Annotated in this window: 45 protein-coding genes (1 of these 45 running past the window's edge); 16 read left to right on the forward strand and 29 right to left on the reverse strand. The window is 70.7% G+C overall.

Features of this window, described 5'->3' with window-relative positions; all coding sequences use genetic code 11:
- Positions 1 to 794 (forward strand): DUF58 domain-containing protein (locus Raf01_RS00870; protein ID WP_203915735.1); only part of this gene is annotated, 794 nt, incomplete at its 5' end.
- A 20-nt stretch (positions 795 to 814) separates the two neighbouring features.
- Here the strand turns inward: Raf01_RS00870 and Raf01_RS00875 are convergent.
- Positions 815 to 1,810: a stage II sporulation protein M gene (locus Raf01_RS00875; RefSeq protein WP_203915736.1), complete on the reverse strand. Its 996-nt coding sequence runs from the start codon at positions 1,808 to 1,810 to the stop codon at positions 815 to 817.
- A gap of 57 nt (positions 1,811 to 1,867) precedes the next feature.
- Between Raf01_RS00875 and Raf01_RS00880 the strand changes: the two genes are divergently transcribed.
- Entirely contained in the window at positions 1,868 to 2,956 is a 1,089-nt protein-coding gene (locus Raf01_RS00880; protein ID WP_239133273.1) for an RDD family protein, read from the forward strand.
- A 208-nt stretch (positions 2,957 to 3,164) separates the two neighbouring features.
- Here Raf01_RS00880 and Raf01_RS00885 read toward each other — a convergent pair whose 3' ends face one another.
- The 14 genes from Raf01_RS00885 to Raf01_RS00950 form a co-directional block, all read right to left on the reverse strand.
- Positions 3,165 to 4,220, reverse strand: coding sequence for an ABC transporter ATP-binding protein (locus Raf01_RS00885; protein WP_203915860.1), 1,056 nt, complete (start codon positions 4,218 to 4,220; stop codon positions 3,165 to 3,167).
- Between the two features lie 11 nt (positions 4,221 to 4,231).
- Positions 4,232 to 5,332, reverse strand: coding sequence for an ABC transporter ATP-binding protein (locus Raf01_RS00890; protein ID WP_239133274.1), 1,101 nt, complete (start codon positions 5,330 to 5,332; stop codon positions 4,232 to 4,234).
- Positions 5,329 to 6,276 (reverse strand): ABC transporter permease, encoded by a 948-nt coding sequence (locus tag Raf01_RS00895; protein WP_203915737.1) that lies wholly within the window; start codon positions 6,274 to 6,276, stop codon positions 5,329 to 5,331. The genes Raf01_RS00890 and Raf01_RS00895 overlap by 4 nt, the downstream gene beginning before the upstream one ends.
- Positions 6,277 to 6,336: 60 nt before the next feature.
- A complete protein-coding gene (locus tag Raf01_RS00900) occupies positions 6,337 to 7,323 on the reverse strand; it encodes an ABC transporter permease (protein WP_203915738.1) in 987 nt (328 codons plus the stop codon).
- A 112-nt stretch (positions 7,324 to 7,435) separates the two neighbouring features.
- Positions 7,436 to 9,151: an ABC transporter family substrate-binding protein gene (locus tag Raf01_RS00905; protein WP_203915739.1), complete on the reverse strand. Its 1,716-nt coding sequence runs from the start codon at positions 9,149 to 9,151 to the stop codon at positions 7,436 to 7,438.
- Positions 9,152 to 9,546: 395 nt separating this feature from the next.
- Positions 9,547 to 10,812, reverse strand: a complete 1,266-nt coding sequence (efeB, locus tag Raf01_RS00910; protein ID WP_203915740.1) for an iron uptake transporter deferrochelatase/peroxidase subunit — start codon at positions 10,810 to 10,812, stop codon at positions 9,547 to 9,549.
- A complete protein-coding gene (gene efeO, locus Raf01_RS00915) occupies positions 10,812 to 11,966 on the reverse strand; it encodes an iron uptake system protein EfeO (protein WP_203915741.1) in 1,155 nt (384 codons plus the stop codon). The genes efeB and efeO overlap by 1 nt, the downstream gene beginning before the upstream one ends.
- Positions 11,967 to 12,026: 60 nt before the next feature.
- The gene (gene efeU, locus Raf01_RS00920) at positions 12,027 to 12,905 is read right to left on the reverse strand and encodes an iron uptake transporter permease EfeU (protein WP_203915742.1); all 879 of its coding nucleotides are present in this window, start codon (positions 12,903 to 12,905) and stop codon (positions 12,027 to 12,029) included.
- Positions 12,906 to 13,066: 161 nt separating this feature from the next.
- On the reverse strand, positions 13,067 to 14,563 hold the full coding sequence (gene ahcY, locus Raf01_RS00925) for an adenosylhomocysteinase (RefSeq protein ID WP_203915743.1): 1,497 nt from the start codon (positions 14,561 to 14,563) through the stop codon (positions 13,067 to 13,069).
- Between the two features lie 308 nt (positions 14,564 to 14,871).
- Complete coding sequence (gene manA / locus Raf01_RS00930; protein ID WP_203915744.1) at positions 14,872 to 15,990, reverse strand: mannose-6-phosphate isomerase, class I; 1,119 nt, start codon at positions 15,988 to 15,990, stop codon at positions 14,872 to 14,874.
- A gap of 2 nt (positions 15,991 to 15,992) precedes the next feature.
- A complete protein-coding gene (locus Raf01_RS00935; protein WP_203915745.1) occupies positions 15,993 to 16,913 on the reverse strand; it encodes a cation diffusion facilitator family transporter in 921 nt (306 codons plus the stop codon).
- A 10-nt stretch (positions 16,914 to 16,923) separates the two neighbouring features.
- Positions 16,924 to 18,126 (reverse strand): SIS domain-containing protein, encoded by a 1,203-nt coding sequence (locus Raf01_RS00940; RefSeq protein WP_203915746.1) that lies wholly within the window; start codon positions 18,124 to 18,126, stop codon positions 16,924 to 16,926.
- Positions 18,126 to 18,329: a Trm112 family protein gene (locus Raf01_RS00945; RefSeq protein ID WP_203915747.1), complete on the reverse strand. Its 204-nt coding sequence runs from the start codon at positions 18,327 to 18,329 to the stop codon at positions 18,126 to 18,128. The genes Raf01_RS00940 and Raf01_RS00945 overlap by 1 nt, the downstream gene beginning before the upstream one ends.
- 14 nt (positions 18,330 to 18,343) lie before the next feature.
- A complete protein-coding gene (locus tag Raf01_RS00950) occupies positions 18,344 to 19,726 on the reverse strand; it encodes a phosphomannomutase/phosphoglucomutase (protein ID WP_203915748.1) in 1,383 nt (460 codons plus the stop codon).
- 286 nt (positions 19,727 to 20,012) lie between these two features.
- On the opposite strand from Raf01_RS00950, the gene Raf01_RS00955 reads away from it, so the two are divergent.
- The 3 genes from Raf01_RS00955 (at position 20,013) to gabT (ending at position 23,167) form a co-directional block, all read left to right on the forward strand.
- Entirely contained in the window at positions 20,013 to 20,339 is a 327-nt protein-coding gene (locus tag Raf01_RS00955) for a hypothetical protein (protein ID WP_203915749.1), read from the forward strand.
- A gap of 126 nt (positions 20,340 to 20,465) precedes the next feature.
- A complete protein-coding gene (locus Raf01_RS00960) occupies positions 20,466 to 21,890 on the forward strand; it encodes a gamma-aminobutyraldehyde dehydrogenase (protein ID WP_203915750.1) in 1,425 nt (474 codons plus the stop codon).
- A gap of 11 nt (positions 21,891 to 21,901) precedes the next feature.
- The gene (gene gabT / locus Raf01_RS00965) at positions 21,902 to 23,167 is read left to right on the forward strand and encodes a 4-aminobutyrate--2-oxoglutarate transaminase (protein ID WP_203915751.1); all 1,266 of its coding nucleotides are present in this window, start codon (positions 21,902 to 21,904) and stop codon (positions 23,165 to 23,167) included.
- A gap of 140 nt (positions 23,168 to 23,307) precedes the next feature.
- Here the strand turns inward: gabT and Raf01_RS00970 are convergent, their stop codons facing one another.
- Positions 23,308 to 24,513 (reverse strand): saccharopine dehydrogenase family protein, encoded by a 1,206-nt coding sequence (locus Raf01_RS00970; protein ID WP_203915752.1) that lies wholly within the window; start codon positions 24,511 to 24,513, stop codon positions 23,308 to 23,310.
- Between the two features lie 214 nt (positions 24,514 to 24,727).
- Between Raf01_RS00970 and Raf01_RS00975 the strand changes: the two genes are divergently transcribed.
- From Raf01_RS00975 to Raf01_RS00990, 4 genes are all read left to right on the forward strand, one after another.
- Complete coding sequence (locus Raf01_RS00975; RefSeq protein ID WP_203915753.1) at positions 24,728 to 26,299, forward strand: APC family permease; 1,572 nt, start codon at positions 24,728 to 24,730, stop codon at positions 26,297 to 26,299.
- A 203-nt stretch (positions 26,300 to 26,502) separates the two neighbouring features.
- A complete protein-coding gene (locus tag Raf01_RS00980) occupies positions 26,503 to 27,021 on the forward strand; it encodes an Lrp/AsnC family transcriptional regulator (RefSeq protein WP_203915754.1) in 519 nt (172 codons plus the stop codon).
- Positions 27,018 to 28,379: an aspartate aminotransferase family protein gene (locus Raf01_RS00985; RefSeq protein ID WP_203915755.1), complete on the forward strand. Its 1,362-nt coding sequence runs from the start codon at positions 27,018 to 27,020 to the stop codon at positions 28,377 to 28,379. The genes Raf01_RS00980 and Raf01_RS00985 overlap by 4 nt, the downstream gene beginning before the upstream one ends.
- Before the next feature lie 7 nt (positions 28,380 to 28,386).
- Entirely contained in the window at positions 28,387 to 29,754 is a 1,368-nt protein-coding gene (locus Raf01_RS00990; protein WP_239133277.1) for an NAD(P)/FAD-dependent oxidoreductase, read from the forward strand.
- 8 nt (positions 29,755 to 29,762) lie between these two features.
- Here the strand turns inward: Raf01_RS00990 and Raf01_RS00995 are convergent, their stop codons facing one another.
- Entirely contained in the window at positions 29,763 to 30,119 is a 357-nt protein-coding gene (locus Raf01_RS00995; protein ID WP_203915756.1) for a DUF3499 domain-containing protein, read from the reverse strand.
- 113 nt (positions 30,120 to 30,232) lie between these two features.
- On the opposite strand from Raf01_RS00995, the gene Raf01_RS01000 reads away from it, so the two are divergent.
- The gene (locus Raf01_RS01000; protein ID WP_203915757.1) at positions 30,233 to 30,691 is read left to right on the forward strand and encodes a metallopeptidase family protein; all 459 of its coding nucleotides are present in this window, start codon (positions 30,233 to 30,235) and stop codon (positions 30,689 to 30,691) included.
- A gap of 97 nt (positions 30,692 to 30,788) precedes the next feature.
- Here the strand turns inward: Raf01_RS01000 and Raf01_RS01005 are convergent, their stop codons facing one another.
- From Raf01_RS01005 to Raf01_RS01015, 3 genes are all read right to left on the reverse strand, one after another.
- Positions 30,789 to 31,046: a WhiB family transcriptional regulator gene (locus tag Raf01_RS01005; protein WP_203915758.1), complete on the reverse strand. Its 258-nt coding sequence runs from the start codon at positions 31,044 to 31,046 to the stop codon at positions 30,789 to 30,791.
- A 286-nt stretch (positions 31,047 to 31,332) separates the two neighbouring features.
- Positions 31,333 to 33,813 (reverse strand): bifunctional FO biosynthesis protein CofGH, encoded by a 2,481-nt coding sequence (locus tag Raf01_RS01010; RefSeq protein WP_275412939.1) that lies wholly within the window; start codon positions 33,811 to 33,813, stop codon positions 31,333 to 31,335.
- 318 nt (positions 33,814 to 34,131) lie between these two features.
- Positions 34,132 to 35,034, reverse strand: coding sequence for a hypothetical protein (locus tag Raf01_RS01015; RefSeq protein WP_203915759.1), 903 nt, complete (start codon positions 35,032 to 35,034; stop codon positions 34,132 to 34,134).
- A 475-nt stretch (positions 35,035 to 35,509) separates the two neighbouring features.
- Between Raf01_RS01015 and cofD the strand changes: the two genes are divergently transcribed.
- Together cofD and Raf01_RS01025 are read left to right on the forward strand one after the other, a co-directional pair.
- Positions 35,510 to 36,484: a 2-phospho-L-lactate transferase gene (gene cofD, locus Raf01_RS01020; protein WP_203915760.1), complete on the forward strand. Its 975-nt coding sequence runs from the start codon at positions 35,510 to 35,512 to the stop codon at positions 36,482 to 36,484.
- Entirely contained in the window at positions 36,481 to 37,623 is a 1,143-nt protein-coding gene (locus Raf01_RS01025) for a coenzyme F420-0:L-glutamate ligase (RefSeq protein WP_203915761.1), read from the forward strand. The genes cofD and Raf01_RS01025 overlap by 4 nt, the downstream gene beginning before the upstream one ends.
- Before the next feature lie 14 nt (positions 37,624 to 37,637).
- Here the strand turns inward: Raf01_RS01025 and Raf01_RS01030 are convergent, their stop codons facing one another.
- Together Raf01_RS01030 and Raf01_RS01035 are read right to left on the reverse strand one after the other, a co-directional pair.
- Positions 37,638 to 38,738 (reverse strand): mannose-1-phosphate guanylyltransferase, encoded by a 1,101-nt coding sequence (locus Raf01_RS01030; protein WP_203915762.1) that lies wholly within the window; start codon positions 38,736 to 38,738, stop codon positions 37,638 to 37,640.
- 82 nt (positions 38,739 to 38,820) lie between these two features.
- Positions 38,821 to 39,960 (reverse strand): glycosyltransferase family 4 protein, encoded by a 1,140-nt coding sequence (locus Raf01_RS01035; protein WP_203915763.1) that lies wholly within the window; start codon positions 39,958 to 39,960, stop codon positions 38,821 to 38,823.
- A 144-nt stretch (positions 39,961 to 40,104) separates the two neighbouring features.
- Between Raf01_RS01035 and Raf01_RS01040 the strand changes: the two genes are divergently transcribed.
- Positions 40,105 to 40,842, forward strand: coding sequence for a TIGR03089 family protein (locus Raf01_RS01040; RefSeq protein WP_203915865.1), 738 nt, complete (start codon positions 40,105 to 40,107; stop codon positions 40,840 to 40,842).
- On the opposite strand, the gene Raf01_RS01045 is transcribed toward Raf01_RS01040, so the two are convergent.
- A complete protein-coding gene (locus Raf01_RS01045) occupies positions 40,826 to 42,823 on the reverse strand; it encodes an acetoacetate--CoA ligase (protein WP_203915864.1) in 1,998 nt (665 codons plus the stop codon). The genes Raf01_RS01040 and Raf01_RS01045 overlap by 17 nt on opposite strands.
- Positions 42,824 to 42,985: 162 nt before the next feature.
- Here Raf01_RS01045 and Raf01_RS01050 point away from each other — a divergent pair, with 162 nt between their 5' ends.
- Complete coding sequence (locus Raf01_RS01050; protein ID WP_203915875.1) at positions 42,986 to 44,740, forward strand: hypothetical protein; 1,755 nt, start codon at positions 42,986 to 42,988, stop codon at positions 44,738 to 44,740.
- 13 nt (positions 44,741 to 44,753) lie between these two features.
- On the opposite strand, the gene Raf01_RS01055 is transcribed toward Raf01_RS01050, so the two are convergent.
- A complete protein-coding gene (locus tag Raf01_RS01055) occupies positions 44,754 to 45,908 on the reverse strand; it encodes an acyl-CoA dehydrogenase family protein (protein ID WP_203915764.1) in 1,155 nt (384 codons plus the stop codon).
- Positions 45,909 to 46,165: 257 nt separating this feature from the next.
- Between Raf01_RS01055 and Raf01_RS01060 the strand changes: the two genes are divergently transcribed.
- Together Raf01_RS01060 and Raf01_RS01065 are read left to right on the forward strand one after the other, a co-directional pair.
- Complete coding sequence (locus Raf01_RS01060; protein WP_203915765.1) at positions 46,166 to 47,602, forward strand: UDP-glucose dehydrogenase family protein; 1,437 nt, start codon at positions 46,166 to 46,168, stop codon at positions 47,600 to 47,602.
- 232 nt (positions 47,603 to 47,834) lie between these two features.
- On the forward strand, positions 47,835 to 52,505 hold the full coding sequence (locus Raf01_RS01065) for an SCO7613 C-terminal domain-containing membrane protein (RefSeq protein ID WP_203915766.1): 4,671 nt from the start codon (positions 47,835 to 47,837) through the stop codon (positions 52,503 to 52,505).
- Here Raf01_RS01065 and purE read toward each other — a convergent pair.
- The 5 genes from purE to Raf01_RS01090 form a co-directional block, all read right to left on the reverse strand.
- Positions 52,476 to 52,985, reverse strand: coding sequence for a 5-(carboxyamino)imidazole ribonucleotide mutase (gene purE, locus Raf01_RS01070; protein WP_203915767.1), 510 nt, complete (start codon positions 52,983 to 52,985; stop codon positions 52,476 to 52,478). The genes Raf01_RS01065 and purE overlap by 30 nt on opposite strands.
- Complete coding sequence (locus Raf01_RS01075; RefSeq protein ID WP_203915768.1) at positions 52,982 to 54,145, reverse strand: 5-(carboxyamino)imidazole ribonucleotide synthase; 1,164 nt, start codon at positions 54,143 to 54,145, stop codon at positions 52,982 to 52,984. The genes purE and Raf01_RS01075 overlap by 4 nt, the downstream gene beginning before the upstream one ends.
- 193 nt (positions 54,146 to 54,338) lie before the next feature.
- Positions 54,339 to 54,905, reverse strand: coding sequence for an ATP-binding transcription factor AbmR (gene abmR, locus Raf01_RS01080; RefSeq protein WP_203915769.1), 567 nt, complete (start codon positions 54,903 to 54,905; stop codon positions 54,339 to 54,341).
- A gap of 249 nt (positions 54,906 to 55,154) precedes the next feature.
- The gene (locus Raf01_RS01085) at positions 55,155 to 57,164 is read right to left on the reverse strand and encodes a thioredoxin domain-containing protein (protein WP_203915770.1); all 2,010 of its coding nucleotides are present in this window, start codon (positions 57,162 to 57,164) and stop codon (positions 55,155 to 55,157) included.
- Positions 57,165 to 57,173: 9 nt separating this feature from the next.
- On the reverse strand, positions 57,174 to 57,671 hold the final stretch of the coding sequence (locus Raf01_RS01090) for a putative bifunctional diguanylate cyclase/phosphodiesterase (protein ID WP_203915771.1). Its footprint extends 2,175 nt past the window's final position; 498 of the gene's 2,673 nt are visible here — the last part of the coding sequence; its start codon lies beyond the right edge, outside the window — the gene reads right to left on this strand; the stop codon is at positions 57,174 to 57,176.

Genomic DNA, 57,671 nt, shown 5'->3' on the forward strand with positions numbered 1-57,671 from the left:
GGGCCAGCGCCCGCCGATCCGACGTGGTGGTGCGCACCTGGCGACCGGAACGCGACCGGCGGGTGCTGTGCGTCATCGACACCGGCCGGACGTCGGCGGTCCGGGTCGGCGGCCCGGCGCCACGAGGCGGGGCCGAGTCGCCAGCCGGAACCGAACCACAGACCGGAACCCACCCGCGGGCCGGAGCCGAGCAGCAAGCCGGAGCCGAGCCGCTCGCCGGCGCCGGGCTCAACGAGCCTCGCCTGGATGCCGCCATCGACGCCGCCCTGCTGCTGGCCACGCTCGCCAGCCGGGCCGGCGACCGGGTCGACCTGCTGGCCATCGACACCGCCATCCGGGCGGCCGTGGACGGCGGCGCCGTGCAGACCCTGCCGCACCGGCTCGCCAATGCCATGGCGACACTGCACCCGGCCCTGGTGGAGACCGACTTCGGGCTGGTCGTCGGCGAGATCCTGCGTCGGGAACGGAAACGCGCCCTGGTCGTGCTGTTCACCGCGCTCGAGCCCGGGGCGCTGGGCGAGGGGCTCCTGCCGGTACTGGCGCAGCTGACATCGCGGCACAAGGTGCTGGTGGCGGCCGTACACGATCCGGCGGTGACCGATCAGACGGCGCAGCGCGGCGACGTCGCCGGGGTGTACGCGGCCGCGGCGGCGCACAAGACCCTGGCCGAACGGGACCGCATCGTCACGGCGCTCGGCCGCAACCAGGTCGAGGTGGTGGACGCCCCGGTGCAGTTGTTCGCGTCCCGGGTGGCCGACGCGTACCTGACGATGAAGGCCGCCGGCCGGCTCTGAAGCGCCCAGGCTCTGTCCGCCTAGACGGTCGGTACGGCCGCCTCGGTGAACTCCTCCCCGAGATCCGTGCTGTACCGCCGGTTGCGCGCCCGGCTTCCGAACGCCACGACGTAGGTCAGGAACCCGCCCCAGGCGAGTACGCCGATCCCGATGCGCACGGGAGTCGGCAGCCCGGACGGCGTCACGAACGCCTCGATCAGCCCACTGACCGCGAGCACGACGACCAGCCCCAGCGCCACCAGCATCGCCGAGCGGGCCGCCGCGCCCAGCGCCTGACCTCGGCTGCGCAGCGGCCCCGGCGCGATCCACGCCCAGCCGATCCGCAGGCCCACGCCGGCCGCCACGAACACCGCGGTCAACTCCAGCAGGCCGTGCGGCAGGATCAGCCCGAAGAACACGTCGGTACGGCCGCCGGCGATCATCAGGCCGCCGTCCAGGCCGACGTTGAGAAGGTTGTACGCCAGCGCCAGGAACACCGGGATCACCAGGACCCCGGAAGCCAGGCACAGCGCGGAGATCAGAGCGTTGTTCGTCCAGACGTGCAGCGCGAAGTTCTGAGCCGCGTGCTCGGAGTAGTAACTCACGAAGTCGGTGTTGACCAGTTGCTGGATCTGGTCGTCGGTCAGGAACGCGTGCTGGAAGTCGGGGTGCGACGCGACGTACCACATCAGCCCGAACGACAGCACCGTGAAACTCGTGGCGACCGCGCACCACCACCGCCACGCCTGGAACACGGCCAGCGGGAAGGTCGCGGTGAAGAACTGACCCACCTGGCTCCAGGACAGCGCGCCGCCCCCGGTGATCGCGCCACGCGCCGTCAGCACGATCCGGGACAGCCGCGCGACCAGAGCCGGGTCCGCGGCCCGGCTGCGGATCGCCGAGAGGTGCGTCCCGGTCCGCTGGTACAGCGCGATCATCTCGTCGACCTCGGCAGCGCGCAGCCGGCGACGGCTCGCCAACTGTTCCAGGCGGCGCCACTCACCGGCGTGCTCCGCCACGTACGCGTCGAGATCCACGGCGTATCCCCGTCCATCCTCGCGACACTCCACGGGATCCCGCAGAGCTTAGCGGTCGTGTTGACTGTACGGGTGAGCCTCAACGCGCCAGAGAACGACGGCCTCCGGCTGTTCAGCGGTGACGCCGTCGAACTCGACATCCGCATCGCCCGACTCGGATCCCGCGCGCTGGCCCGGCTCATCGACCTGGTGGCTCAGATCGTGCTGACCGTGCTGGTGTCGGGGCTGCTGTCCGTGATCATCATCAACGTGGAGTCCAACCCGGACGACGCGATCCTCCAGGCGGAGTGGATCATCACTCTCGTGGTGGTGCTGATCGGATACCCCACTCTGCTGGAGTCGAGGACCGCGGGCCGCACGCTCGGCAAGCTGGTCATGGGGCTGCGGGTGATCCGCGATGACGGCGGGCCGGTCCGGTTCCGGCACGCGCTGACCCGCGCGCTCGTCGGCATCGCGGTCGAGTTCCCCGCGCTCGGCACCGGAGTGGCGCTCCCGATCGGCTGGCTGATCAGCATCTGGACGATGCTGGTCAACCCGCTCGGCAAGCGGGTAGGCGATCTCGCCGCCGGCACCATCGTCATCCACGACCGCACCCCGGCGAGCTGGGGCTGGGTGCCGGCGATGCCGCCACAGCTGGCCGGCTGGGCCGCGACGCTGGACCTCACCGGCCTCGACGACGACCTGGCGCTGACGGTCCGCCACTATCTCGCCCGCAACCGGGAACTGCGCGAGCCGGCCCGCTCCCGCCTCGGGTACGCCCTGGCCAGCGAGGTCGCCGAGTGCACCACGCCGGAGGTACCGCCGGGCACTCCGGGCTGGGCCTACCTGGCCGCCGTACTCGCGGAGCGCAACCGGCGGTCGGCTCAGCGCCTGATGCGCACCCGGTTGGTGACCGACCGGATCTGGCCCGAGCTGAGCCGCGCGGTACGGGTGGCGCAGACCCAACCGGTCTGGCCGGTCGCGTTGCCGGCCCCGCCCGGAATCCCTGTCCCGCCCGGAATCTCCCTCCCGCCAGGAGGCACTGTCCCGCCCGGAATCCCCGTCCCGCAGAGAGGCCCTGTCCCACCGGGAAGCCCCGTGCCATCACCGGGACCCGTCCCACCGCGGAGTCCGGTTCCGAGCGGGCCACCGGCACCGCCGGCCTGATCGTCGGCCGCACTCGACAGTGCGCCTATACGGCAGCGGCCCCGCACCTCCCAGATCGGGTGGTGCGGGGCCGGAACGCTGAGAACACACCCTCAGACGTTGCCGTCGCGGTCTGTGCTCACCTCCGCCACAAACCGGCTCCGGCTGCGCTCAGACGTTGCAACCGCGGTCTGTGCTCACCTCCGCCACAAACCGGCTCCGGCTGCGCTCAGACAAGCTTGAGCGCCTCCGCGAAGTGGCACGCCGCCTGGTGGCCCTGGCCCCGGTCGATGAGCGCCGGAAGCTCGTTCACGCACTTCTGCTTCTCGTTTTCCGAGAGCTGGTTCGCGAACTTCGGGCACCGCGTACGGAACCGGCAGCCGGACGGCGGGTTCACCGGGCTCGGCACCTCACCGGTCAGCAGCACACGCTGCCGGGTCCGCTCCTTCTGCGGGTCCGGCAGCGGGATCGCCGAGATCAGCGCCTGCGTGTACGGGTGGGCCGCCTTCGTGAACAGCTCCTCGACCGGCGCCGTCTCCACGATCCGGCCGAGGTACATGACCGCGACCCGGTGCGCGATGTGCCGGATGACCGACAGGTCGTGCGAGATGAACAGGAAGGACAGGCCCAGCTCGGTCTGCAGATCCTCGAGCAGGTTGATCACGCCCGCCTGGATCGACACGTCCAGCGCCGAGACCGGCTCGTCGAGCACGAGCACCTTCGGCCGTAGAGCCAGGGCGCGGGCGATGCCGACACGCTGGCGCTGGCCGCCGGAGAACTCGTGTGCGTACCGGTTGCCGTGCTCGGGGTTGAGCCCGACCTGGCGCAGCAGCTCACGGACCTTCTTCTGCCCGTCGGACGAGTTGCCGTACAGGCCGTGGATGCGCAGCGGCTCCGCCACGATCTCGTTGACCGTCATCCTGGGGTCCAGCGACGCGAACGGGTCCTGGAAGACGATCTGAAGGTCCCGCCGCAGCGGTCGCATCGCACCGCTGGACAGCTTGGTGAGGTCCTTGCCGGCGTACGTGATCTCGCCGGAGGTCGCGTCGACCAGGTTGAGCACCAGGCGACCGGTGGTCGTCTTGCCGCAACCCGACTCGCCGACCAGGCCCAGCGTCTCGTGGGGCATCAGGTCGAACGAGACGTCACAGACCGCGTGTACCTCGCCGACCCGGCGCCGGATGACGCCCTTGGATCGGACCGGGAAGTGCTTGACCAGGTTGCGCACCGACAGCACCGGCGCGGCGTTGCTGGTCGGCTCCCGCCCGGTCGACTGGGTGGGGATGTCGACGGTGGTCACTGTGCTACCTCCTGATCCGCCGAATCGATCAGGTCCGGGTCGGCGGATGTCGTACTGAACAGCTGCCGGGCACTCACGCCGACCAGCTTCTCGTGGAAGTGGCACGCCGCGAGGTGAGCCGAGCTGTCCGTGGCGACCAGGTTGGGCTCGTTTTCCTCGCACACGTCCTGGGCGAGCGGGCAGCGCGGCGTGAACGGGCAGCCGGCCGGCAGGTTGACCAGCGACGGCGGGGCGCCGGTGATGGGGGTGAGCCGCTGCTTGCTGGACGAGTCCAGGCGGGGCAGGCTGCCCAGTAGGCCGAGAGCGTACGGCATCCGGGGCCGGTAGAAGATGTCGTCGATCGACCCCACCTCTACCAGCTTGCCGGCGTACATCACGCAGATCCGCTCGGCGTGCCCGGCGATCACACCCAGGTCATGGGTGATCAGGACGAGTGCCGCACCGGTCTCCGCCCGAGCCGCTTCCAGCGCCTCGAGCACCTGCGCCTGTACCGTCACGTCCAGCGCCGTCGTCGGCTCGTCCGCGATGATCACGTCCGGGTTGTTGGCCATCGCGATCGCGATCACCACCCGCTGCCGCATACCGCCGGACATCTCGTGTGGGTAGTTGCTAACCCGCTGCTCGGGGAACGGGATGCCGACCAGCCGCAGCAGCTCGACGGCCCGGTCGTGGGCCCCCTGCTTCGAGACGTCGTTGTGCGCCAGCACCGCCTCGGCCAGCTGGTACCCGACGGTGTAGACCGGGTTCAGCGACGTCAGCGGATCCTGGAAGATCATCGAGATCTTGTTGCCCCGGATCTCCGCGTACTGGTTCTCGGACTTGCCCAGCAGGCTCTCGCCCTGGAACCGGATCGATCCGCTGACCCGTGCGGACTTGGGCAGCAGGCCCATCACCGCGAGGGAGCTGACCGACTTGCCAGAGCCCGACTCGCCCACGATCCCCATGGCCTCGCCCCGGCGCAGCTGGTAGCTGACGCCGCGCACGGCGTTAACGACGCCGTCGTCCGTGGGGAACGACACAGTGAGGTTCTCGACCTCAAGCAGCACGTCCGGGTCGGACTCCGACCGGCCGAGCTGAATATTTGTCTTCACGGTCACCGTCGCTGCCTTGTCTGTTGGGGGTCGAGCGCGTCGCGCAGGCCGTCACCGAGGAAGTTGACGGTCAGCGCGACCAGGATGATGAACAGACCCGGGAAGTAGAACAGCCACGGCCGGGTGTTCACGGCACCCTGACCCAGCGTAATCAGCACTCCGAGAGAAGTATCCGGTGGGCGGACGCCGAAGCCCAGGAAAGAGAGCGAAGTCTCCGCCAGGATGCCGCTGGCCACCAGCAGCGTGGCGTTGACCACAACCACCGCGAACGCGTTGGGTACCAGGTGGCGCAGCATGATCCGGATGTCGGACGCGCCGAGTGCCCGGGCGGCCTCGACGTACTCCCGTTCCCGGATCGACAGCACCATGCCCCGGACGACCCGGCCCACGTACGGGGCGGCGAGTCCGCCGAGGATGATCGCGATGATCCACCAGCTGCCGGAGAAGTTGTTCGCCAGCGCCGCGGCGAGCGCGAGGCTCGGGATCGTCAGGATCAGGTCGGCGAAACGCATGAGTGCGTTGTCGACGAACCCCTTGTAGTACCCGGAGATCGTGCCCCAGAGGGTGCCACCGACGGTCGCGATCAGGGCGATGCTCAGCGCCACCTTGATCGACTGCTGGAGTCCCCGCAGGACCTGCGCGAACATGTCGTGGCCCAGGTTGTCCGTGCCGAAGGGGTGCTTCATCGACGGCGGGACGCTGTTGTCCGGCGTGATCGTCGTGTACTGGTATTTCCACAGGTGCGGTCCGACGAACGCGAACAGGACCAGCAGGAGGAAGACGATCAGGCTGCCGACGGCGAGCTTGTGCCGCAGGAACCGGCGCATTGTCTGCTGGAACTGGCTGCGGTCCTTGACGGTGAACTCGCGCTCGACCCGCCCGGTGGCCGGATCGGTGGCGACGGGCTTGCCCGCGGACGGGGCGGCGGCCTTCGTGGTCGGCTCGGTCATGACGCCACCTCGTTCCGGCGGACCTCGGGTGTGGGATCGGTCGTACCGATCGGCTGGAACTCAAGCATGACGGATCCTCGGGTCCAGGACGCCGTACAGAAGGTCGGCGATGAGGTTGAAGAGGATCACAATGGTGGCCGACACCAGCAGCCAGCCCATCATCAGGTGCGCGTCCTTGTCCCGCAGCGACTGCACGAACAACGCGCCCATGCCCTGCCACTGGAACACCGTCTCGGTGAGGATCGCGCCGCCGAGCAGCGCGGCGATGTCCAGGGCAGTGACCGTGGTCAGCGGGATCAGCGCGTTGCGCAGCGCGTGCCGGACGAGCACCTTGCGCGAGCGCAGGCCCTTGGCGCGGGCCAGGCGCACGTGGTCGCTGTTGAGCACCTCAAGCATGGACGCGCGGGTGAATCGGGTCCACCCGGCGTAGCCAGCGAGGCCGAGCACGATGGTTGGCAAGACCATGTGACCCGCGACGTCGGTGATGTGTCCCCAGGTCGTATCGTTTTCCAGTACGACCGATTTGTCGCCGATGGTATAGAACGTGTTGGCGCTGACGTTCTGGTTGTACCAGATGCCCCAGGACTTCAGCAGCACCGCGAACCAGAACACCGGCATCGACAGGAACAGGAAGCCGAAGAACGTCGTGGTGTAGTCGAGCGCGCTGTACTGCTTGACCGCGCTCAAGACACCGGTGATGATCGCCAGGATCAGTGCGATCAGCACCGAGAAGAACACTAGGCGCATGGTCACCCACAGGTGGCTGCCGATCTCGCTGCCAATGTTGTCACTGGGCTGCACCGCAGCACCGAAGTTGCCGTGCAGCACGAGGCCCTTGAGCCAGTTCCAGTACTGCAGCGGCCAAGACTGGTCCAGACCTAGCCGATGCTCCTCCAGCTTGATCGTCTGGGGCGGCGGCGGCGGGTTGCGCAGCTTGATGGACTCCAAGGGATCGCCCGAGAGCTTGACCATGATGAAGACCAGGATCGTCGATCCGAGGAGGACCGGGACCGAGATCAGCACGCGTCGGATCGTGTACGCGAGCATGTGTTACCTCCCACTGTGGGGCCGTCCAGTAGTGGACCCCGGACGCCGGAGCGTCCGGGGCCCACTTGGCTGACTGGCGGTAGAGCTGCCGTGCGTTACCTGACGAAGATCGTCAGGACGCGCGCATACCCCACTCCTGAACGTTGTACGGCGGGCCAGTGCTCGTCGCGTCATCGCGGATGTTCACGATGTTCGAGTAAGCCGCCAGGAAGGTCGGCTTCTGGAACAGCGGCAGCACGTACGCGTCGTTCGCCATGATCTGGTCGGCGTCGTTCAGGTCCTGGACCGCCTTGGCGTGGTCCGTGTTCTGCGCGGCGTCCTTCAGCAGGGCGTCACTCTGGCTGTTGGTCCAGTGACCGTAGTTGCTGCTGCTGGTGCTCAGCCAGGTCTGGTAGGCGCCGGAGAAGATGAACGGCGTCTGGACCCAGGCGAAGATGATCATGTCGTAGTCACCGCTGCTCAGCGTGTCGCCGAGCGAGGTGATCGGGGTCGGCGTGACCTTGATGCCGAGCGCCTGCAGCTCAGTCTGGAACAGCTCGCAGGACTGCTGGCGCAGCACGTTGCCCTGGGTGAACGAGCAACGGAACTGGACCGGCGCGCCCGACGGGCTCTTCAGCGCGGTGCCGACGCCGGTGTAGCCGGCGCCGGTCAGCAGCGACTTCGCCTTCGCCACGTCGCCGGTGCCCTGGCCGGTGGACGAGATGACGTCCTTGTACCCGTCCATGTTCGGCATGAAGTTGTGGTTGTTCAGCGGCGTGATGCCCGGGTCGAACTGACCGACGGTCTTCGAGATCAGCTGCTTGCGGTCGATCGTCGTGAAGATCGCCTGGCGGAGCTTGGTGTCAGCCATCAGCGGGTTCTTCAGGTTCAGGTCGAGGTGCTCCCACTGCAGACCCTTGCCCAGCATGTACTGGACGCCGTTGATCTGCTTGACCTGGTTGATGATGTCCGCGTTGGCCTGCGGGTAGATCGTCTGGACCTCGTTGTTCTGGAGGGCCGGGACTTCCTGGTTCTGGTCGGTGATGATCCGGAAGACCAGCTTCTCCAGCGACGGCTTGGTCTTGCCGAACCACTTCGGGTTCGGCGTCTCGGTGACCGAAGCGTCCTTCTGGTACCCGGTGATGACGTACGGGCCACCGGAGTAGGTCGGCTGGTTGTCGTTCAGCCACTTCCAGGAGGCTCCCAGGTCACCGTGCTGGTTGGCGATGTGCGCCGGGTACATCGGGCCGAACAGGCCCTTCCAGTCCGTGTACGGCGTCTTGAAGACCACGGTCACGGTCTTGCCGTTGTCCGAGCCGGTCACCGTCTGGATCTGGTCGTAACCAGCGGTCGACGCCGGGTCGCAGGTCTTGCAGTCGACGCCGTTGTTGGTCTTCCACATGTACGTGAAGTCGTCGGCGTTGATCGGCGTGCCGTCGTTCCACGACGCGTTCGGGTTGATCTTGTAGACGATCGTCTGCGGGCTGGTGCTCGTCTGCTCCGCGGACACCATCAGGTCGCTGTTCAGCGTCGGCTGCAGGTCCGGGGTGTTGATGAACGGACCCTGCGGCAGGACACCATCAAGCACCTCTTGGAAGTCGAACGTGTTCGACTCGGCGCTGTTCAGGTTCCAACCACTGATGGTCTTTTCAATCGTGTAAGTAACGGTGCCGCCCTGCTTGGTCGTACCAGAATTGCAGGTGAGCGGCTTGGTGGCGCAGTCGGCGAAGCTCGACGAAGTATCCCCGCCGCCGGTGGAGGATCCAGATCCCCCGCCACAGGCAGATACCGCGAGCAGCGACGCTACGCCAACCGCGACGAGGCCGAAGAGCCCCTTCGTAGTGCGCATGTCCCCTCCAGTCGGCTACCGCAGCCCACGATGGACCGAGCGTCCAGATCACTGGACGGCGACAACTGGGGCTGCGTTGTAGTGCCTAAAGGAAACGACGCCAGGCGCCCCGTGCAAAGGGTCGGCGAGGATTCGTGACTCTCCCGTTATCCGAACCGGAGGTTGGAGTCACGTCGGTCGGCCGATCGGCCAATTTTCCCTGGCCGTGGGGCCGATGCGGACTAGGCGAAACAGCCCACCCCGATGCCCGTAATGTCGGTTATGCAGACAGCACTGACGCTACAACCCAACGACGGTCATCGGGACACAGCGTCCCACAAAAAGGTCGGCGTTCGCTATCCGTCGATGACGAACTATCTCGGCGATCGCAAGCCGAAAACCCCAGCGTACCGAGGTCAGCCGAGCAGCTCCTGCGCCCAGTACCGATCGGGCCCGGACACGGCCGGCGGACACGCGAACAGCCCCGAGCCGACGTGCTGGATGTACTCGTTCAGAGCGTCGTGCGCACCCAGTGAACGCTGCAGTGGAACAAACTGTTTACGCGGATCCTTCTGGAACGCAATAAAGAACAGTCCCGCATCCAGCTCACCACTCGCGGACACGATGCCGTCCGTATAGGAATAGCCACGCCGCAGGATACGGATGCCGCCGTTGTTTTCATGCGCGGCCAGGCGGATGTGAGCGCCGACCGGAATGACCGGTTGGCCGCTGCTGTCCTTGGCCCCGAAGTCCGGGGTGTCGAACTCCTTGGAACCGGTCAACGGCGCACCGGAGTACTTGTACCGGCCGAAAACGTGCTGCTGGTCCGCCAGGAAGTCACGGTCCCACGCCTCGATGCGCATCGCGATGCGCCGGGCGACCAGGTAGCTGCCGCCGCGCATCCACGCCTGGTCGGTCTCGTTGCCGACCCACACGTACTGGTCCATCCGCTGCGCGTCGGTGCCGTCGATGTTGCGGGTACCGTCCTTGAAGCCCATCAGGTTGCGCGGGGTCTCCTGGGCCGACCCGTTCGAGGTCGCCTTCCCGAAGCCGAGCTGGGACCAGCGCATCACCACCGTGCCGCGGCCCAGCCGGGCCAGGTTGCGGATCGCGTGGAACGCCACCACGGGGTCGTCCGAGCACGCCTGGATGGCCAGGTCGCCCCCGCTGCGCGAGGGGTCCAGGTTTTCCGGCGGCAGCTTCGGCAGGTCGGCCAGCGCGGCCGGGCGCTTGGCGGCCAGCCCGAACCGGTCGTCGAACAACGACGGGCCGACGCCGAACGTGATGGTCAGGTTGGCCGGGGAGGCGCCGTATGCCTCGCCGGTATCCGCCGGGGGCGCCACGAGCGTGGTGCTGTCCCCCGGTACCTGCTTCCCCTCGGTCATCGCCGCCGCGGCGGCGGTCCAGGTCTGGAGCAGTTCCCGCAGCGCGGCCCGGTTTTCCTCCGGACTGCCGCTGACCGTCAGGTCGTAGGTGGCGAACGCCAGCCGGGCCGGCGCCGCGGTGGCGATCCCCGCCTGGTGCGCGCCGTAGAACGGCACCTTGGCATCGACCGGCGTGGCGGCCTTCGATCCGTTTCCGTCGCCGTCGCAGCCGGCCAGAGCACCGGACGCGGCCGCTCCGGCGACGGCGGCACCGCCGAGGGCCAGTAGCCCTCGGCGGGAGGCTCGCAGTTCAGGCATCAGCCAGTCACCTTAGCCGCGACCTGGGACAGCGGCTCGGCCAGGGCGTCCACCTTCTGGGTCAGCACCCGGCGCTGGTCGTCCGAGACGGTGCTGTAGTCCACGAACACGCCGGCCGAGTGCTGGTACGGCTTGAGCGCGTCGAGGACGTCGGTGAACTCCTGGGTGACCTGGCTGGCCAGCTGGGGGTCGATCTTCTGCAGCGCCGGTACCAGCAGCTGGAACGCCTTCTGGCCACCGGCCACGTTGGCCTGGAAATCAGACAGGTCGGTGTGGCTGTACCGGTCCTCCTCGCCCGTGATCTTGCTGGACGCGACCTCGTTGAGCAGTTCGGTAGCCCCGTTGGCCAGCTGGGCGGGCTGGTAGTCGGTGGTCGCCACCAGGCTCTTCAGCTTCGCCACGTCGGTGTCCAGCTTGTCGGCGATCGGCGACATGCCGGCCAGCGACTTGTCGGCCCAGAGCGCCTTCTCCAGGCGGTGGAAGCCGGTCCACTGGCTGGGGTCCTCGACGTCGTCGAGCCGGGCGTCGATGTCCGGGTCGAGGTCGCCGAAGCTCTCCGCGACCGGTTCGACCTCTTCGTAGTAGTACCGGGCCGGGGCGTACGCCGCCTGGGCGCCCGGGATGTCACCGGCCCGTACCGCGTCGGTGAACTGCTTCGTCGCCGGTACCAGCTTGTCGACCTCGGCGATGACGTACTGCTTGTACCCGGACACCGCCTGGTCCAGCGCGGTCTTCACGGCCGGGTCCTGCGACGGCGCCGCCGCCGAGCCGGTGACCGTGAACGTGGCCTTCTCCGTCTTGGCGTTCGGGCAGTAGACCGTGTAGCTGCCGGCCTCCAGCCGCAGCGAGAAGGTGCCGGACAGGCCCGGCGTCAGGTTCTCCTTCTCGCCGACGATCTCGCCGCTCTTCTGCAGCAACTCCGCCTCGGTCACCTTGCTGGCGCTGGTGTTGGTCACCTCAAAGGTCGCCGCGCCGGCCGAAATCGAGGACGGCGTGGTCTTGCAGCCGTCGTCGGTGATCTCGATCTTCACCTTCGTCGCGCCCTTCGCCGAGGCCGCGTCGTCCTTGCTCTTGCTACATCCGGTGATCACCAACCCGGCCACAGCTAGCAGGGCAGCCGCGCGCAGGGCGCGAGTGGGTACGGGTCGGGACATGGTGAAGCGCTCCTCTTGGGGCGGGATGTATCGGTGAGGTGTTGGTGGTGCGGGTCGAGATCAGGCGCGGATCGAGGTGGTACTCGCCGGGGCCGGCTCGCCGGCCGGCTTGTCCGCCGGCTTCTTGGCCGCCGACCTGCGACCCCGCGGCCAGGCGACGTAGGCGAGCATCGGGACGGCGTATACCAGCCAGACCACGGTTTCGATGACAGTCGGGGTGGGCTGGAGCCCGAGCACCCCGGTCAGCAGGGACTGGAGGACCGTGCCGGGCCGCACCAGCCAGGTCAGGTCCAACGCCTGGCCCTGACCCACGTTGACCCAGCCGGCCTCGTGCGCGGTGTGCAGCACGGTCATCGCCAGCCCGGCGGCGACCAGCACCAGGACCAGGCCGGTGACCTTGAAGAACCGGCCGAGGTTGAGGCGCACGCCGCCGCGGTAGATGCCGTACCCGATGACGACCGCCACCACGATGCCGATCCCGGCGCCCACGGCGCCGGACCCGACGCTGGCGCTGTTCTGAATCACCGAGATGAGGAAGACCGCGGTCTCGAAACCCTCGCGCAGCACGGCGAGGAACGCCATCGCGACGAGCGCTCGCGCGGAGCCGGTGTTCAGCGCGTGCTGCGCCGCGCCCTCCAGCTCCTTCTTCATGCCGCGCGCGTGCTTGCTCATCCAAAGGATCATGAAGGTGACCATCACGACCGCGAACGCGCCGATGATCGTCTCCATGCCTTCCTGCGCCCGCTGCGGCAGCTCCCGGGACAGCGCGACCAGCCCGAACCCGATGATGAGACAGAGCACGACCGCGGCGGTGACCCCGATCCACATCTGGCGCAGCGCGTCACGGCCGCCATTGCGGTTGAGGAACGCGGCGATGATGCCGACGATGAGCGACGCCTCGATACCCTCTCGGAGGCCGATCACCAGGGTGGGGATCATCGCAGCGTGCTCCCTTCCGGCCGCTCACTTGACGTGCGGTCCGTGCCTCAGATGAGGCTAACCTAAGTCGAATTCTTTAGGCAAGGCAGCCCTTACTAAATACAGAGAGTAACGGCCCGCCTCCGAACGGAGGCGGGCCGTGACGAAGTCGGAGCGGCGGCTCAGTACCGGTAGTGGTCCGCCTTGAACGGCCCCTCGACCGGTACGCCGAGGTACGACGCCTGCTCCTTGGTCAGCTCGGTGAGCTTGACGCCCAACGCGTCCAGGTGCAGCCGGGCCACCTTCTCGTCCAGGTGCTTGGGCAGCACGTACACGCCCACCGGGTACTCGCCCGGCTTCGTGAACAGCTCGAGCTGCGCGAGAACCTGGTTGGTGAACGAGTTCGACATCACGAACGACGGGTGGCCGGTCGCGTTGCCGAGGTTGAGCAGCCGACCCTCGGACAGCACGATGATGGCGTGGCCGTCGGCGAACCGCCACTCGTCGACCTGCGGCTTGATGTTCTCCCGGCTCACGCCCGGGAGCTTCATGAGGCCGGCCATGTCGATCTCGTTGTCGAAGTGCCCGATGTTGCCGACGATGGCCTGGTGCTTCATCTTCGACATGTGCTCGGCGGTGAGCACGTCACGGCAGCCGGTCGCGGTGACGAAGATGTCGGCGATGCCGACCACGTCCTCCACAGTGGACACCTGGTACCCGTCCATCGCCGCCTGGAGCGCGCAGATTGGGTCGACCTCGGTCACGATCACCCGGGCACCCTGGCCGCGCAGCGACTCGGCGCAGCCCTTGCCCACGTCGCCGTACCCGCACACCACCGCGACCTTGCCGCCGATCAGCACGTCGGTGGCGCGGTTGATGCCGTCCACCAGCGAGTGGCGGCAGCCGTACTTGTTGTCGAACTTCGACTTGGTCACCGAGTCGTTCACGTTGATCGCGGGGAACAGCAGCGAGCCGTCCTCACGCATCTCGTAGAGCCGGTGGACACCGGTAGTGGTCTCCTCGGTCACGCCCTTGATGCCGGCCGCGATCCGGGTCCAGCGCTTGCCGTCCTCGGTCAGCGAGCGGCGCAGCAGGTCGAGGATGACGCCGTACTCCTCGCTGTCGGTCCCGGCGGTCGCCGGTACCGCGCCGGCCTCCTCGAACTGGGCACCCTTGTGCACCAGCAGCGTGGCGTCGCCGCCGTCGTCGAGGATCATGTTGGGACCCTCGCCGTCCGGCCACACCAGCACCTGCTCGGTGCACCACCAGTACTCCGGAAGGGTCTCGCCCTTCCAGGCGTACACCGGCACGCCGGCCGGCGCCTCCGCGGTGCCGTTCGGGCCGACGACGATGGCCGCCGCCGCGTGGTCCTGGGTGGAGAAGATGTTGCAGCTGGCCCAGCGCACCTGCGCGCCGAGCGCGACGAGCGTTTCGATGAGCACGGCCGTCTGGATGGTCATGTGCAGCGAACCGGTGATCCGAGCGCCATGCAGCGGCTGGGCCGGACCGTACTCGGCGCGCATCGCCATCAGGCCGGGCATCTCGTGCTCGGCGAGCTCGATCTCCTTACGCCCGAACGCCGCGAGCGACAGGTCGGCGACCTTGTAGTCGCCATCCGCCACCGATCGCGGACGAGACGCCGCCGCGCTGCCGGCGGGCGTGGGAAGCGTACTGGTCATGAACAACCCCTGTCGTCGAGGCGGTCTAGTTAAGGCATGGGCTTGTCGACTCTAACGTTCTGGAGGGGCGGTGTAGGGACACGGGTGGGCGACAGCCAAGCGCGCAGGGCGGTGGCCGGGGACGAACTGGTCGCCCTCGTTCCACCGCCCCGCGCTTCCCCCCGGTTTGGTTCCCCCGCGCGTGACTCGGACCTTCGTCGCGATAACACTGCGTACAGACAGCATTACGCAGCGAAGTTGAGGGCGTCAAGCCAAACCATGGAATTAGCCGCTAATTACCGTTAATTCAGGCGACGCCGGCCTGTAAATCAGGCGACGCCGGCCTGGAAGGCATCGCCGTTACCGGCGACCCGAACCGCCGGCTCACCGGCTCCGACGAACGCCGCCTCACCCGCGGACAGAGGCAGCGTGCCGGTACCGGTACCCAGCTCGACCGAGCCCCGTCCACACAGCACGATCCGCGGCCCGGAGGCCGGCAGCACCGTCTCGTCGTCGCGCACGCTCGCCTTGTGCAGTACGAAGTCCCGTACCGGCGCCGGCCAGGTCGACACCCCGGCCCGTACCGGTACCGGCCGCACCACCGGCTGTTCCAGTACCTCGAAGCGCAGTACCCGCATCAGCTCCGGCACGTCGACCCGCTTCGGGGTCAGCCCGCCGCGCAGCACGTTGTCGCTGGCGGCCATGATCTCCACTCCGAGCCCGCGCAGGTAGCAGTGCAGGTTGCCGGCCGGCATCCAGACCGCCTCGTCGGGCTCCAGCCGCACCTGGTTGAGCAGCAGCGCCACCACCACGCCGATGTCGCCCGGGTAGCGGCCGGCCAGGTCGGTGGCCAGCGGGTGCTTCGCCGCCGCCACCGCGTCGACCAGGTCGGCGCGCTCCGCCGCCGGCCAGGACATCAGCGCCCGCATCCCGTCGCGCAGCGCCGCCGCCGGGTCGCTACCGGCGCGCAGCGCCCCGATCACCGGACGGAGCGCGTCCACCTCCAGCGACTCCAGCACCTCCGCCGAGGACTCCGGAGCCCGGAACCCGCACAGGGCCTCGAACCCGTCGTCGAGCGCCACCAGCAGCTCGGGCTTGTGGTGCGGATCCGTGTAGCCGGTCCGCCCGGCCTCGAACGCCTCGCGGGCCTGGTCGGAGTTCGGGTGAGCCTGGATCGACAGCGGCGCTTCGGCGGCCAGCACCTTGAGCAGGTACGGCAGCCGGGGCCCGAACTCCTCGACCGTCCCCGCCCCGAGCAGGCCGGCCGGATCGCCGGTCAGCGCGTCGAGCAGCGACTCCCCGGGCAGCGCCGACGGGTCGTCCGGATGCGCCCCGAGCCACAGCTCGGCCTCCGGGCCGGCGCTGGGAGTCGGGCGCCCGGTCAGGCTGGCCAGCGCGGTGCGCGAACCCCAGGCGTACGGCCTGATCCGGCCGGTCAACCGCTGCACGTTCAGCCTTCCCGGTAGATGTCCGGCTCAAGGTAGATCACCCGGGCGATGGGTACCGCCGTCCGGATGCGCTCCTCGGCCGCGTCGATCGCTGCCGCCACGACCCCGGCGGTGGCCTCCTTCGCCACCCCGATCTTCGCGGCGACCAGCAACTCCTCCGGTCCCAGGTGCAGGGTGCGCATGTGGATCACCCGGTCGACCTCCGGCGCGCCGACCAGGGCGGCCTCGATCGCGTCCTCCTGCTCGGGCGTGGCCGACTCGCCGATCAGCAGGCTCTTGGTCTCGATGGCCAGGATGACCGCGACGACCACCAGTAGCGCGCCGATGCCGAGCGTGCCCAGCGCGTCCCAGACTCCGTTGCCGGTGGCCAGGGTCAACGCGACCCCGAGCAGCGCCAGCACCAGACCGATCAGCGCGGCGGAGTCCTCCAGCAGCACGATCGGCAGCTCCGGAGCGCGGGCGTGCCGGATGAACTGCACCCACGACGCGTTGCCGCGGATGTGGTTGGTCTCCCGGACGGCGGTACGGAAGGAGAAGCCCTCCAGCCCGGTCGCGATCACCAGTACCGCTATCGGAAGCCACTGCCAGTCGTGGATCGCCTCCGGGTGCTGGACCTTGTGCACACCCTCGTAGATGGCGAACAACCCGCCGACCGAGAACAGCACCACCGACACGATGAACGCGTAGATGTACCGTTCCCGCCCGTACCCGAACGGGTGGCGCCGGGTCGCCTCACGCTGCGAGCGCCGGCCGCCGATCAGGAGCAGCAGCTGGTTTCCCGAGTCGGCAACCGAGTGGATCGCCTCGGCGAGCATCGACGACGACCCGCTCAGTGCGAACGCCAGGAACTTGGTCAGCGCGATGCCGAGGTTGGCGCCCAGCGCGGCGATGATCGCCTTGGCCCCGCCTTCGCCGGTGCTCACAGTGTCACACTCACGGGGTCAGGAAGTCCTTCATCTCGGATACCGCCGGTACCGCCATCGGGTCCAGGCCGTGCGCCATCGCCAGGTAGATCGACGCGAAGTCTGGTACGGCGATCAGCGAGGCCAGCCGCTCCAGCGACGAGCCGCCCTCGGCGGTGAGCACGGAGACCCGTACCCCGCGCCGCTCCGCGATCTCCTGCAACGCCTCGGCCCGGCGCTCCTCGACCTCCATCGGCTCCGGCTCGCTGCCGTCGTCCTCGGTCAGGCCGCCGTCGCGCAGCACCACCACGCGCAGCCGGGTCGCCGCGTCGTCCTCGAGCTCCTCCGGGTCGGCGAAGATGTCCCGGGCCGCCTCGGCGAGCCCGCCGTACACCCCGTCCAGCAGCCCGACGCTGCCCCGGCCGGCCTCGCCCAGCGCGCCGGCCACCACCGGGTACCGGGCGTTGGAGGACAGCGTGTCGGCGAAGCGCCGGGCGGCGACCGCGGCCAGCGGCGAGGAGCCCCACACGATCGGTACCGAGCCGGCCAGATCCAACGCCAGCGACTTGCTCGGGTTGACGAACGACTCCGCGGTCGGCCGGCACCGTTCCGCGTCGGCGTCCAGCCGGGTCGCGGTCTCCGCCAGGTCCGCCTCGTTGAGCTTCACCAGGTTGAGCGTGCGCGCGGCGAGCATCACCGGGACCGTGAGGCTCCAGATGCTGGCCCGGGCGGGGGCGCGACGCGGGATCGGGATGAACGGCGAGCGGGCCCGCTCGGCGACCAGTTGCAGCGCCGAGTCCGGTGGGCCGATCGCGACCAGCCGGGCGCCCCGGCGTGCCGCGGCATCGGCGGCGGCCAGCGCCTCGGGGCTGCGGCCGGAGCCGGACACCGCGATCACCACATCGGCCGCGCCGACCCAGCCAGGCACGCCCGCGCTGCGGTGAACCAGGACCGGCACCGGGCAACGCGGCCCGGCGATGGTCGCCAGTACCTCGCCACTCAGCGCCGCGGTGCCCTGCCCGGCCACCACCACGGCGCGCGGGCGCCCCTCGTCGGCGATGGTGGTCAGGTTGGCCTCGGCGGCCAGCGCGGCGGACTCCCGCACCTGCGCTCCGGCCGAGGCGGTGGCGCGCAGCATGCCGCCGGGATCGGCGGCGGCGAGGGCGGCGGGGTCGTCCAGCAGCGCCTCGTCGACGTGCCGGTGCCCGCGCACGCCGGCGGTACCGTCGATCATCAGTGATCTCCGGCCGTTGCCGACTCGCTGGCCGGTCCGCCGGTTGCCTCGTCCAGCAGCAGGACCGGGATGCCGTCCCGGACGGGGAACACCCGGCCACACTCGGTGCAGGTCAGCGTCTGCCCGTCCTCGTCGTACCGCAGCGGTGCGTGGTGCGTGTCGGGGCAGGCCAGGATGTCCAGCAGTTGGGGATCTAGTGCCATGGCGAACTCCTCGGTCAGGCTCTGACGACGGCGAGCACCTCGTCCCGCAGCTGCGCCATCCGCTCGGCGGTCGGCGCCTCCACGTTCAGGCGCAGCAGCGGCTCGGTGTTGGACGGGCGCAGGTTGATCCAGGCGCCGTCGGCAAAGCGTACGGTCAAACCGTCGAGATGGTCGACTTCTCCACCGGAGCCGAAGCGCTCCTCGACCTCGGCCAGGCGGCCCTGCTGGTCCGGTACGGTGGAGTTGATCTCTCCCGAGGCTACATACCGCTCGTACTTGCCGGCCAGCTCGGACAGGGGCAGCTCCTGCTCGCCCAGCGCGGCGAGGACGTGCATCGCGGCGAGCATGCCGGTGTCCGCGCCCCAGAAGTCCTTGAAGTAATAGTGCGCCGAGTGCTCTCCGCCGAAGATGGCTCCGGTACGCGCCATCTCTGCCTTGATGAAGGAGTGGCCGACCCGGCTGCGCAGCGGGGTGCCGCCGTGCTCGGCGACGATCTCCGGTACCGCGCTGGACGTGATCAGGTTGTGGATGATCGTGCCGCCGTCGTGCTTGGCCAGCTCGCGGGTCGCCACCAGCGCGGTGACCGCGCTCGGCGAGACCGGCTCACCGCGCTCGTCCACCACGAAGCAGCGGTCGGCGTCGCCGTCGAAGGCCAGCCCGATGTCGGCACCGGTCTCCCGGACGGCGGCCTGGAGGTCGACCAGGTTCTTCGGTTCCAGCGGGTTGGCCTCGTGGTTGGGGAAGGTGCCGTCCAGCTCGAAGTACAGCGGGGTGATGGACAGCGGCAGCGCGCCGAGCGCGGCCGGCCCGAGCACCGCCGGCACCGTATAGCCGGCCATCCCGTTGCCGGCGTCCACCACGATCGACAGCGGCCGGATGCCGGACAGGTCGACCAGCGTGCGCAGGTGCGCCGCGTAGTCGGAGAGCAGGTTGCGGGTGCGCACCGTGCCCCGGCCCGACCCGGCCTGTGTGGCGCCGTCCAGGATCGCCTGGGCCTCGTCGCGGATCTCGTCCAGCCCGTTGCCGAGGCCGATCGGCAGCGCACCCGCCCGGCACAGCTTGATGCCGTTGTACTGGGCCGGGTTGTGGCTCGCGGTGAACATCGCGCCGGGCTGGTCCAGCAGGCCGGCCGCGAAGTAGAGCATGTCGGTCGAGCCGAGGCCGGCCAGGACGACATCCGCGCCCTCGGCGGTCACCCCCTCGGCGAACGCCTCGACCAGCTCGGGCGAGGACGGGCGCATGTCATGCCCGATGACGATCGACGGTACCGGCGCCTGGCGGCTGAGCACCCGGACGAAGGCGGTCCCGAACGCCCGGGCGACATCGGGCCCCAACTGGTCGGGCACGGTCCCCCGGACGTCGTACGCCTTCACGAAGCGGGACAGCTCACCGGCCACCTGATCGTTCTCCTCAGGGTTCTGACGTACAGGGCTGGACGCCTGACGAGCCTACCGGCCGCCCGCCGCCCGCCAGCGCGGGACCGGCGGGGCAGCGGGACCGACGCAGTCTGGCTCGGCGCGTCCGACGCCGGCGCGACGACCCAGGCCAGTCGGGGAGGCGGGCCGGAGGCCGGCCCCGGTGGCCGGTGGAGAACGTGAGCCGCCCCGGGTCCGCCGCCCGGCCGTCCATAGATCAACCGTACGCATCTTGCTCTCGCCACTGACGCGGATCGATGATGACGGGATGACCCGCAGCATCGTTCACCCTCAGCGTCTGGCCTGGGACGGCGCGCGCGCGTTCGTTGCCCTGGCAGACAGCGATCGGGAGTATTTCTGGCTCGGCGCCCGGCTGCGTGAGTTGCTCGGAGCCGATCACGAGCAGGCTCTGTCGGACAGCCGCACCCGGCTGATGTGGCAGATCCGGACGAACGCCGTCAGCATCGAGGCCGGCCTGTGGCGTGCGCGCCTGGCGGACGTGCTGGCCGAGCGCCCGGAGCTGGCCCTCGCGCTGCGGTATTTGATCGACGAGGCGCGGGCCCGGGCCGCCGAGCCGTACCCAGCCGTCGGCTGATCCCGCACCCTCGGCTGATCCCGCGCAAAACGCGCAGCTCCCCGACGGAAACGGTCGCCGCCGGCCTTGCTTGCCACTGATTCGGTGGCAAAGATGGAGGCTGACCACCGACTCGGGAGGCATGCCATGGTGTTGCGCAACTTCATCGGCGGCGAATACACCGAACCGGCCGATGGGAAGCGGGCCGATCTCGTCGATCCCAGCACCGGCGAGGTGTTCGCCACCGCCCCCGTCTCCACCACGGAAGACGTCGACCGGGCGATGCGGGCGGCGGCCGGCGCGTTCGAGACCTGGCGCGATGCCACGCCCTCGGAACGGCAACGCGCGCTGCTGAGGTTCGCCGACGCCGTGGAGGCCCGGGCCGACGAGCTGATCGACGCCGAGGTACGCAACACCGGCAAGCCGCGTGCCCTGACCGCCAGCGAGGAGTTGCCCCCGGCGATCGACCAGATCCGGTTCTTCGCCGGGGCCGCCCGGGTGCTGGAGGGCCGTTCGGCCGGCGAGTACCTCGCGGGACACACCTCGTACGTGCGGCGCGAGCCGATCGGCGTGTGCGCGCAGGTGACCCCGTGGAACTACCCGCTCATGATGGCGGTCTGGAAGCTCGCCCCGGCCCTGGCCGCCGGCAACACGGTCGTCCTCAAGCCGAGCGACACCACCCCGGTCACCACCCTGCTGCTGGCCGAGATCGCCGCCGAGTTCCTGCCGCCGGGCGCGCTCAACGTGGTGTGCGGCGATCGGGACACCGGTCGTGCGCTGGTCAGTCACCCCACCCCGGCCCTGGTGTCGATCACCGGCTCCACCCGCGCCGGGAGGCAGGTCGCCGAGGCCGCCGCCGGCGACCTCAAGCGCACCCACCTGGAGTTGGGCGGCAAAGCCCCGGTCGTGGTCTTCGACGACGCCGACCTGGCCGCGGCGGCCGAGGCGATCGCGGTCGCCGGATACTTCAACGCCGGCCAGGACTGCACCGCCGCGACCCGGGTGCTGACCGGGCCCCGGGTGCACGACGATTTCGTGGCCGCCCTGACCGACCAGGCGAAGTCGACCAGGACCGGTGCCCCGGACGACCCCGACGTGCTCTACGGCCCGCTCAACAACGCCGCCCAACTCGACCGGGTGTCCGGCTTCGTGGACCGGCTGCCCGACCACGCCTCGGTGCACTCCGGCGGAGCCCGGGTCGGCGAGCGCGGATACTTCTACTCCCCGACCGTGGTCTCCGGCCTGCTCCAGGACGACGAGATCATCCAGGGCGAGGTGTTCGGTCCGGTCATCACCGTCCAGCGGTTCACCGACGAGGACGAAGCGGTGCGCTGGGCCAACGGCGTGGAATACGGCCTGTCCTCCTCGGTGTGGACCTCCGACCACGGCCGGGCGATGCGCATGTCCCGCCGGCTGGACTTCGGCTGCGTCTGGGTCAACTGCCACATCCCGCTCGTGGCCGAGATGCCGCACGGCGGGTTCAAACACTCCGGGTACGGCAAGGATCTGTCCCTCTACGGCCTGGAGGACTACACCCGGGTCAAGCACGTCATGCACAACATCGGCATGTGAGGCGGCCCGTCATGTCTTCCATGGATGTTCACAAGCGGCGCACCGCCGCCGTCGCGAAGGGTGTCAGTTCGGTCATCTCGTCCTATGTGGACACCGCGTCCGGCGGGACGCTGACCGATGTGGACGGTCGCGAGTGGATCGACTTCGCGTCCGGGATCGCGGTCAGCAGCGTCGGCAACGCGGCTCCCCGGGTGGTGGCCGCCGTACGGGAGCAGGTCGAGCGGTTCACCCACACCTGCTTCATGGTGGCGCCGTACGAGTCGTACGTGGCCGTGTGCGAGCAGCTCAACGCGTTGACGCCGGGTACCTTCGACAAGCGGTCGGCGCTGTTCAACTCGGGCGCGGAAGCGGTCGAGAATGCCGTGAAGATCGCGCGACACTTCACCGGCCGGCCCGCGATCGTGGTGTTCGACCACGCGTACCACGGGCGGACCAACCTCACCATGGCGATGACCGCGAAGAGCATGCCGTACAAGCACCGGTTCGGCCCGTTCGCGCCGGAGATCTACCGCGCCCCCTTGTCGTACCCGCTGCGGGACGGGCTGTCCGGAGCGGAGGCGGCGGCCCGGGCCATCGACGTGATCGACAAGCAGGTCGGCGGCGGGAACGTCGCGGCGGTACTCATCGAGCCGATCCAGGGCGAGGGCGGGTTCATCGTCCCGGCGCCCGGCTTCCTGCCGGCCCTGGCCGGTTGGGCCCGGGACAACGGCGCGGTGTTCATCGCCGACGAGATCCAGACCGGCTTCTGCCGCACCGGCGCCTGGTTCGCCAGCGAGCACGAGGGCATCGAGCCGGACCTGGTGACCACGGCCAAGGGCATCGCCGGAGGGCTGCCGCTGGCCGGGGTCACCGGCCGGGCGGAGGTCATGGACGCCGTGCACTCCGGCGGCCTCGGCGGCACGTACGGCGGCAACCCGATCGCCTGTGCCGCCGCCCTGGCGGCCATCGAGACGATGCGCGAACTGGATCTGGCGGCGGCGGCCCGGGCAATCGAGGCGCGGATGCTGCCCCGCCTGCGTGAGCTGCCGGTCGCGCAGGCGCGGGGCCGGGGCGCGATGCTCGCAGTGGAGCTGGTCGGGCCGGCGTCGCTGGAGCTGGAGCCGGACCCGGCCCGTACCGCGGCGGTGTCCCGGGCCTGCCACGACGCCGGCCTGCTCACCCTCACCTGCGGCACGTACGGCAACGTGCTGCGCTTCCTGCCGCCGCTGGTCAGTCCGCCCGAGGTGATCGACCGCGGCCTGGACGTCATCGAGGCGGCGTTCGCCTCGGTCGGGTAGCGCGTCGGCGACCGGCGAGCGGCGGCTGGCGCGGGTCCCACGGATCGCCCCGCCGGCGCCGAACGATCGCCGAGAGCGCCTCCAGCACGACCCGGTTGCCCAGGTACGCCGTCACGTCCGCGCCGACCCATGCATCGTCGTCATTGTTCCAGCATCCCCCACGGCGAGCCGTACTCGACGAGCTTGTCCAGGAACGGCTGCGGATCCAGTGCCTCGGGGCCGAGGACTCCGTGGCCCCGCCAGGCACCGGAGGCGAGCAGTTCCAGGGCGATCACCGGGTTGAGCGCGGTTTGCCAGACCACTGCCTGGTGCCCGTACTCCCGCATCGACCACGCGTTGTCGACGACGTGGTACAGGTAGACCTCGCGCGGCCTGCCGTCCCGGCCGGCGCCGCGCACCCAGGTACCGGCACAGGTCTTGCCGTGCATCCGGTCACCGAGCGTCGCCGGATCCGGCAGGCACGCCGCGACCACGTCGCGCGGTGCCACGTCGACGCCGCCCACCCGGACCCTGTGGGTCGAGTCCAGGCCCAGCTTGCGCAGAGTTTTGAGCACCTCGATGAACTCGGCGCCCAGACCGTACTTGAAGGTGACCCTGCGCGCGTCGACCCAGCGCGGAATCAGCAGCACCTCCTCGTGCTCCACGTTGACGCACTCCACCGTGCCGATCCCGTCCGGGAACTCGAACACCTCCGGCTCGGAGAACGGTTCGGTGGTGTACCAGCCGCGATCACGCTCGTACACGACCGGCGGGTTGAGGCACTCCTCAATGGTGGTCCAGATGGAGAAGGACGGGGCGAAGTCGTACCCGTCGACCGTCAGGTTCGCCCCGTCCCGTACGCCGATCTCGTCGAGCCGGCTGAACAGCCGGTCGGCCGCGAACCGTGCGAACACGTCGGAGAGCCCGGGTTCGACGCCGATGCCGACGAGCGCCAGCCGGTTCGCCTCGACCCACCGGTCGGCCCCGGCGAACTGCTCGTCGCCCAGCTTGGTGCCCACCCGCCGGTACGGGTCGGTGGGGTGCGGCCGGGACAGCGACATGGCCATGTCCAGGTAGTCGGCGCCGGCCGCGAACGCGCCGTCGAAGATGGGCATCACGAACCGCGGGTCGACCGCGTTGAGCACGTGCGTGATGCCGTGCTCCCGGCACGCCGCGGCGACCGCGCCCGCCGACGAGGCGTCCAGGCCGATCGCGGAGAACCGGGGATCGCCGGCGCCGCGGGCCGCACGCTCGGCCCGCCCGGGGTCGTAGTCGGCGACCACGATCCGCTCGAAGAAGTCCCTGCGAGCGGCGATCGCGACCGCGGCGGAGCCGACACCGCCGGCACCGAGGAGAAGCACACGCATGGATTCCGTCGCCTCCGGCTGATGGCGACAAATGCCGCATCCAATCACCTAGCAGTGTGGTCTGCCAGGGTTGATCTGACTGAAACAGCGTTGTCGACAGGTTACTGCGACGGAAACCCTTGTCAAGAGCGTCGAAACCTGCGATAAACGCAGCAACGATCCCTCACGTCATCGACCCGCTGTCCAGCGCACCCGCACCCCGAGGATGGCAATCATGACTACCACCGCACCCCCCGCGCCGCCGGCGGAGCACGACCCCTCGCTCGCCCGCAAGGGCCTCAAGCTCGGCGCCATCGGCCTGGTCTCCAGTGTGGTCATCGCGATCGCGTCGACCGCACCCGCATACAGCCTGACCTCCGCGCTCGGCAGCGTCGTCGGAGAGGTCGGCACGAAGGCGCCCGTCGCGCTGCTGATCGCGTTCATCCCGATGCTGTTCATCTCGTACGCCTACAAGGCGCTCAACAACGTGGACCCGGACTGCGGCACCAGCTTCACCTGGGTGGCCCGGGCGTTCGGGCGACGCACCGGCTGGATCACCGGCTGGGTCGTCGTCATCGCCGACGTCATCGTGATGGCCAACCTGGCCGAGATCGCCGGCAGTTACACCTTCCAACTGTTCGGCGCGTACGGGCTCGCCGAGAGCACCGGCTGGACGACCCTGGTCGGGTGCGTCTGGATCCTGCTGATGACGCTGATCGCCTGGATCGGCATCGAGCTGTCCGCGCGTACCCAGGTCCTGCTGCTCAGCCTGGAACTGTTGATCCTGGCCATCTTCGCCGTGACCGCCCTGGTCAAGGTGTACGCCGGGCACGCCGGCTCGCTGGCGACCCACCCGTCGCTGTCCTGGTTCAACCCGTTCGGGGGCGGGATGAGCTTCAGCACGCTGTCCGCGGGCTTCCTCGCCGCGGTCTTCATCTACTGGGGCTGGGACTCCGCGGTGGCCGCGAACGAGGAGACCACCGATTCCCACCTGACCCCGGGCCGCGCCGCGGTCATCTCGACCGTGGTCCTCCTGGTCACCTACCTGCTGGTGGCCGTCGCAGCACAGGCGTACGCCGGGGTCGGCTCGAACGGCATCGGACTGACCAGCGACGCGGCCGGCACCGACGCGCTGTCCGGCATCGGCCAGGCGGCACTGGGTACGTTCGGCTTCAAGCTGCTGGTCCTGGCGATCCTGTCCTCGTCGGCGGCATCCGCGCAGACCACCATCCTGCCGACGGCCCGGACCACGCTGTCCATGGCCGCGTACAAGGCGCTGCCGAGGGTCTTCGGCACGGTGCATCGCAGGTTCCAGACCCCGACCGTGTCGACCTGGGCCATGGGCCTGCTGTCCATCGCGTTCTACGCCGTCATGGTGTACGTCAAGGACGGCGGACTGCTCAACGACATGATCCTCGCGCTCGGACTGCAGATCGCGTTCTACTACGGGCTGACCGGCTTCGCCTCCGCCTGGTACTTCCGGCGGGAGCTGACGGCCAGCGCGAGAAACCTGTGGCTGAAGGGCATCCTGCCGGTGGTCGGCGGCGTGGTGCTGTTCGCCGCGTTCTTCTACAGCGCGTACCAGTTCTGGACGCCGTCCACCGATGACGCCGACGTGCAGTGGCTGGGCGTGGGCGGGAAGTTCTGGCTGGGCATTGGGGCCATCGTCATCGGCATCCCGCTAATGATCATTTGGAACCTGTTCAACAGGTCCTACTTCCGGGGCGACACGATGGTCGGCTCCGACCGCCTGGTGGCCGAGGCCGGTGAGGTGCCCGGGGTAAGCCCGGCCACCTCACCCGCCTGAGGCACCCCGGACCGGGCCCGATGGTGCGCTCCCCCGTACGCGCCGTCGGGCCCTCCCCGGGGAGCGCAGCCGGAGCCGGTCTTTGGCGGAGGCGAGCACCCCCACGCCCTCCCGGGGAGCGCAGCCGGAGCCGGTCTTTGGCGGAGGCGAGCACCCCCGAGCCCTCAGCACCCGATCGCTAGATTCGGAATCCGTCTTATCTAATGTGTGATCCAACGGAATCCATTGCCATCGAGGCCGGGCTCGGCCAAAATCCTGATGTGACTGAGCCTATCTCCCTCCTCGATGACATCAACAAACGGATCATCGACCAGCTGCAGCGCGACGGCCGGATGTCCTACGCCGCGCTGGCCAAGGTCGTTGGCCTGTCCGAGGCCGCGGTGCGGCAGCGGGTGCAGCGGATGCTCGACGGCGAAGTCATGCAGATCGTGGCGGTGACCGATCCGCTCACCCTCGGCTTCACCAGGCAGGTGATGATCGGCGTCAAGGTCGCGGGGGACCTGCACAAGGTGGCCGACGGAATGGCCGCCATTCCCGAGGTGGACTACGTGGTGATCTGCGCGGGGCACTACGACCTGCTCGCCGAGCTGGTCTGCACCGACGACGAGCACCTTCTCCGGCTTCTCAACGACCAGATCCGCACCATCGCCGGAGTCGTCAGCACGGAGACGTTCGTCTACCTGAAGCTCGCCAAACAGACTTACGCGTGGGGTACCCGATGAACGACCTCTCACAGTCCGCCCGTGACAACCTCTGGATGCACTTCACCCGGCTCTCCAGCTATGCGGACGCACCGGTACCGATGATCGTGCGCGGCGACGGAGCCTACGTCTACGACAGCGACGGCAAGCGGTACCTCGACGGGCTTGCCGGGCTGTTCGTCGTCCAGGCCGGGCACGGCCGCCAGGAACTGGCCGACGCCGCCGCCAAGCAGGCCGCCGAACTCGCCTTCTTCCCGCTGTGGTCGTACGCGCACCCCAAAGCGGTCGAGCTGGCCGAGCGGCTGTCCTCGCTGACCCCCGGCGACCTGAACCGGGTGTTCTTCACGACTGGCGGCTCGGAGGCGGTCGAGTCGGCCTGGAAGCTGGCCCGTTCGTACTTCAAGCGGATCGGCAAGCCCGGCAAGCACAAGGCCATCTCCCGGCACATCGCGTACCACGGCACGTCGATGGGCGCGCTGTCCATCACCGGGCTGCCGGCCATCAAGGAGGATTTCGAGCCGCTGGTCCCTTCGACCATCCGGGTGCCCAACACGAACTACTACCGCCGCCCGGCCGGCGCCGGCCAGACGCCGGAGGAGTTCGGCGTGTGGGCCGCCGACCGGATCGCCGAGGCGATCGAGTTCGAGGGTCCGGACACGGTGGCGTGTGTGTTCCTGGAGCCGGTACAGAACTCCGGCGGCTGCTTCCCGCCGCCGCCCGGGTACTTCCAGCGGGTACGGGAGATCTGCGACCGGTACGACGTGCTGCTCGTGTCGGACGAGGTGATCTGCGCCTTCGGCCGGCTCGGCGAATACTTCGGCTCCCTGCGGTACGGGTACCAGCCGGACATCATCACCTGCGCGAAGGGCATCACCAGCGGGTACCTGCCGCTGGGCGCGATGATCTGCTCGGAGCGGTTGGTGGAGCCGTTCCTGACCGGTACGAACTGGTTCGCGCACGGGGTCACGTTCGGCGGCCACCCGGTCTCCTGCGCGGTCGCGCTGGCCAACCTCGACATCTTCGCCCGCGAGGACCTGACCGGTCACGTGCGCGCCGAGTCGGCGACGTTCCGCTCCTACCTCGAGCGGTTGACCGACCTTCCGATCGTCGGCGACGTGCGGGGCGACGGGTACTTCTTCGGCATCGAACTGGTCAAGGACAAGGCGACCCGGCAGACCTTCGACGAGGCGGAGTCCGAACGGCTGCTGCGCGGCTTCCTCTCCAAGGCGCTGTTCGACGCCGGGCTGTACTGCCGGGCGGACGATCGCGGCGATCCGGTCATCCAGCTCGCCCCGCCGCTGATCTGCGATGAGCGGCACTTCGCCGAGATGGAGCAGATCCTGCGCGAGGTGCTGACCCAGGCGTGGCAACGGATCTGACGCACCCGTGACCGACTACCGGCGGCTGTCGTACTGGATGTCCACTGTGGACGACCGGCTGACACCCCGGCCGCGGCTGGCCGGCGACGTCGAGGTGGACGTGGCGATCGTCGGTGCCGGGTACACCGGGCTGTGGACGGCGTACTACCTCGCGGTGGAGCGGCCCGGGCTGCGGGTGGCGGTGATCGAGGCGGAGATCGCCGGGTACGGGGCCAGCGGGCGCAATGGCGGCTGGTGCTCGGCGCTGTTCCCCACGTCGGTACCGGCGCTGGCCCGCCGATACGGGCGGGACCGGGCGGTCGCGCTGCACCAGGCCATGGTGTCCACAGTGGACGAAGTCGGTCGGGCCGCCCGTGCGGAGGCGATCGACTGCCACTACCGCAAGGGCGGCACCGTGGTGCTCGCCCGCTCGCCGGCACAGCTGACCCGCGCCCGGGCAGAGGTCGCCGAGTCGGCGGAGTACGGCCTCGGGGTCGAGTTGCTGGACGGACCGGAGGCCGCCCGGCGGTGCGGCGCGACCGGCGTGCTCGGCGGCACGTACACGCCGGACTGCGCGGCGATCCACCCGGCCCGGCTGGTACGGGGGCTGGCCTCCGCCGTCGAGCGGCGCGGCGTGCGGATCTACGAGGGCACCCGGGCGCTGGCTCTGCGACCGGGGTCGGTGGCCACCGCGACGGGCACGGTACGGGCCACGACGGTGGTACGGGCGACCGAGGGGTACACCCCGGCCCTGCCGGGGCTGCGGCGGGAGATCGCGCCGGTGTACTCGCTCATGATCGCGACCGAGCCGCTGCCGCCCGAGTTGTGGGAGTCGATCGGGCTCGCTGAGCGGGAGACCTTCTCCGATCACCGGCACATGATCATTTACGGCCAGCGGACGGTCGACGGCCGGCTGGCGTTCGGCGGCCGGGGTGCCCCGTACCACTTCGGATCCCGGACCCGGCCCGCCTACGACCGAGATCCCCGGGTCTTCGCCGCCCTGCGCCGGACGCTGGTCGAACTGTTCCCGGCGCTGGGCTCGGTGGACGTCGCGTACGCGTGGGGCGGCCCGCTGGGCGTGGCGCGGGACTGGACCGCCTCGGTGGGGTACGACCGGCGAACCGGGTTGGCCTGGGCCGGCGGGTACGTGGGCGACGGGGTGGGTACCGCCAACCTCGCCGGCCGCACCCTGGCCGACCTGATCCTGGACCGCGACAGCGACCTGGTCCGGCTGCCCTGGGTGGGGCACCGGTCGCCACGCTGGCAGCCGGAGCCGCTGCGCTGGCTCGGCGCCAACGTCGGGCTGCGGCTGATGGGCGCGGCGGACGCCGCGGAGGCGCGTACCGGCAGGCCGTCCCGTACCGCGGCCGTGGTCGGGCGGCTGCTCGGGCAGTGATGTCCGAATTACTGAGCGGGCGGGATCACCCGTAGGTGGCCGCGGCGACCGACCTGGGTGTCCGTGACCGGCGCGGACTCGTCGCGCCGCGACGGACGGCCCGCTTCCCGAACCGCTTCGGCCAGGGCGACCAGATCGTCGCTGGTGGGTGGCGGCGGCTCGAACTCGCCGTCGTGACGCACGAGATCCCAGCCCCGCGGCGCGGTCAGGCTGCGCGCGTGCTGCTCACACAGGTCGTAGGTGTGCGGCTCGGCGAAGGCCGCCAGCGGCCCGACGACGGCGGTGGAATCGGCGTAGACATAGGTCAGCGTCGCGACGGCCGGCTTCGGGCAGCCGTTTCGGGAACAACGCCGTGGAGACCTCACTGCGGCACGGTATCTCCCCCGGCGTGTCCGTCTCTACCGATGTCGGCGCGACACGCCGAACCGTCCGTGCACCGGCGTCGGCCCGGCGTGCCCGGCAGGGCTAGTCTGACGGCGTGACCAGTCCCGAACCTCGTGGTAGCCGCTTCGGCGGCCCAGGCCGCCGGCCCCGGCGGGACCGTCACGGGCGCGGGCTGCGCGGCCGGTTGGTGCCGGCCAACGTACCGCTTTCCCGGACCAAGGCGGAGCTTTTCGACGATCTGGTCCTAGATGCCGTCGAGGCGCTGGAGCGGCAGTTCGGGAAGGAACTGGCCGGCGTGGAGTTCGCGGTGGAAGAGGTACCTCCGGATCTGAATGTGTACGACTCGGACGTGCTGGAAGACGGCGAGGTACCGCTGGCCCGGCTGCTGCCCGGCGGCCCGGGACGGATGAACGTACCGCCCCGGATCGTGCTGTACCGCCGGCCCCTGGAATTCCGGGCGATCGATCACGAAGACCTCGCGGACCTGGTCCACGACGTGATCATCGAGCAGGTCGCGAATCTTCTGGGTATCGACCCCGAGGATCTCGCCTGAGCGCAGCCGGAGCCGATCTTTGGCGGAGGCGAGCACAGGCCCATGGTCACCTCCTGAGCGCAGCCGAAGCCGATCTTTGGCGGAGGCGCCGGGGCGGCTAGGCCGCCCGGCGCTTCAACTTCCGCCGCTCCCGTTCGGACAGTCCACCCCAGATACCGAACCGCTCGTCGTGACCGAGCGCGTATTCGAGGCACTCGGCCTTGACCTCGCACCGGGAACAGATCCGCTTGGCCTCCCGGGTAGAGCCCCCCTTTTCCGGGAAGAACGCCTCCGGATCGGTCTGTGAACACAGAGCTCGTTCCTGCCATTCCGGAGCGTTACCCAAGAGGTCGACCGCTTCGACTCGGCCGTCCATCAGCGTGCCTCCTTCTTTCGCACCGGCCGCGGCGCCGATGCAACCCCCCACACGCGGAAGGCAATCCTTCCAAAGTCCGATCAATGGCGAATCGCCATGCCCCACTCGAACAACCCCATTGAAATTACACGCGTGTAATACGTGCGCCGTCAAGCGGAACCTGATAGGTGAAGCCGTTCGGGGGTCAACCGAACCTGCCACTATCGCTTCCCTATCGATCCAGCCGACCGGGAGGTAACGCTCGGTCGGCGAGTCGCAACGAATCGCCGACCTGAGGATTCGCGAATCAGGCCGAAACGTAGGTCGTGGTGCGCTGGCGTGCGGTGCGCCCGGCCGCCTCGGCGATCGCGGTCAATTGGGCGACAGTACGGGCGGAGCCGTGCTCGGACCCGGCCATCCGGGAAATGGTCTCCTCCATGAGCGTGCCGCCGAGATCGTTCGCGCCACCGCGCAGCATCGCCACCGTGCCCTCGTCGCCGAGCTTGACCCAGGAGCACTGCACATTGGGGATGCGGCCGTGCAGCAGCACTCTGGCCATCGCGTGCACGGCGCGGCTCTCCCGCCAGGTGGCTCCGGCCCGGGCGATCCCGGCCAGGTAGATCGGCGCGTTGGTGTGCACGAACGGCAGCGCCACGAACTCGGTGAAGCCGCCGGTGCGGTCCTGGATGCCGGCGAGTACCCGGAAGTGGCCGAGCCAGTGCCGGGGGTGGTCGACGTGGCCGTACATCATCGTGGCGGACGAGCGGATGCCCAACTCGTGCGCCGTGCTGATCACCTCGACCCAGGTGGACGCCGGCAGCTTCCCCTTGGTCAACACCCAGCGCACGTCGTCGTCGAGGATCTCGGCCGCGGTGCCGGGGATCGTGTCCAACCCGGCTTCCCGCAACTGAGTCAGCCAGTCGCGCACCGGTACGCCCGCCTTGGCGGCACCGGTGACGATCTCCATGGGCGAGAAGGCATGGACGTGCAGCTGCGGTACCCGCGACTTCACCGCCCGAACCAGGTCGGCGTATGCCGTGGCGGGCAGCTTCGGATCGATGCCGCCCTGCATGCACACCTCGGTCGCGCCGTCCCGCCACGCCTCCTCGGCACGGTCGGCCACCTGCTCGACCGACAGCCGGTATGCGTCGGCGTCCCGCTCGCGTTGCGCGAAGGCGCAGAAGCGGCAGCCCACGTAGCAGACGTTGGTGAAGTTGATGTTGCGGTTGACCACGTACGTCACGTCGTCGCCCACGGTGTCGCGGCGCAGGTCGTCGGCGACGCGGGCCAGTTCGTCGAGGGCGGCGCCATCGCTCTCCAGCAGCGCCAGGGCCTCGGCCTCGTGCTCGGGCCGCAGCAGGGCCGCCGGGTCGGACGCGGCGAGCCGGAGCCCGGCCAGCACCGTCGAATCGGGCCGCGACCCGAGGGGAGCGGAGGTCAGCGCGGCATGCGCGGCGACCTCGGACCAGTCGCCGTAGACCACGTCGAAGTCCGAGCGGCGGTCGCCGGTGCGCCCGCTGGTGTCGACCTCCTCGTGGAGGTTGACCCGACCGCCGGGCGTCTCGTCCGGCTCCTGCCACGGCCGGCCGGACGGACGGACCGACTCGACGGCCAGCCCGGTCGGATCGGCCAGCGCGGTCACGTGGGCGGAGAGCCGGGGATCGAGCCAGGGCTCGCCCCGCCGCACGTACTCCGGATAGATCGTCAACCGCTCGCGCAGCTCGAACCCCGCGGCGGCCGACCGCCGCGCCAGCTCCTCGATCTGCGGCCAGGGCCGCTCGGGGTTCACGTGATCGGGGGTGACCGGGGAGACTCCGCCCCAGTCGTCGATCCCGGCGCGCAGCAGCAGCGCGTATTCCTCGTCGATCAGGTTTGGCGGGGCCTGGATGCGCGCCTTCGGGCCGAGCACCAACCGGGCCACCGCGATCGTGGCGGCCAGGTCGCGCAGGTCCGCGTCGGGCATGCCACGCATCGCGGTATCCGGCTTGGCGCGGAAGTTTTGCACGATGACTTCCTGGATGTGCCCGTACTCGCGGGCGACACGGCGGATCGCGAACAGCGACTCAGCCCGCTCGGTCAGGTTTTCCCCGATGCCGATCAGCACACCGGTGGTGAACGGCACGCCGACCCGGCCGGCGTCCTCCAGCACCCGCAGCCGGACCGCCGGCTCCTTGTCGGGCGAACCGAAGTGCGGGCCACCGGGCTCGGACCACAGCCGGGTGGCGGTGGTCTCCAGCATCATGCCCATGCTCGGCGCGACCGGCTTGAGCCGTTGCAGCTCGGCCCAGGAAAGCACGCCCGGGTTGAGGTGCGGCAGAAGGCCGGTCTCCTCCAGTACCGCGATCGCACAGGCCCGCAGATAGTCCACAGTGGACTCATAACCGCGCTCGTGCAGCCACTCCTGGGCCGCCGGCCACCGCGCTTCCGGGCGGTCGCCGAGCGTGAACAGCGCCTCCTTGCAGCCCTGGGCGGCGCCCTCGGCGGCGATGGCGAGCACCTCGTCGCGCTCGAGATACGGCGCGGTCAGCCGATGCGGCACAGTCACGAAGGTGCAGTAGTGGCACCGGTCCCGGCACAGCCGGGTCAGCGGAATGAAGACCTTCTTGGAGAACGTCACGACGCCGGGCCGGCCGGCCTCGACGAGTCCGGCGTCGCGGACCGCGCCCGCCTGTGCCAGCAGGCGATCGAGTGCCTCACCCCGAGCGCTCAGCAGGATGGCGGCCTCGTCGACGTCGAGGCTGCGGCCGTCGGCGGCCCGGTGCAGGGCGCGACGCATGGCGGTGCTGATTTCGGCGCTCCCGGCATCGGTGCGCTCGGCACCGGAACGGAGGCTGCCGGCCGGAATCGGGGACTGCTCGGCTGTCGGGCGCTCGTCAGACACGTGTGAAGCCTATGCCGCAGGTACGACGGGCAAGCCATTCACCCGGATCCCCGCGAAGGGACCCGGGTGAACTCCCGCTCACCTGGCCGGCCAATCGCCGTGCGGTGGCCGTCACCTGGCGTTTCCGTCATTCGCGAACCGGGCGACCGCCACCGGGTGACTCCGCGGTGGCGGTCGGCGAACCGGCCGCCGGCGATCAGGTAAGCCCCGATCCCGTGGTGAAGATCACCCCCAGCGCTGGGTCTCCTCGCCCGAGTTGTTCGGCGGGATGACCTGAGTCCGGTCGTATCCCTCGTCTCCACCGGTCGGCGCGGCCGGCGTCTCGCCGGCGCCGGGCCAGCCCTGGGCCGACGGATCCGGGGCGGACGGGGTCTGGCCGGGCGCCGGCTCGGCCGGCTGCGTGGTGGGGTACGACGGGTACGGGGTGCCGAGCGGCGGAGACGAGGCGGGCGCACCGGCGGGCTGGTAGCCGGCCGGGGCCGGGTACGACTGCTGGTACCCGCCCGGCTGGGCGTACCCGGGCTGGCCGTAGGGCTGGCCGGCGGCGGGCTGGCCGTATCCCGGCTGGGCGGCCGGCTGCCCGTACCCGGGCGGGCCGTATGCGGGTTGCCCGTACCCGGGCTGGCCGGCGACCGGCTGGCCGTACGGCGAGGGGTACCCGGGCTGGCCGTACGGCATGCCCGGCGCCGGGTACGCCGGCGCGACCGGCTTGGGTACCGAGTAGGCCCCCTGCCAGACCTGCCAGACCAGGAACGCGGCGAGCGCGAACACCGCCAGCAGCACCAGCCGGGTGAGCAGTTCGATGAACGCCGGGCGGAAGCCGCCGCCGAACTGGTCCCCGAGGACGTGGATGAACCCGGCGAACAGGCAGACGATGCCGAACAGGCCGGCGAACGCGTAGTCGATCAACGCGATCATGGTGATCGTCCTGGCCCGCGGGGTGGCCGGCTTGACGTGCGTGACCAGCAGCACCGCGCCCAGCGGGAAGAGGATCGGGATCAGCCCGATGAAGCTGCCGAACTCCCCTTCGGCACGGATGCCGAATTCGGAGGCGAACTTGTCGAACACCAGGAACAGGTCGATGAACGCCAGCAGGAGCAGCGCCGCCGTCGACAGCACCAGGACCATGCCGGCGAGTTCACGGTGGGGAGCGGTGAACTTGCTGGCATCCCGCTGCTCCGTCGCCGTCGTCCCTGGTGGGGCGGGCGAAGGGCTTGGCGTCGCTGGCGGCGTACTGGCCGGATATGGCGACTGATCTGAAGGTTGGGTCACATCTCCCCCTTGGTCAAGGTGGGCGGGTTTGCCCCGCGAGCCTAGCGCCGCGCACGCCGCCGTGCCGGACCACGAGCACGTGTTGGGGACCGGACGTGGCGCCGGGCGGCGACCCGATCGCGCCCGCGGCGAGCCGGACGGCGACGGCCCTCCGGTCCGCTGGACGCGACCTCACAGCCCGCCCGGCGCCGCCTCGACGTCCGGTGGACGCCGGCCGGGAGCTTGCCGGACGCACCCTCCACGCCGGTCAGCCGCCACCCCGACCCGTCGGGCCGCCGCGGGTTGCCGGGCAGTGACATCCCGCCGGAGTCGCTGCGGGAGGATTGACCGCATGCGGATCGTGGTACTGGCGGGTGGCATCGGCGGGGCTCGGTTTCTCCAGGGCGTCCGGGCGACCGGGGCGGAGGTGACCGCGATCGTCAACGTCGGTGACGACGTCACTCTGCACGGCCTGCGGATCTGCCCCGACCTGGACAGCGTGATGTACACCCTGGGTGGCGGAGCGGATGCCGAGCGCGGCTGGGGTCGGGCCGGCGAGACCTGGGCGGTCAAGGAGGAGCTGGCCGCGTACGGGGCCGAGCCGACCTGGTTCGGACTGGGCGACAAGGACGTGGCGACCCATCTGGTGCGGACCAGGATGCTGGATGCCGGGTACCCGCTGTCCGCGGTCACCGAGGCGCTGTGCTCCCGCTGGAAGCCCGGGGTACGGCTGTTGCCGGCCACCGACGACCGGCTGGAGACCCACGTGGTGGTACCCGACCCGGATGCCGGCCCGGACAGCCCGGACGGCGGCGGCTCCCGGGCCATCCACTTCCAGGAGTGGTGGATCCGGCACCGGGCGGCACTGCCCGCCCAGCGGTTCGTGTTCATCGGGGCGGACGCGGCCAAGCCCGCCCCGGGAGTGCTCGACGCGCTGGCCGCGGCCGACGTGGTACTGGTCGCGCCGAGCAACCCGGTCGTGTCTATCGCCCCGATCCTCGCGGTCGGCGGATTGCGCGACGCGCTCGTCGCCGGTAGCGCGCCGGTGATCGGGTTCTCACCCATCATCGGTGGCGCGCCGGTGCGCGGCATGGCCGACAAGTGTCTGGCGGCCGTCGATGTACCGGTGACCGCGGCCGGGGTCGGCGGGCTCTACGGTGCCCGGTCAGCCGACGGTATCCTCGACGGCTGGCTGGTGGACACGTCCGATGCCGGTACCGCCGTCGACGGGGTTACGGTCCGGGAATGTCCACTGTGGATGACCGATGAGCGGGCCACGCTCGCCATGGTGCAACAGGGCCTGACGCTGGCCGAGGAGGTCCGGTGAACCTCACCATCCTGCCGGTGACCGGCATCGGCGACGTACGCCCGGGCGACGATCTGGCAGCGCTCATCACCGGCGCCGCGCCCTGGCTGGAAAACGGCGACGTCCTCGTGGTCACGAGCAAGATTGTGTCCAAATCGGAGGGTCGGCTCGTCGCGGTGCCGGCGGACGGCCCCGAGCGGGACGCCGCCCGCGCCGTGGCCCTGGCCGGCGAGACGGTCCGCACGGTGGCCCGCCGGGGCGGCACCCAGATCGTGCAGACCCGGCACGGCTTCGTGATGGCCGCTGCCGGCATCGACGCGTCCAATGTGGACAGAGAGCACCTGGTGCTGCTCCCGATCGACTCGGACGCCTCGGCCCGCACGCTGCGCGCCGCGCTGCGCGACCGTTACCGGTTGGACGTGGCCATCATCGTCAGCGACACCATGGGACGCCCGTGGCGCAGCGGCCTGACGGATGTGGCCCTGGGCGCGGCCGGCATCGACGCGTTGCACGACTACCGGGGCGAGACCGACGCGTACGGCAACGAGCTGCACCTGACCCAGATGGCGATCATCGACGAGCTGGCGGCCTCCGCCGAGTTGGTCAAGGGCAAGTACGACCAGGTACCGGTCGCGGTGATCCGTGGGCTGCACGCCACCGGGGCCGAAGACGGCCAGGGCGCGGCGGTACTCGTCCGAGGTGCCGAGCACGACCTGTTCTCGCTCGGCACCGCGGAGGCCCGAGCCGACGGGCTGCGTACCGCGGCGGAACTGCCCGACCTGGAGCACTTCGCCGACGCGTTGGTCACCGACGACCTTCTCGCCACCGCGACCGCCAGCGCCACGGCTGCGGCCACCGCCAGCGCGACCGTCAGCGTCTCGGCGGGACTGGCCGAGCCCGGTTTCCTGGAGGTGCCGGTGAAGGCCGGGCTGCCCGCCGGTACCGCCCGGGCGCTGGTACCGCACGTACCGGCCGGGTCCGGGCCGGCGGCCCTGGCTCGGGCCGGTGCCGGGATCCACCGGCTGCGCTGCGCCCTGGCCGCGGCCGGGGCGGCCAGCACCTGGCTACCGGACGCCGAGCCGGACGGCGTCGACCTGCCGCCCAGCCGGATGCCGCTCGGCCTCGTCGCGATCGGAATGGCACCGCCGAAGCTCGGCTGAGCGAGCCCTCGGCATCAGGTCAGCCGCTGGTCGCCGCGCTCCTTCAGCCGGTCCACCAGCATCTTCACGTCCTGCGCCCGGTCGCGGGGGCAGACCAGCATCGCGTCCGGAGTGTCCACCACGATCAGGTCGGACAGGCCGAGCGTGGCGATCAGCCGGCCGGAGTGCGGCACCACGACCAGCCGGTCGCTGTCGACCAGCAGCATGTCCGGCTTCTCCACCGTGTCGCCGGGGCCCACCACCACGTTGCCGCGCTCGTCCGAGCCCAGGATGTCGCCGAGAGTGTGGAAGTCGCCGACGTCGTTCCACCCGAAATCGCCCGGTACGGTGGCCACCATGCCGGCCTCCGCCGCCCCCTCCATCACCGCGTAGTCGACGGAGATCTTCGGCAGCGTCGGCCACACCTCGCCGAGGACGCTCTCCCGGTCATCGGTCGACCAGGCCGCCGCGATCCGGGTCAGCCCCGCGTGCAGCCCCGGCTGCTGGCGCTCCAGTTCCCGGAGGAAGACGTCCACCCGCCAGACGAACATGCTGGCGTTCCACAGGTACCGTCCCGACTCGACGTACGAGTGGGCGACTTCGTACGACGGCTTCTCCTTGAACTGGTCCACCCGGCGCACCGGGCCGCCGTCCAGCAGCTGGCCGCACTCCAGATAGCCGTACCCGGTCTCCGGACGGGTCGGCGAGATCCCCACGGTCATCAGCAGGCCCTGCTGCGCCCCGGCGATGGCGTCCCGCAATACCCGCACGAACTCTCCACCGTCGCGGACCAGGTGATCGGCCGCGAACGAGCCCATCACCGCGTCCGGGTCCCGGTCCGCGATCAGCGCGGCGGCCAGGCCGATCGCGGCGCACGAGTCACGGGGGGACGGCTCGACCAGGATGTTGTCCTCCGGCACGGACGGGAGCTGCCGTGCCACTCCCGCGGCGTGCGCGACCCCGGTCACCACGTAGGTGCAATCCGGCGGCGTGAGCGGCGCGAGGCGCTCGACCGTGGCCTGCAACAGGGTCGACTCGGTCCCGGTGAGCGGGTGGAGGAACTTGGGGTTTCCCGAGCGGGACAGCGGCCACAGGCGGGTACCGCTGCCACCGGCCGGGATGACCGCGTAAAGCATCAGCCCATCATGCCGGGCGGCCGCCACCTATGCCCGCTCGGTAAGGGCAAAGTATCCGATAGTGACCCGAATGAGATGTCAATTATCCGGCAGCAGCGCGGGCCCACGCCGCCAGATGCACCTCGGCGCTGGACTCCCAGGTGAACTCCTTCGCCCGGTCGAACCCGGCCTTGGCCAGTGCGAGACGGCGCGGCTCGTCGTCGAGCAGCGAGGCGAGGTCGTGGCCGATCTCCTCCGCGCTCTCGCCGGTGTAGGCGACCGCGTCACCGCCGACCTCCGGCAGCGACAGCCGGGGCGTCGTGAGCACCGGCGCCGCGCAGGCCATGGCCTCCAGGATCGGCAGCCCGAACCCCTCGCCGTGGGACGGGTACGCCGCGACCAGCGCGCCACCCAGGTATCCGGGGAGATCCGCATAGCGGAGATAGCCCGGCCGGAGCAGGCGCAGGTTGGCCGGCACCTCGGCGACCACCTGGTCGATGTCGTCGTCGTGCCCGGAGCCGCCCGCGATCACCAGCGCCGGCGGCCGCTCTCGGTCGGCCACCGCGGCCACCCAGCCACGGATGAGGTTCGGCACGTTCTTGCGGGGCTCCTTGGCACCGAGGAACGCCACGTATGGCGTGTCGCCCAGCCCCAACCGCGCCCTGACCCGCGCCTTCTCGTCGTCGCTCGGCGCGTGGAACGCCTCGTGGTCGACGCCGTGGTATGCCACGTCGATCCGGGTCGGGTCCGCGTCCAACAGCCGGATCAGCTCGTCGCGGGTCGCCTTGCTGGGCACGATCACCCGGGCCGCCCGGCGCAGCGACGTCTTGATCGCGCTGCGGAAGAAGGTGCGCCGCGACTTGTCGTAGTGCTCCGGCTCGGTGAAGAAGGTCGCGTCGTGCACGGTCACCGTCACCGGACAGGACGCGCGCAGCGGACACGTGTAGAACGGCGAGTGCAGCACCTGCGCGCCGACCTGCTGAGCCAGCAGCGGCAGGCCGGTCTGCTCCCAGGCCAGGCGGGCCGGACGGTGGGCGACGGCGGCCGGAGCGCCGATCACCTCAGCGTTGGTGAGTAACCGACTGTAACGCTCCGCATCGGTGCGCTGGCAGACTACGGCAAGATCAGCATCGAGCCCGTCGAGTGCCTTCAGCAACCCGTCGACGTAGCGCCCGACACCACCACGGTCCGCCGGGACACTGGTTGCATCGACAAGTACGCGGGTCGCTTGACCGCCGGTCACGAGTTCACTCCTCATCGGGCCTGCCGTGGGACTCTTACCGCAAGACTACGCCCGACGGGCGGCCCGTCAGTGACCGCAACGCGACGATCATCCCAACCTATCTGGGCGAGCGATCCGGCGTTACCGATGTGTGATAGATCTGCGCTGGTGAACACCGTGCGCCAGCTTTTCGCCGCCGCCGTGGACGTCGATCCGACACGCCCACTGCTTACCTTCTACGACGACTTGACGGGAGAACGCACCGAATTGTCCGGCGCGACGCTCGCCAACTGGGTGGCGAAGACGGCCAATCTGGTCGTCGACGGCGTCGGGCTCGGACCGGGAGACGGCGCGCTCGTGCTGCTGCCGCCGCACTGGCAGACCGCCGCCGTACTGCTCGGTTGCTGGTCAGCGGGGTTGACCGTATTACCCGCCGACACTCGGCCGGAGACGTCGCGTCGGAGTCGGTCAAGCGCCGGAGGCGCCAGCGACGCCGTGGGCAGTACGGCCGACGTCGCGTTCGTGGCGGCGGATCGGACGGACGAGGTCACTGTCGGTGAGCGGTACGCGCTCGGACTGCACCCGTTCGGGCTACCACTGCGGGGCGTACCCGCGGGGTACGCGGACTACTCGGTCGAGGTACGCGGCCACGGCGACCGGTTCGAGCCGGCCACCCCGGCGGACGACCAGGAGCCGCTGTGCGCACAGGCGGCGCAGCGCGCGTCGATCCTGGGGATCGGTGCCGGCGAGCGGGTGCTCATCGACGCCGGCACGCATCCAGACCCGGTCGACTGGCTGCTCGCCCCGCTGTCCGCGCGCGCCAGCCTTGTCCTGTGTGGACATCTGGACTCCGATCGGCTGGCGGCGCGCGTACAGGCAGAACGGGTCAACCGCGTGATCTAGCGTTCGCCAGCTCTTCGAAGGCGAGCAGCGAGTCGGGGTTGGCCAGCGCCCCACGGGCCGCCGCCGCGTCGACCGGGGTGCCGGTGAGGATCTTCTTCACGGGTACCTCCAGCTTCTTCCCGCTCAACGTCCGCGGCACGGCTCGCACCTGGTGGATCTCGTCCGGTACGTGCCGGGGCGACAGCGCCCCGCGCAGCTCGCGGGCGATCCGGGAACGCAGCGCCTCGTCCAACTCGACGCCGTCGGCCAGCACCACGAACAGCAGCAGTTCCCCGGCGCCACCCTGGTCGTCCTCAAGGTGCACGACGACCGAGTCGGCGACCTCCGGCATGCCGTCGACCACGGAGTAGAACTCGGCGGTACCGAGCCGGACACCGCCCCGGTTCAGGGTCGCGTCCGAGCGGCCGGTGATCACGCAGGTTCCCCGCTCGGTCACGGTGATCCAGTCGCCGTGCCGCCACACGCCCGGGTACACGTCGAAGTACGCCTCCCGGTACCGGTGCCCGTCCTCGTCACCCCAGAAGCCGACCGGCATCGACGGCATCGGGGCAGTGATCACCAGCTCGCCCAGTTCGCCGATCACCGGACGGCCGGCCGGGTCGTACGCCTCGACCCGCGCGCCGAGTGCACGGCAGGAAATCTCCCCCTGGTACACCGGCAGCAGTGGCGAGCCGCCAACGAAGCCGGTGCACACGTCGGTGCCGCCGGACAGCGAGGTGAGCAGGACGTCCCGGCCGACGTTCTCGTACACCCAGTTGAAGCCCTCCGGCGGCAGCGGCGCTCCGGTGGAGCCCACCCCGCGCAGCCCGTCCCCGACCAGGTCGCGGGGCACCACTCCGGCCTTGCGGCAGGCCAGCAGGAACGGGGCCGACGTGCCGAAGTAGGTGATGCCGAACTCGCCGGCCATCCGCCAGAGCGCGGCCGGATCGGGCTCGGCCGGCTGACCGGGCCGTGCCGAGACGACCGGATTGCCGTCGAACAGCACGATCGCCGAGCCGACCGCCGGCCCGGAGACCAGGTAGTTCCACATCATCCAGCCGGTGGTGGTGAACCAGAAGAACCGGTCGCCCGGGCCCATGTCCTGATGCAGGGCCAGCATCTTGAGGTGCTCCAGGAGGATGCCGCCGTGTCCGTGGACGATGGGCTTGGGCAATCCGGTGGTACCGGAGGAGTAGAGCACGTACAGCGGGTGGTCGAACGGTACCGGCGTGAACTCCAGCGGCTCCTCGGTCGGCGCGGCCAGTTCCGCCCACCCGTCCGGTTCGGCCCGCCCATCCGGCGCGCCACTGTCTAGATAGGACAGTGTCACGGTGTGTTCGAGCGTGGGCAACGCCTCCCGGATCGCGGCCACCTCGCCACGCCGGTCGATCGGCTTGTCGCCGTACCGGTACCCGTCGATGGCCACCAGCACCTTGGGCGCGATCTGGCGCCACCGGTCGGTGACGCTGCGGGTGCCGAACTCGGGCGCGCACGACGAGAAGATGGCACCCAGGCTCGCGGTCGCGAGCAGCAGCACGTACGTCTCCGGGATGTTCGGCAGGTACGCGGCGACTCGGTCGCCCCGGGTGACGCCGAGCCGCACCAGCCCGGCCCGTACCCGGCGGACCTGCTCGCGCAGTTCGGCCGCGGTGAGGGTCACCGGACCCCGGCTCTGGGAGACGCCGAAAACCATCGGAGTGGTATCCGCCACACCCGGCATCCGCAGCACGGCCTCGGCGTAGTTGAGCCGGGCACCGGGGAACCAGACCGCCCCGGGCATGTGCGGATCCGCCAGCACGGCGGTGGGCGCGGTGTGCGCCGGCACCATGAAGTAGTCCCACACCGCTCCCCAGAATCCGGAGAGGTCCGTGGTCGACCATTCCCACAACGCCGGGTAGTCGGCGAACCGCAGCCCCCGCTCGCGGGCGAGCCAATTCATGAAATCGCCCATGCGGTAACGGTTTCTCGCATCGGCCGGCGGAGTCCAGAGCACCTTGTCCACGGTCATCGCGCTTTCTCCCCACGTCGGTGGTGCACCCATCCTGCACCGTGCCGGTGGGGTCCGGGGGGTGGGGAGGCGGCGGCGTTTCCGCCCGTGAGGGCGCCCCGCGACGCGGGTGTCGGTGGGCTGTTCATCTGCCCGGAACACGGTACGGTCCCCGATATGCGACACATCGCAACCCTGATCGCCGCCATCTTCATCGGCCCGCTGGCCTGGGTCTTGATCGCGTTCGGGCAGGACCGGTCCACGGCCGCGTTCGCCCGGGTGCAGAGCACCGGCGCGTTCCACACGGGCGACTTCGTCCGGCCGCTGGTGTACCTGGCGGCGGCCGGGGTGCTCGTCGGGCTCATCGCCACCCTGCGGTTCTCGCCGCTGGGGGCGGTGCTGACCGGCGTGGTGTACGTGCTGAGCTACGTCTGGCTGCTCGTCGACCCGACCTGGCTGCTGCACCTGTTCAAGCGGAACCTGGAGGTCTTCGGCCAGACCGCGGATCCGACCCTGCCGGTCCGCTCGGGCACGACCCTGATCATCGGTGCGCTGCTCGTGGTGTCCGTACTGAGCGCGAAGCGGTGGCGGAGGTGGCCCCGGCCGGTGGTCGCCCAGGCACCCGGACCTGTGCCCGAGCCGATCGGCTACGACCTGGACCGCCTCGGCTTCGGCGACGGCGGTGTGCCGCACCCGGACAACGAGCCGGACACGCTGGCCAACCCGTTCCCCGTTCAGGCCGGGGGGATGCCGGCCGGGTACCCGCCGAACCCCCGTACCGCTCCGTTCCAGGAGTCCATGCCGCCGGCCCGCCCACCCGCGACGCCCACGCCTTTCGTAACGCCAACGCCCTTCGCGACAACGGCGCCGATCCGGTCGGCCGCACCCCGTGTCGAACCGGCGTCCCGCGAGGATCCGACCGCCGACCTGTCCGTACCGTCCGCGACGCCGGCATCGCCCGAGCCCCCGACGGCCGACCTTTCGGAGCCGACCGTGCCGACCGCTCCGGCCGCGCCGGCCGCGCCGAGCGGTCAGGCGGCTGAGCCAGCCATACCGGCACAGCTCGGATCCATCACCGCCGCGCTGTCTTCGCCGGCTCCGGCCGCGACGCCCGAGACGCCCACCTCGGAACAGGCCACGGCGACGCAGACCGAGCGACCGCAGGGCGACCCCGCTCCGGCCATGTCCACTCCGGACGCGCCGACGGCGACACCCACGCGCACCGAGCCGGCCCCGGCCCCGGCTACGCCCACACGCGCAGAGCCGACTCCGGCACCGGACCCGGCGGCCACGTCGACGGCGGATCAGCCGGTCGCGGCATCGAACAAGGCGGCAGCGGCACCGGATGAGACAGCGCGGGCTACCACGACAGTGGACGACGAGCCCGCACGGACAACACCGGCGCGAGACACGCCTGCCGCGTCGGCAGCGGCAGCGGCGTCGCCAGCACCAGCACCAGCACCAGCACCAGCGGCAGCGGCAGCGGCAGCGGCAACCGGCGAGCCCACGGAACGTGAGCCGGCACCGAGTGCAACCGCCGGGACCGGGCCCGCACCAAGCGACCCGCCGTCAACCGATCCGACACCCAACAAGCCGACACCCAACGGATCGGCTCCGAGCGAGACGACACCCAGCGAGCCGGCACCCCGCGAGCCAGCGTCGAGCGGACCGGCACCGGACGAGCCGACGGCCGGCGCCGCCACACCGAACGAGAAGACGGTCAGTGAACCGGCGTCGAACGAGCCGGCACCGCCCGGCCCCGCCGACGAACCGAGCGCCCGTACCGGGGCCGAGCCGGCCGACAAGCCGTTCGACCGGTGGGCGACCGTCGAGTCGCAGGCGCCCCTGGTGAACCCGACCCGTACGCCGCCGGCCGGCTCACCCTGGGCGATCCCGTTGCGCGAGGCGCCCGACGACCAGCCGCCCCGCTGAGTACGGGCAATCCTCAGCCGCGCAGCAGCTCCCGGGCCATCACGATGCGCTGCACCTGGTTCGTTCCCTCGTAGATCTGGGTGATCTTGGCGTCGCGCATCATCCGCTCCACCGGGAAGTCCTTGGTGTACCCGTACCCACCGAGCAGCTGCACCGCGTCCGTGGTGATTTCCATGGCTGCGTCCGAGGCAAAGCACTTCGCGGCCGCCCCGAAGTACGTCAGGTCGGCGTCACCGCGCTCCGACTTGCCCGCCGCCACGTAGGTGAGCTGGCGCGCCGCTTCCAGCTTCATGCCCATGTCGGCGAGCATGAACTGGATCCCCTGGAACTCCGCGACCGCCTTGCCGAACTGCCGCCGTTCCTGCACGTACCGCTTCGCGAAGTCGAGCGCTCCCTGGGCGATCCCGATCGCCTGAGCCGCGATGGTGACCCGGGTGTGGTCCAGAGTCCGCATGGCGATTTTGAAGCCGTCACCCGGGGCTCCGATCATCCGGTCGGCCGGGATCCGCACGTTGTCGAAGTACACCTCGCGGGTCGGCGAGCCCTTGATGCCCAGCTTCTTCTCCGGTGCCCCGAAACTCACACCGGGATCGGACTTCTCCACCACGAAGGCAGAGATGCCCCGGGAGCGCTCGCCCGGCGAGGTCACCGCGAAAACGGTGTAGAAGTCCGAGACGCCGGCGTTCGTGATCCACCGTTTCGCGCCATTGATCACATAGTGATCATTGTCACTAGTTGCCCGAGTCGTCATAGACGCCGCGTCGCTGCCCGCCTCGGGCTCCGAGAGGCAGTACGAGAACATCGCCTCACCGCTGGCCACCGGGGACAGGTACCGCTGCCTCAGCTCGGCCGACGCGGCCAGCAACAGCGGCATCGTGCCCAGTTTGTTGACCGCCGGAATCAGCGACGAGGCCGCGCAGGCACGCGCCACCTCCTCGATGACGATGGCCGTGGCCAGCGCGTCCGCGCCCGCGCCGCCGTACTCCTCCGGGATGTGCGGAGCGTGGAAATCGGCCGCTCGCAAGGCGTCGTATGAGGCTTGCGGAAACTCGCCGGTCTCGTCCGCCGCGGCGGCGTTCGGCGCCACCTTCCCCTCGCACACCGCCCGTACCGCCTCACGAATCGCCTGGTGCTCCTCGGGCAGCTGGTACGCCTCAAACTCGGTCATCCGGAAACCTTCCCTCGGGGAGATCCGGGCTGTCCGGAATGGGTGACAGGCCGGAAGGTCTGGGGTGTCGGCGCTAGGCTGAGCGCGTAGCGGGGCTAAGCTTACCGGCCGGTAACCTGACGTCGTTTCCAGGCTGGGTCGGTCAAGCACTATCCTCGCCGGGACGGCGCGGTGGTCGCAAACGCCCGTCCGGCCCGGAGCGAGGAAATCCTCCGAGGTCGCGGCATATGCGGCACGTGTGCGAGCGGAGACCAGGCGTGACGATTTCGTACCCAGGGAGCCAGCCCCTGACGCCCCCAGAGATCCTGACCCCACCGTCCGGGGCGGGCCGGCCACGGCTGACCTTCCTCGGCACGGGCTACCTGGGAGCCACCTACGCGATCTGTTTTGCCGAGATGGGCTACGAGGTTCTCGGCTTCGATGTCGACGAACCCAAGATCGCCAAGCTGGCCAGCGGCGAGGTGCCGTTCCATGAACCCGGCCTCGACGAACTGCTGCGCAAGAACCTCGCGGGTGGACGCCTGCGGTTCACCACGTCGTACGACGAGGTGGCCGAGTTCGGCGACGTCCACTTCATCTGCGTGGGTACCCCTCAGCGGGCCGACGGCCTGGCCGCCGACCTGAGCTACGTGGAAGCCGCGGTCACCGGCCTCGCGCCGAAGCTGACCCGCAAGGCCCTGATCGTCGGCAAGTCGACGGTGCCGGTCGGCACCGCCGAGTGGGTCGAGGAGATCATCGCCCGGCACGCGCCGGAGCAGGCCCAGGTCGAGGTCGCCTGGAGCCCGGAGTTCCTCCAGGAGGGCTTCGCGGTCGAGGACGTACTGCGGCCCAACCGGGTCATCTTCGGCGTCAAGAGCGAGTGGGCGTACGGCATGCTGTACGGCTCGCACAAGGGCGTCTTCGACCTGGCCATGACCGAGGATCGCGAGGTGCCGGTCGTGGTGACCGACTTCGCTACCGCGGAGCTGGTGAAGGTCGCGGCCAACGCGTTCCTGGCCACCAAGATCTCGTTCATCAACGCGATGGCCGAGGTCTGCGAGGCGGCCGGCGCCGACGTGACCCAGCTCGCCAGGGCGATCGGGTACGACCCCCGGATCGGCAACCGGTTCCTCCGGGCCGGACTCGGCTTCGGCGGCGCCTGCCTGCCCAAGGACATCCGGGCGTTCCAGGCGCGGGCCCAGGAGCTGGGTGTCGGTGAGGCACTGCGCTTCCTGCACGAGGTCGACCTGATCAACCAGCGGCGGCGCCAGCGGGTCGTTCAGCTGGCGGCGGAGTTGCTCGACCGCCCGAACGGGCCGGCAGGCCCGGACCTGAGCGGTCTGCGCATCGCGGTGCTCGGCGCGACGTTCAAGCCCAACTCCGACGACGTACGGGACTCGCCCGCGCTGTCGGTGGTCCGCAAGCTGTCCCGTGCCGGCGCGTCGGTGGCGGTCTACGACCCCGAGGGCATGTCCAACGCCGAGCGCGAGCTGCCGGAGGTCGGGTTCGCCAAGACGCTGACCGACGCGGTCGCCCGGGCGGACCTGGTGTGCGTCCTGACCGAGTGGGAAGAGTTCCGCAACGCCGACCCGGCGACGCTCGCCGAACTGGTGAACGGGAAGCGCGTCATCGACGGCCGGAACTGCCTTGACCAGGGACTCTGGGTCCGGGCCGGCTGGGACTACCGCGGTATGGGACGCCCCGAGCCCGCCTGACGGGTTGGGGCCGAAGGTCCAAAAAGGAGGGGCGCCCCACGGGGCGCCCCTTTTGTCACTGGCGTCGGGTCACGATCGCTCGGCATCCTTTGCGTAGAAGTGACGGGAGGGTGCCGTGGGGACATACCCCTGCTCGAACTGTGGTACGACCGCGGATACGTCCACTGGCTGTCCGAACTGCGGCCACACGGTCCAGCAGGAGATCGCCGACCTGAGTCGCGTGATCACCCAGATGCAGTTCCGCAACCGCGACATGGTCGACGAGAGATCCCTGCTGATGCGACGCATCCAGGGCGCGATCGCCACCCGGTCGCTGTTGCAGGAATCCGTCGCCGCACGGCGCGGCTCACCCCGGCAGGCCGGCGTCAAGGCGGCCCCACGGCGCCGGCTGAGCCCGCTGCCGGGGCTCTCCCGGCAGCGGACGGCCACCGAGACCCCGCCGCCTCCGGTCGACGAGGTGCGCACGGTCACCGGCCGGCCGATCCGCCCCGGCAAGCGGGTACCGATGCCGGAGCGTCCGAAGACGACGCACGCCCCGCAACCCGAGACGTCCACGCGTACCACGCAGAACGCCCTGCTCTGGCTCGGCGCACTGCTGTTCGCGGTGACCGGCACCGGATACCTGCTGCGTGAGCTGCAGGACGGCGCGCGGATCGTGGTGTTCGCCCTGCTGGCCGTCGCCATCCTGGCCGCCCCGCTGCCGATCGCGCGGCGCGGCCTGGTGTCGACCGCCGAGACCCTCGCCTCGGTGGGCCTGCTGTTCGTGCTGCTCGAGGGGTACGCGATCTGGGCCACCGACGCGCTGGCCGGCTCCGGGATGTCGGGGGCGGCGTTCGCCGGGTTGGTGTGTCTGGCGACCGCCGGGGTCGCGGCCGGGTACCGGACGATCAGTCACCTGGTCGCCCCGCGCTTCGCCGGCATCCTGCTGCTGCAACCGGTGCTCCCGCTGCTGTTCGCCGGAGTGATCCACGGAGTGGCCGGGTGGTCGGCGATCCTGGCCGCGGTCGGCGCGCAGGATCTCGCCCTGGCGATCGTGCTGCGCCAGCGGCAGAATCGCGTCGCCCGCCCGCCGGCGAAGTCGATCATCGAAGCCGAGGAGATCGAGGTCGCCGAGGAGATCGACGAGCATGCCGCGGAGGGCACCCCGTACCTGCGGGACGCGGTCTGGATCCTGCACGGCCTGGCCGTGCTCGCGGCCGTGGTCTGCGCGGTCGTCACGCTCGCCGGCGCGCACGCCACCACGGTCGTGCTGGGCGGCGCCGCCGGGCTGCTGCTCGCCGCGACCGTCGGCCTCGGTGGCGGCCTCACGCTGCGGCGCTGGCCGCTGCCCGACGTCGCGGCCGGCCTGGCGACCGCCGCGCTGATCTGCGCGATCGGCCGGGTCACCGCGGTGACACTGCCCGGCTGGGGCCTGGTGATGACCGGCCTGGCGATCCTGGTGGCCGGGGTGACCGTCCGGCTGCTCGGCCCGCTGGCCCACCAGGGGCCGCGCCTGGCCGGGGCACTGTCCGCCGGGGTACTGGCGCTGATCCTGCTCGGCCGCGGGTTCGACGCGATCGTCGGGCCGCTGCGCGCGAGCAGCCCCGCCTGGCACGCGCATCTCGGCTCGTACGCGCACACGGTGGCGAAGAGCGCCGGACCCGGTGCCGGGCAGCTCGCCCTGGCCGCGATCATCCTCACCGCCGCCGCCCTGACGATGCTGCCCCGCCAGGACCGCACCGACGGCGCGGTCGCCGGGTTCACCCTGACGCTGCTTCTGGTACCGGCGGGCCTGTCGCTGCCCTGGGCGGCCGTTCCGCTGGTACTCGTCCTGGCCGCGGTGGCCCTCGGCGCGTACGCGCTGATCGCGCCGACCAACCGGTCGTCGTGGGTACGCATCGGCGCGGCCGCCATCGTGGGCTGTTACGCGGTCGGGGTGGCCCTGGCCCGTCCGGAGGCCGCCGCGCTGGCTCTGTCCGGGCTCACCATCTTCGGAGCGGCGATCGGTATCGCCCCCCGGCTGGCCGAGACCTCGCTCGGGCCCAACGCCGACCGGGCCGCCGAGGCCGGCTGGGCGGGGGCGGCGTTCGCGCTGCCCGGGGCGGTGGCGTTCGCCACGGCCGGGACGGCGCAGAGCACCGACTCCGGTCCGGTACCGGTGCTCGCCGCGAGCTTCCTGGCGGTCGCCGGTACCCTCACCGCGACCGCGGTGAACCAGGTCGCCCGCGGGCGACCGGCACCGCTCGTGGTCGCCGGCAGCACTCTCGGGGCGGGCGCGGTGGCCGTCGCCGCGTTCGTGTCCGGCGGCGTCCCGCTGGTCGACATCGGCATCGCCGCCCTGCTGCTGATCAGCGCCGTCATGCTGTGCCTGGCGCCGTGGATGGACGTCAGCCGGCGCATCGCCGGGGTCGCCGGGGGCTCGGACATCGCGGCGACCGCGGTCACCGCCGCGTCGGTCGCCGCGGTGGCCCGCGTCGCCGGCCTGCTCGCCCCCGGGTACCAGCTGGCCACGGCGGCCGTTCTGGTGCTGCTGGTCGCCGCCGGGGTGCGTGCCATGCCCGCCGAGTGGCGGCGCGGACCGATCGTCGGCGGAAGCCTGGTCGGTACCGTGGTCGGGTTGATCGCCGGTGTCGAGGCGGTACGCGGTGCGTTCGCCGCCCTGGACGCCGTGGCGCCGGTCTGGCACACCGACCTGGCGCACTGGTCGGCGCACATCTCCGGTCCGTTCGGGGCGCAGGTGCCGCTCGCCCTGGTGCTGCTCGCCGCCGCGGCGGCGGTGGCTCTGCCGGCACCCGCCTCGTACGCGGTCAGCTCGGTCGGGATCGGGCTGGCCGCCCTGGCCGCACCGGCCGCCCTCGACCTGCCGTGGTGGTCCCCGATCCTGTTCAGTGGCGTCGCCGCCACCGGCATCGGCATCGCCGCCGGCCGCAGCACGGTGCGCGAGGCGGCCTGGGCCCGGTACAGCATGGCCACCGTGCTGTTCGCCGACACGATCGGCGCCAGCCTGGTCCGGCCCGGGGTCACCGCGCAGACCCTGCTCGTGTCCACCCTGATCCTCGCCGCGATCGCCTGGGCGGCGGCCACCACGCTGCGTGCCCACGAGAATGCGACACACCTGGTGCTGATCGGCGGCTTCGCGCTCTCCGCGGCGCTGGCCACGCTGCCGGCCGGTGCCGCCTGCCTGGCTCTGGCCTCGGGCGCCACGTGGAGCTTCGCGCTCACCGCCGCGCTCGCCGGGCTCTGCGTCGGCCTCGCGGCCACGGCGGTGGCCTGTTACAACACCGAGGTCCTGCTGCCGTTCGCCACGGCCGGGGTGGCTCTGGTCGGCACCACGATCGCGGTCATCACGCTCGCCACGTCGCTCCCGCTGGTCGTGTACGCCGCCGCGGCGGCGCTGCTCGCGGTCCTCGCCGAACTGCTGCGCGCCGCGGTGACCGTCCGGCGCGACGCCCTGCCACCCGAGCAGCAGCGCGGGCGACCGCTGCCCCTGCCGCGCCGCCCCGGGCACGTGTTGATGCTCGCCGCCGGGCCGGCGACGGTACTGGCCGCAGTGGCCCTGGCGCCGTCCGTCGGCGCCGCGGTGATCGGCCCGTACCAATGGGTCGAGTCGGTCTGGACCGGGGCGCCGGCCACCTCCCTGGCCGCGCTCGGCCCGTTCACGCACTGGGTCGGCGACGCCACCTCGGTGGCCGCGGCCCTGATCCTCACCCTCGCCGGCGCGCTGGGCGCGGTCGGCTTCGGCGGCCGGCCCGAGGTGGTCACCCGGCGGGCGGTCTCGGTGGTGATCCCGGGCCTGGCGATCACCCTGCTGATCGCTCCGTACGCGCTGCGGATGCCGTGGCCCGCCGGACCGGTCCTGGCGCTGGTGGTGGCGGTACTGGCCGGCCTGGGACTGGCGCTGACCGCCACCCCGGTCGGCACCACCGACACGCCGCAACGTCCGGCCCGCACCCTCGTCCTGGTCATCTGCCTGCTGGCCGGCGGTGCTGGGCTGGCCGGCAGCCTGGCGACGCAGTCCATGACACTGTGGGCGCTGGCGATCACCGCGGCCGGCGGCGTGACCGCCGCGATGCTGGGTCGCAGCCGGACCGCGCGGGTGGTCGGCTGGCTCGTCACCGCGTTCGCCGGGCACCTGCTCGCGCTGGTGGCGGGGCTGTCGGCCGGGCTGCCGGTGTACTGGTCGGCGTTCCTGGTGGCCCTCGTCGCCGCGGCCATGCTGGTCGTCGCGTCGCTGCTGCCCCGGCTGCGGCAGCCTCAGGCGGCCAGCGAGGCCATCACGGTCGAGGCGAGCGCCTACGCCGGCGCGGTCCTCGCCCTCGCTCTCGCCGCCCGGTCGCTGCCGCATCTGGCCGTGTTCACCTGTGCCTGGGGCGTCGTCCTGTCGGTCGCGGCGTCCCGCCCGAACCGTCCCCGGCTGTACCGCAACGCGCTCATCTGGTTCGCCATCGCGCACGAGCTGGCCGCCTGGTTCCTGCTGATGTACGTGTCGAAGGTCGCGCTGCCCGAGGCGTACACCCTGGCCGTGGCGGTCGCCGCGCTCGTCATCGGATACTTGCGGGCCCGCCGGGATCCGGACGTGTCCAGCTGGCTGGCGTACGGCGTGGCCCTGGTCGCCGCGTTCCTGCCGAGCCTGGTGATCGTGCTGACGACCAACGAGACGCCGACCCGGCGCGGTGTGCTCATCGTCGGCGCGGCGGCGACCGTGGTCTTCGGTTCCTGGCGCCGGCAGCAGGCCCCGGTCGTGGTTGGCGGGGTGGCCCTGGCCGTGGCCGCGCTGCACGAGCTGGCCGTGGTGTCCACCACCGCGCTGCTGTGGACGATCATGGCGCTGGTCGGCGCGGTACTGGTCGGGCTCGGCGCCAACTTCGAGAAGCGGCGGCGGGATATCCAGCGGCTACGAGGAGCGCTCGGCCGACTGCGTTAGCTCCGCCTGCAGGCCCTGGTTCTTGTGGTCGACCAGCGCGATCAGGTCGCGCTGGTACGCCGCCATGCGGTCGGCCAGGGCCGGATCGGCGATGCCGAGGATCCGTACCGCGAGCAGGCCGGCATTGCGCGCGTTGCCGATCGACACCGTGGCCACCGGTATCCCGGCCGGCATCTGCACGATCGAGAGCAGGGCGTCCAGCCCGTCCAGGTACTTCTGCGGAACCGGTACGCCGATCACCGGAAGGGTGGTCGCCGCGGCCACCATCCCCGGCAGGGCCGCCGCGCCACCGGCACCCGCGATGATCACCTTGAGGCCACGGCCGGCCGCCTGGGCGGCGTAGTCGAGCATCCCCTGCGGCGTGCGGTGCGCCGACACGACGCGTACCTCGTACTCGACCCCGAACTCGTCCATGGCCTCGGTGGCGGCCCGCATGACCGGCCAGTCCGAGTCGCTGCCCATGATCACGCCGACGTTCATCGTGACTCCCCCGCTCGGGTGTCGGGCATCGGAATGCCGTCCTGTAGCCAGCGCGCCGCCGCGACCGCCCGCTCCCGGGTTCGCGTCATGTCCTCGCCGAGCGCTGTGACATGCCCTATTTTGCGGCCGGGCCGGACCTGCTTGCCGTAGAAATGCACCTTGATGCCGGGATCCGCGGCGAACATGTGGTGCAGCCGCTCGTCCATGGACATCTCGCTCGGCTCGCCGCCCAGCACGTTGGCCATCACGACGGCGGGTGCGGTGAGCCCGGTATCGCCCATTGGGTAGTCCAGCACCGCGCGCAGGTGCTGCTCGAACTGCGACGTGCGGGCGCCCTCGATGGTCCAGTGGCCGGAGTTGTGCGGGCGCATCGCCAGCTCGTTGACCAGCAGCCCGGTACCGGTGTCGAACAGCTCGACCGCGAGCAGCCCGACCACGCCCAGCTCGGTGGCCAGCCGGATGGCCAGCTGCTCCGCCTCGACGGCCAGCTCGGGATCCAGATCGGGCGCCGGGGCCAGCACCTCGACGCAGATGCCCTCGCGCTGCACGGTCTGCACCGTCGGGTACGCGGCGACCTGCCCGAACGGGGACCGGGCCACGAGGACGGCCAGCTCCCGGCGCAGCGGCACGCGCTCCTCGACGATCAGCTCGACGCCGGGCAGCTCATCGGTTTCGTCGACGAACCACACGCCCCGGCCGTCGTACCCGCCGCGGACCGCCTTCACGACCACCGGCCACCCCGTACCCGCGGCGAACGCGGCCACGTCGGCCGGCGTGCGCACCGGCGCCCACCTCGGTACCGGAGCGCCCAGTTCGGTCAGCCGCTCCCGCATCGCGCGCTTGTCCTGCGCGTACCGCAGGGCGGCTGCGCTCGGTGCCACGTTCACCCCGCCGGCCTCGAGCGCCTGGATGTGCTCCGAGGGCACGTGCTCGTGGTCGAACGTGACGACCTCGCAGCCCTTGGCGAAGGTGCGCAGGGCGTCGAGGTCGGTGTGGTGCCCGATGTGAACATCGGCCGCGACGAGGGCGGCGCTGTCGTCGGGCGAAGCGGCAAGGATTCGCAGGGATTGTCCTAGGGCGATCGCTGCCTGGTGGGTCATCCGGGCCAGCTGCCCACCGCCCACCATGCCGACCACGGGCAGACCGGTTCGGGTATCCATCTCGGCCGCCAGCCTAGCGCCCGGCCGGCGCCGGCCCGGCAATAGGCTGGCCAGCCCCGATCGGACCGCGGCCCGGCGGCATGGTGCGCCGCCGGGCCATGCCGGTCAGGACCGGGCCTTACCGGTTTCGGGCAACGTCGGTCGGTCCGAGCCGGAGCCGGCATCGCGGTCGCCGGCCATGCCCCGTGACTAGCTAGAGGGACGGACCCTGCTTTCGCAGTTCGTCCACCGCGCCCATCGCCTCGCGCAGCGAACCGAGCCAGCTGTCGGCGTGCTCGCCGACCAGCCGCACGCACCAGGCCAGCGCCTCCGAGCGGGACCGGGCCACCCCGGCGTCGACCAGTGTGTCCAGCACCTGGCGCTCCGGCTGGCGCAGCCGGGTCATGGTCGGCGCCGCGAACGTGGTGAACAGCTCGGACGTGCCGCCGCACACCGCGCCCCAGGCCACCTTTCGCCGGTACCGGTGCTCCAACTGCTGCGCGATGCCGATCCTGCGCTCCCGGGTCGCCTCCCGGAAGCTGGTGATCCGCCCCGCCTCGGCGGCGGTCTTCTCCGCGTCGGTCGCGCCGTCGCCCAGCGCGGGTTCGTTCAGCTTGCCAACGACCATGATCTCGTCGCGGTCGATGACCACATCGGGACGACTTTCGAACCAGTCGTCCGGAACGGCTCCGACGATCCAGGCCGCGGCGTCGTCGGCCGGCGGCGGTTCCGCCCGGGATCCGCCACGGGCCCACGGCGGTCCGAATTGCTCGCGTCTCACGGCACCCTCCCGTTACTGCTGTAGGTCTGATTACAGAGTTACACAGTAATGAAGACATGGGAAGGGAACGCATGCACTGTTCGCTGAGGGTGGAACGGTTCCGGCGGCACCGCATGACCGAGCGCACCGAGCGGAGCGAGGGTCACGAGGGCATGCCCGTTGACCCGGAGAAGCCAAGCGTCGGGCCAGGCGGGTCGGGTCGGGCAGGGCGCCGCCGGTCCAGGCAGGGCCGGAGCCGAGGACGGGTCGCTAGCCGCGGAGCTGCTCCGCAAGCGCGTCCGGGTCGGTCACCGGCCGGTCGCAGACGAAACCACGGCACACGTACGCGGTCGACACGCCATCGATCAGCGGCCGGTCGGCCAGCAGCGGTACCCCGGGCTGGTCCGGGGCGCCGGAGACGATCACCGCGCCGGGTGGGGCCAGCCGCCACGCCGTCTCCAGCAGGTCGGCGCCTCCGGCGCTCTGGCCGGGGCCACCCTCGACGATCGCGATCTCGTACGGGCCGGACAGCAGCGCCTCGCCCGTCGAGCAGGAGTACCCGGCGAACCGGGCGTACCGGGTGGCGAGCGGTACCACGGTGGCCAGCGCGGCCTGGGCTGCCTCCCGGTACCGCGGCTCGCCGGTCAGCGCGCCGTACGCGGTCAGCGCCGCGCTCATCGCGGACAGGCCGGACGGCGTGGCGTTGTCGGTCGGATCCGCCGGGCGAGCCACCAGTGTCTCGGCGTCGTCCGCGGTGTCATAGAAGCCGCCCCGGCCGTCGCCGAAGTGCGCGAGCCCGGTGTCCAGCAGCTGCCCGGCCAGCTCCAGCCAGCGCGCCTCGCCGGTCAACTGGTGCACCGCGCAGAATGCCTCGGCCACGCAGCCGTAGTCCTCCAGCACCCCGGCCGGCTGCCCGACCGTGCCGCCCCTCGACACCCGGCGCAGGCGGCCGTCGACGAGGTGCCGCTCGGCGAGCAGCGTGGCCGCGGCGACGGCCATCCGACCCGCGTCGGGATCGTGGCTCAGCGCCGCGTACTCCGCCAACGCGGTCACCGCGAGCCCGTTCCACGCCGCGACCACTTTGTCGTCACGTGCCGGCTGTGGTCGGGCGGACCGTGCCTGGTGCAGCCGCTGCCGGATCGCGGCCGCCCGGGTCGCGACCGGGGAATCCGGATCGTCGTCGATGTCGCGAGCCAGCCGCAGGACGGAGGTACCCCGCTCGAACGTGCCCCGGCCGGTCACGCCGTACAGGTCGGTCGCGAACGCGCCGTCGTCGGCGCCGAGTGCTTCGGTCAGCTGGGCCGGGGTCCACACGTACGTAAGCCCTTCTTCGCCGGCCGTGTCGGCATCGAGTGCCGACGCGAAGCCGCCCTCCGGCGTGGACAGCCCGGTCCGCAGAAACTCGACGGTCTCCCCGGCCACCCGCTCGGCTAGCGGATCGCCGACCAGGCGCCACAGCTGGGTGTAGACGCGCAGCAGCAGCGCGTTGTCGTAGAGCATCTTCTCGAAATGCGGCACGGTCCAGGTGGCGTCCACGCTGTACCGGGCGAAGCCGCCGGCGAGCTGGTCGTACATGCCGCCCCGGGCCATCTGCTCGGCGGTGTGCCGGACGATCTCCAGCGAGCGCTCGCTGCCGGTGCGCTGGTAGTGGCGCAGCAGGAACAACAGGTTCAGGTGTGGCGGGAACTTCGGGGCCCCGCCGAACCCGCCCCTGGTCTCGTCGAACGCGTCGGACAGTTCGGCCGCGGCGGCGTCCAGTACCTCCCCGGTCATCGGGCCGGCGCCGGCCGCCGTGGCGGACAGGCCGCCGATCGCCTCGACGACGGCGGAGCCCTGCCGCAGTACGTCGTCGCGCTGGTCTCGCCAGGCCGCGGAGACCGACTCGAGGAGCTGCATGAACGTTGGACGGGGGAAGTAGGTGCCGCAGAAGAACGGCTGGCCGTCCGGGGTCGCGAAGACGGTCATCGGCCAGCCGCCCTGGCCGGTCATGGCCTGGGTCGCGGTCATATAGACGGCGTCCACGTCGGGACGCTCCTCGCGGTCCACCTTGATCGCTACGAAGTGCTCGTTGAGCAGCCGGGCGACGCCCTCGTCCTCGAACGACTCGTGCGCCATCACGTGGCACCAGTGGCAGGCCGCGTACCCGACGGAGATCATTACGGGTACGTCCCGCCGCCGGGCCTCCTGGAAAGCCTGTGGATCCCACGGCCACCAGTCGACCGGGTTGTCCTGGTGCTGTTCGAGGTAGGGCGATGCCGAGCCCGTCAACCGGTTGGCCATACCCTCACCCTACGAGGCGTCCTCCTGGCGGAACGGGATCACCCGGCCACCCGACGAGCTGACCAGCTCGTGCAGTACCCCGGAGATCTTTTCGGCCGCGATCGGCGGGAAGAAGTGGTAGCCCTGCGCCGAGTCGCAGCCCAGCCTGACCAGTTCGGAACGCTGCTCGGCGGTCTCCACTCCCTCGGCGACCACCCGGAGATTCAGCTCCCGGGCCAGCTCGACCGTAGTGCGCACGATCGCCATCGCCTCCGGGGACTCGGCCATCCGGGCCACGAAGGTCTGGTCGACCTTGACCTCGTCGACGCGTACCCGGGTCAGGAACGTCAGCGACGAGTACCCGGTGCCGAAGTCGTCCACGGCCAGCTGCACGCCGATCGCGCGCAGCGCGTCCAGCACGTCGGTGACGGTCTTCGACTCCGGTACGACGACGGTCTCGGTGATCTCCAGGATCAACCGGTGAGCCGGCACGCGGTACCGGCTCAGCAGCTCAGCGACCTCCTCCGG

The sequence above is a fragment of the Rugosimonospora africana genome, from assembly GCF_016862975.1.
Lineage (GTDB): Bacteria > Actinomycetota > Actinomycetes > Mycobacteriales > Micromonosporaceae > Rugosimonospora > Rugosimonospora africana.

Bases quoted from the DNA above. Each gene is read 5' to 3' on its own strand.
- Raf01_RS00895 (WP_203915737.1), bottom strand. From the start codon at position 6,276: ATGACCGAGCCGACCACGAAGGCCGCCGCCCCGTCCGCGGGCAAGCCC.
- Raf01_RS00900 (WP_203915738.1), bottom strand. From the start codon at position 7,323: ATGCTCGCGTACACGATCCGACGCGTGCTGATCTCGGTCCCGGTCCTC.
- Raf01_RS00905 (WP_203915739.1), bottom strand. From the start codon at position 9,151: ATGCGCACTACGAAGGGGCTCTTCGGCCTCGTCGCGGTTGGCGTAGCG.
- efeB (WP_203915740.1), bottom strand. From the start codon at position 10,812: ATGCCTGAACTGCGAGCCTCCCGCCGAGGGCTACTGGCCCTCGGCGGT.
- efeO (WP_203915741.1), bottom strand. From the start codon at position 11,966: ATGTCCCGACCCGTACCCACTCGCGCCCTGCGCGCGGCTGCCCTGCTA.
- efeU (WP_203915742.1), bottom strand. From the start codon at position 12,905: ATGATCCCCACCCTGGTGATCGGCCTCCGAGAGGGTATCGAGGCGTCG.
- ahcY (WP_203915743.1), bottom strand. From the start codon at position 14,563: ATGACCAGTACGCTTCCCACGCCCGCCGGCAGCGCGGCGGCGTCTCGT.
- Raf01_RS00940 (WP_203915746.1), bottom strand. From the start codon at position 18,126: ATGATCGACGGTACCGCCGGCGTGCGCGGGCACCGGCACGTCGACGAG.
- Raf01_RS00945 (WP_203915747.1), bottom strand. From the start codon at position 18,329: ATGGCACTAGATCCCCAACTGCTGGACATCCTGGCCTGCCCCGACACG.
- Raf01_RS00955 (WP_203915749.1), top strand. From the start codon at position 20,013: ATGACCCGCAGCATCGTTCACCCTCAGCGTCTGGCCTGGGACGGCGCG.
- Raf01_RS00960 (WP_203915750.1), top strand. From the start codon at position 20,466: ATGGTGTTGCGCAACTTCATCGGCGGCGAATACACCGAACCGGCCGAT.
- gabT (WP_203915751.1), top strand. From the start codon at position 21,902: ATGTCTTCCATGGATGTTCACAAGCGGCGCACCGCCGCCGTCGCGAAG.
- Raf01_RS00970 (WP_203915752.1), bottom strand. From the start codon at position 24,513: ATGCGTGTGCTTCTCCTCGGTGCCGGCGGTGTCGGCTCCGCCGCGGTC.
- Raf01_RS00975 (WP_203915753.1), top strand. From the start codon at position 24,728: ATGACTACCACCGCACCCCCCGCGCCGCCGGCGGAGCACGACCCCTCG.
- Raf01_RS00980 (WP_203915754.1), top strand. From the start codon at position 26,503: ATGTGTGATCCAACGGAATCCATTGCCATCGAGGCCGGGCTCGGCCAA.
- Raf01_RS00985 (WP_203915755.1), top strand. From the start codon at position 27,018: ATGAACGACCTCTCACAGTCCGCCCGTGACAACCTCTGGATGCACTTC.
- Raf01_RS01005 (WP_203915758.1), bottom strand. From the start codon at position 31,046: ATGGACGGCCGAGTCGAAGCGGTCGACCTCTTGGGTAACGCTCCGGAA.
- Raf01_RS01015 (WP_203915759.1), bottom strand. From the start codon at position 35,034: ATGGTCCTGGTGCTGTCGACGGCGGCGCTGCTCCTGCTGGCGTTCATC.
- cofD (WP_203915760.1), top strand. From the start codon at position 35,510: ATGCGGATCGTGGTACTGGCGGGTGGCATCGGCGGGGCTCGGTTTCTC.
- Raf01_RS01030 (WP_203915762.1), bottom strand. From the start codon at position 38,738: ATGCTTTACGCGGTCATCCCGGCCGGTGGCAGCGGTACCCGCCTGTGG.
- Raf01_RS01050 (WP_203915875.1), top strand. From the start codon at position 42,986: ATGCGACACATCGCAACCCTGATCGCCGCCATCTTCATCGGCCCGCTG.
- Raf01_RS01055 (WP_203915764.1), bottom strand. From the start codon at position 45,908: ATGACCGAGTTTGAGGCGTACCAGCTGCCCGAGGAGCACCAGGCGATT.
- Raf01_RS01065 (WP_203915766.1), top strand. From the start codon at position 47,835: ATGCAGTTCCGCAACCGCGACATGGTCGACGAGAGATCCCTGCTGATG.
- purE (WP_203915767.1), bottom strand. From the start codon at position 52,985: ATGAACGTCGGCGTGATCATGGGCAGCGACTCGGACTGGCCGGTCATG.
- Raf01_RS01075 (WP_203915768.1), bottom strand. From the start codon at position 54,145: ATGGATACCCGAACCGGTCTGCCCGTGGTCGGCATGGTGGGCGGTGGG.
- Raf01_RS01085 (WP_203915770.1), bottom strand. From the start codon at position 57,164: ATGGCCAACCGGTTGACGGGCTCGGCATCGCCCTACCTCGAACAGCAC.